The 57,671-nt window shown below is 38.8% G+C and carries 46 protein-coding genes and 3 other annotated features (2 of these 49 cut by a window edge); of the genes, 7 read left to right on the top strand and 39 right to left on the bottom strand.

The annotated features are described in order from the left end of the window. The 7 genes in view from G413_RS0100500 to G413_RS0100470 are tightly spaced (at most 13 nt apart) and all read right to left on the bottom strand, a layout consistent with a single transcriptional unit that may run on beyond the window. Positions 1 to 241, bottom strand: the 5' portion of a protein-coding gene (locus G413_RS0100500) for a (Fe-S)-binding protein (RefSeq protein WP_022788997.1). Its footprint begins 77 nt before the window's first position; the window shows 241 of its 318 coding nt (coding positions 1-241); the start codon lies at positions 239 to 241; its stop codon lies beyond the left edge, outside the window. Between the two features lie 3 nt (positions 242 to 244). Then, the gene (locus G413_RS0100495) at positions 245 to 433 is read right to left on the bottom strand and encodes a hypothetical protein (RefSeq protein ID WP_022788996.1); all 189 of its coding nucleotides are present in this window, start codon (positions 431 to 433) and stop codon (positions 245 to 247) included. After that, on the bottom strand, positions 433 to 1,008 hold the full coding sequence (locus G413_RS0100490) for an electron transport complex protein RnfA (protein WP_022788995.1): 576 nt from the start codon (positions 1,006 to 1,008) through the stop codon (positions 433 to 435). The genes G413_RS0100495 and G413_RS0100490 overlap by 1 nt, the downstream gene beginning before the upstream one ends. A gap of 3 nt (positions 1,009 to 1,011) precedes the next feature. Then, on the bottom strand, positions 1,012 to 1,662 hold the full coding sequence (gene rsxE / locus G413_RS0100485; protein WP_022788994.1) for an electron transport complex subunit RsxE: 651 nt from the start codon (positions 1,660 to 1,662) through the stop codon (positions 1,012 to 1,014). A gap of 10 nt (positions 1,663 to 1,672) precedes the next feature. Further along, on the bottom strand, positions 1,673 to 2,185 hold the full coding sequence (locus G413_RS0100480) for an RnfABCDGE type electron transport complex subunit G (protein ID WP_022788993.1): 513 nt from the start codon (positions 2,183 to 2,185) through the stop codon (positions 1,673 to 1,675). Then, positions 2,182 to 3,336 (bottom strand): RnfABCDGE type electron transport complex subunit D, encoded by a 1,155-nt coding sequence (locus G413_RS0100475; protein ID WP_022788992.1) that lies wholly within the window; start codon positions 3,334 to 3,336, stop codon positions 2,182 to 2,184. Before G413_RS0100475 ends, G413_RS0100480 begins: the two co-directional genes overlap by 4 nt. Before the next feature lie 13 nt (positions 3,337 to 3,349). Beyond that, the gene (locus tag G413_RS0100470) at positions 3,350 to 4,645 is read right to left on the bottom strand and encodes an RnfABCDGE type electron transport complex subunit C (protein ID WP_022788991.1); all 1,296 of its coding nucleotides are present in this window, start codon (positions 4,643 to 4,645) and stop codon (positions 3,350 to 3,352) included. 438 nt (positions 4,646 to 5,083) lie between these two features. Here G413_RS0100470 and G413_RS0100465 point away from each other — a divergent pair, with 438 nt between their 5' ends. Further along, entirely contained in the window at positions 5,084 to 6,196 is a 1,113-nt protein-coding gene (locus G413_RS0100465) for an FAD:protein FMN transferase (protein WP_022788990.1), read from the top strand. A gap of 1,037 nt (positions 6,197 to 7,233) precedes the next feature. Here G413_RS0100465 and ileS read toward each other — a convergent pair. The 14 genes from ileS to aroD all read right to left on the bottom strand — a co-directional run bounded on the left by ileS (position 7,234) and on the right by aroD (position 27,815). Further along, positions 7,234 to 9,960 carry an isoleucine--tRNA ligase gene (gene ileS / locus G413_RS0100455; protein WP_022788988.1) on the bottom strand — a complete coding sequence of 909 codons (2,727 nt, stop codon included), beginning with the start codon at positions 9,958 to 9,960 and terminating at the stop codon, positions 7,234 to 7,236. A gap of 38 nt (positions 9,961 to 9,998) precedes the next feature. Continuing rightward, positions 9,999 to 10,212: a binding site (T-box leader), on the bottom strand. Next, positions 10,207 to 10,980 (bottom strand): YlmH/Sll1252 family protein, encoded by a 774-nt coding sequence (locus tag G413_RS0100450; protein WP_027968950.1) that lies wholly within the window; start codon positions 10,978 to 10,980, stop codon positions 10,207 to 10,209. (Overlaps the previous feature by 6 nt.) Continuing rightward, a complete protein-coding gene (locus G413_RS0100445; RefSeq protein ID WP_022788987.1) occupies positions 10,964 to 11,398 on the bottom strand; it encodes a cell division protein SepF in 435 nt (144 codons plus the stop codon). Before G413_RS0100445 ends, G413_RS0100450 begins: the two co-directional genes overlap by 17 nt. Before the next feature lie 124 nt (positions 11,399 to 11,522). Next, the gene (locus G413_RS0100440; RefSeq protein WP_022788986.1) at positions 11,523 to 12,239 is read right to left on the bottom strand and encodes a transglycosylase domain-containing protein; all 717 of its coding nucleotides are present in this window, start codon (positions 12,237 to 12,239) and stop codon (positions 11,523 to 11,525) included. Further along, complete coding sequence (locus tag G413_RS0100435; RefSeq protein WP_022788985.1) at positions 12,236 to 14,233, bottom strand: ABC transporter permease; 1,998 nt, start codon at positions 14,231 to 14,233, stop codon at positions 12,236 to 12,238. Before G413_RS0100435 ends, G413_RS0100440 begins: the two co-directional genes overlap by 4 nt. Further along, positions 14,226 to 14,993 carry an ABC transporter ATP-binding protein gene (locus tag G413_RS0100430; protein WP_022788984.1) on the bottom strand — a complete coding sequence of 256 codons (768 nt, stop codon included), beginning with the start codon at positions 14,991 to 14,993 and terminating at the stop codon, positions 14,226 to 14,228. The genes G413_RS0100435 and G413_RS0100430 overlap by 8 nt, the downstream gene beginning before the upstream one ends. Before the next feature lie 105 nt (positions 14,994 to 15,098). After that, positions 15,099 to 16,085, bottom strand: coding sequence for a sensor histidine kinase (locus G413_RS0100425; RefSeq protein ID WP_022788983.1), 987 nt, complete (start codon positions 16,083 to 16,085; stop codon positions 15,099 to 15,101). Then, entirely contained in the window at positions 16,082 to 16,750 is a 669-nt protein-coding gene (locus tag G413_RS0100420; RefSeq protein ID WP_027968948.1) for a response regulator transcription factor, read from the bottom strand. Before G413_RS0100420 ends, G413_RS0100425 begins: the two co-directional genes overlap by 4 nt. Before the next feature lie 102 nt (positions 16,751 to 16,852). Then, positions 16,853 to 17,380 (bottom strand): ribosome hibernation-promoting factor, HPF/YfiA family, encoded by a 528-nt coding sequence (hpf, locus tag G413_RS0100415; RefSeq protein WP_022788981.1) that lies wholly within the window; start codon positions 17,378 to 17,380, stop codon positions 16,853 to 16,855. A gap of 87 nt (positions 17,381 to 17,467) precedes the next feature. After that, entirely contained in the window at positions 17,468 to 17,758 is a 291-nt protein-coding gene (locus G413_RS0100410; protein ID WP_022788980.1) for a hypothetical protein, read from the bottom strand. Positions 17,759 to 17,794: 36 nt separating this feature from the next. After that, positions 17,795 to 18,556: a C39 family peptidase gene (locus G413_RS0100405; protein WP_022788979.1), complete on the bottom strand. Its 762-nt coding sequence runs from the start codon at positions 18,554 to 18,556 to the stop codon at positions 17,795 to 17,797. A gap of 443 nt (positions 18,557 to 18,999) precedes the next feature. Beyond that, the gene (locus G413_RS10555) at positions 19,000 to 19,446 is read right to left on the bottom strand and encodes a DUF6568 family protein (protein ID WP_022788978.1); all 447 of its coding nucleotides are present in this window, start codon (positions 19,444 to 19,446) and stop codon (positions 19,000 to 19,002) included. After that, complete coding sequence (locus G413_RS10550; protein ID WP_022788977.1) at positions 19,446 to 26,831, bottom strand: discoidin domain-containing protein; 7,386 nt, start codon at positions 26,829 to 26,831, stop codon at positions 19,446 to 19,448. The genes G413_RS10555 and G413_RS10550 overlap by 1 nt, the downstream gene beginning before the upstream one ends. Before the next feature lie 240 nt (positions 26,832 to 27,071). Further along, on the bottom strand, positions 27,072 to 27,815 hold the full coding sequence (aroD, locus tag G413_RS0100390) for a type I 3-dehydroquinate dehydratase (RefSeq protein WP_022788976.1): 744 nt from the start codon (positions 27,813 to 27,815) through the stop codon (positions 27,072 to 27,074). Between the two features lie 252 nt (positions 27,816 to 28,067). Here aroD and G413_RS0100385 point away from each other — a divergent pair, with 252 nt between their 5' ends. Both G413_RS0100385 and aroF read left to right on the top strand, forming a co-directional pair. Then, positions 28,068 to 29,351 carry a shikimate kinase gene (locus G413_RS0100385; RefSeq protein WP_022788975.1) on the top strand — a complete coding sequence of 428 codons (1,284 nt, stop codon included), beginning with the start codon at positions 28,068 to 28,070 and terminating at the stop codon, positions 29,349 to 29,351. Beyond that, positions 29,348 to 30,361 carry a 3-deoxy-7-phosphoheptulonate synthase gene (gene aroF, locus G413_RS0100380; RefSeq protein WP_022788974.1) on the top strand — a complete coding sequence of 338 codons (1,014 nt, stop codon included), beginning with the start codon at positions 29,348 to 29,350 and terminating at the stop codon, positions 30,359 to 30,361. The genes G413_RS0100385 and aroF overlap by 4 nt, the downstream gene beginning before the upstream one ends. A gap of 12 nt (positions 30,362 to 30,373) precedes the next feature. Here aroF and G413_RS10545 read toward each other — a convergent pair whose 3' ends face one another. Continuing rightward, the gene (locus tag G413_RS10545) at positions 30,374 to 31,042 is read right to left on the bottom strand and encodes a M48 family metallopeptidase (protein WP_022788973.1); all 669 of its coding nucleotides are present in this window, start codon (positions 31,040 to 31,042) and stop codon (positions 30,374 to 30,376) included. A gap of 217 nt (positions 31,043 to 31,259) precedes the next feature. Here G413_RS10545 and mnmL point away from each other — a divergent pair, with 217 nt between their 5' ends. After that, complete coding sequence (mnmL, locus tag G413_RS0100370) at positions 31,260 to 32,207, top strand: tRNA modification radical SAM protein MnmL/YtqA (RefSeq protein WP_027968947.1); 948 nt, start codon at positions 31,260 to 31,262, stop codon at positions 32,205 to 32,207. Here the strand turns inward: mnmL and tyrS are convergent. From tyrS to G413_RS10535, 11 genes are all read right to left on the bottom strand, one after another. Further along, entirely contained in the window at positions 32,204 to 33,448 is a 1,245-nt protein-coding gene (tyrS, locus tag G413_RS0100365) for a tyrosine--tRNA ligase (RefSeq protein ID WP_022788971.1), read from the bottom strand. The genes mnmL and tyrS overlap by 4 nt on opposite strands. Positions 33,449 to 33,478: 30 nt before the next feature. Further along, positions 33,479 to 33,665, bottom strand: a binding site (T-box leader). Between the two features lie 142 nt (positions 33,666 to 33,807). Beyond that, the gene (locus G413_RS0100360; protein ID WP_022788970.1) at positions 33,808 to 36,393 is read right to left on the bottom strand and encodes a cation-translocating P-type ATPase; all 2,586 of its coding nucleotides are present in this window, start codon (positions 36,391 to 36,393) and stop codon (positions 33,808 to 33,810) included. A gap of 179 nt (positions 36,394 to 36,572) precedes the next feature. Continuing rightward, positions 36,573 to 37,514, bottom strand: a complete 942-nt coding sequence (locus G413_RS0100355) for a glycyl-radical enzyme activating protein (RefSeq protein ID WP_027968946.1) — start codon at positions 37,512 to 37,514, stop codon at positions 36,573 to 36,575. Next, the gene (locus G413_RS0100350) at positions 37,477 to 39,810 is read right to left on the bottom strand and encodes a glycyl radical protein (RefSeq protein WP_022788968.1); all 2,334 of its coding nucleotides are present in this window, start codon (positions 39,808 to 39,810) and stop codon (positions 37,477 to 37,479) included. Before G413_RS0100350 ends, G413_RS0100355 begins: the two co-directional genes overlap by 38 nt. A gap of 11 nt (positions 39,811 to 39,821) precedes the next feature. Next, positions 39,822 to 40,583, bottom strand: coding sequence for a DeoR/GlpR family DNA-binding transcription regulator (locus G413_RS0100345; RefSeq protein ID WP_022788967.1), 762 nt, complete (start codon positions 40,581 to 40,583; stop codon positions 39,822 to 39,824). Positions 40,584 to 40,681: 98 nt separating this feature from the next. Beyond that, positions 40,682 to 41,209, bottom strand: coding sequence for a PepSY domain-containing protein (locus G413_RS11625; protein ID WP_022788966.1), 528 nt, complete (start codon positions 41,207 to 41,209; stop codon positions 40,682 to 40,684). Positions 41,210 to 41,568: 359 nt separating this feature from the next. After that, positions 41,569 to 41,832, bottom strand: a complete 264-nt coding sequence (locus tag G413_RS0100330; protein ID WP_022788964.1) for a hypothetical protein — start codon at positions 41,830 to 41,832, stop codon at positions 41,569 to 41,571. A 376-nt stretch (positions 41,833 to 42,208) separates the two neighbouring features. Then, on the bottom strand, positions 42,209 to 42,472 hold the full coding sequence (locus G413_RS0100325) for a hypothetical protein (protein ID WP_022788963.1): 264 nt from the start codon (positions 42,470 to 42,472) through the stop codon (positions 42,209 to 42,211). Further along, on the bottom strand, positions 42,465 to 44,285 hold the full coding sequence (locus G413_RS0100320; RefSeq protein WP_022788962.1) for an ABC transporter ATP-binding protein: 1,821 nt from the start codon (positions 44,283 to 44,285) through the stop codon (positions 42,465 to 42,467). The genes G413_RS0100325 and G413_RS0100320 overlap by 8 nt, the downstream gene beginning before the upstream one ends. Beyond that, positions 44,278 to 46,473 carry an ABC transporter ATP-binding protein gene (locus G413_RS0100315; RefSeq protein WP_022788961.1) on the bottom strand — a complete coding sequence of 732 codons (2,196 nt, stop codon included), beginning with the start codon at positions 46,471 to 46,473 and terminating at the stop codon, positions 44,278 to 44,280. The genes G413_RS0100320 and G413_RS0100315 overlap by 8 nt, the downstream gene beginning before the upstream one ends. Positions 46,474 to 46,491: 18 nt before the next feature. After that, entirely contained in the window at positions 46,492 to 46,950 is a 459-nt protein-coding gene (locus tag G413_RS10535; protein WP_022788960.1) for a MarR family winged helix-turn-helix transcriptional regulator, read from the bottom strand. Positions 46,951 to 47,385: 435 nt separating this feature from the next. On the opposite strand from G413_RS10535, the gene G413_RS0100305 reads away from it, so the two are divergent. Further along, positions 47,386 to 48,033: a hypothetical protein gene (locus G413_RS0100305; protein ID WP_022788959.1), complete on the top strand. Its 648-nt coding sequence runs from the start codon at positions 47,386 to 47,388 to the stop codon at positions 48,031 to 48,033. 244 nt (positions 48,034 to 48,277) lie between these two features. Here the strand turns inward: G413_RS0100305 and G413_RS0100300 are convergent, their stop codons facing one another. Both G413_RS0100300 and G413_RS0100295 read right to left on the bottom strand, forming a co-directional pair. Continuing rightward, entirely contained in the window at positions 48,278 to 50,896 is a 2,619-nt protein-coding gene (locus tag G413_RS0100300) for a valine--tRNA ligase (RefSeq protein ID WP_022788958.1), read from the bottom strand. Positions 50,897 to 50,927: 31 nt separating this feature from the next. Beyond that, positions 50,928 to 51,131: a binding site (T-box leader), on the bottom strand. Positions 51,132 to 51,175: 44 nt separating this feature from the next. Beyond that, positions 51,176 to 51,403 (bottom strand): hypothetical protein, encoded by a 228-nt coding sequence (locus G413_RS0100295; protein ID WP_022788957.1) that lies wholly within the window; start codon positions 51,401 to 51,403, stop codon positions 51,176 to 51,178. Positions 51,404 to 51,541: 138 nt separating this feature from the next. Between G413_RS0100295 and G413_RS0100290 the strand changes: the two genes are divergently transcribed. Beyond that, the gene (locus G413_RS0100290) at positions 51,542 to 51,865 is read left to right on the top strand and encodes a hypothetical protein (RefSeq protein ID WP_022788956.1); all 324 of its coding nucleotides are present in this window, start codon (positions 51,542 to 51,544) and stop codon (positions 51,863 to 51,865) included. 245 nt (positions 51,866 to 52,110) lie between these two features. Here the strand turns inward: G413_RS0100290 and ptsP are convergent, their stop codons facing one another. Both ptsP and G413_RS0100280 read right to left on the bottom strand, forming a co-directional pair. Beyond that, entirely contained in the window at positions 52,111 to 53,814 is a 1,704-nt protein-coding gene (gene ptsP / locus G413_RS0100285; RefSeq protein ID WP_022788955.1) for a phosphoenolpyruvate--protein phosphotransferase, read from the bottom strand. A 148-nt stretch (positions 53,815 to 53,962) separates the two neighbouring features. Beyond that, on the bottom strand, positions 53,963 to 55,138 hold the full coding sequence (locus G413_RS0100280; protein WP_022788954.1) for a hypothetical protein: 1,176 nt from the start codon (positions 55,136 to 55,138) through the stop codon (positions 53,963 to 53,965). Positions 55,139 to 55,209: 71 nt separating this feature from the next. Between G413_RS0100280 and G413_RS0100275 the strand changes: the two genes are divergently transcribed. After that, on the top strand, positions 55,210 to 56,085 hold the full coding sequence (locus G413_RS0100275; protein ID WP_022788953.1) for a class I SAM-dependent methyltransferase: 876 nt from the start codon (positions 55,210 to 55,212) through the stop codon (positions 56,083 to 56,085). On the opposite strand, the gene G413_RS11620 is transcribed toward G413_RS0100275, so the two are convergent. Continuing rightward, positions 56,075 to 57,034 carry a uridine kinase family protein gene (locus G413_RS11620; RefSeq protein WP_022788952.1) on the bottom strand — a complete coding sequence of 320 codons (960 nt, stop codon included), beginning with the start codon at positions 57,032 to 57,034 and terminating at the stop codon, positions 56,075 to 56,077. The two genes, G413_RS0100275 and G413_RS11620, sit on opposite strands and share 11 nt — an antisense overlap. A 67-nt stretch (positions 57,035 to 57,101) precedes the next feature. Next, on the bottom strand, positions 57,102 to 57,671 hold the 3' portion of the coding sequence (locus G413_RS0100265) for a MetQ/NlpA family ABC transporter substrate-binding protein (protein WP_022788951.1). It continues 252 nt past the right edge of the window; 570 of the gene's 822 nt are visible here — the last part of the coding sequence; its start codon lies off the right edge, out of view; its stop codon occupies positions 57,102 to 57,104.

Here is a 57,671-nt window from a genome sequence, read left to right as displayed (position 1 = left end):
CCGGTTTACAAGGCTTACACAAGAATGTATTCACCTCTTTTGTGACCATGGCTTCAGCCATACCGGAACAACCCGGATAACCACATCCCCCACAGTTATAACCAGGAAGCATGCTTGTCACTTTTTCTACTCGTTCATCCGCTTCCACTTTTAGAAACCGATCGGCAAAGCCTAAACCAAGGCCCAAAAGAGCTCCCAGCACAAGCATCATGACCACCGCAATCAAAATCGTATCCAACATATCCTATTCTCCTTCTGCTTTCTTTATATGATGAGCAGGATTGTGTGAGCAGGAAAAATCATGACAGCCTTCACAATCGGCTTTCAGATCTTCACATCCTTCCGGTAACGGTGTTTTTTTGTTTAATAGATACAAAACGATATACACCAGTACCAGCGCTCCAAAAAACAATGCTGCTAAAAGGTATTTCATTATACGATACCTGCAAGTCCGGAAAATGCCATAGACATGATGGCTGCACAAATCAGGGCAATTCCATTTCCTTTAAAGGCAGCCGGTACATTGCTCAGTTCCAAGCGTTCACGAATGGTTGAAAAGATATACAACACAAGCGCAAAACCAAGCGGCGTACCAACAGAATATACCAGCATATGTGAAAAATCATAAGCATTGGTAATATTGACTAAACATACGTTTAATACAACACAGTTGGTCGTAATCAATGGCAGATAGACACCTAACGACTTATATAAGCTGGGACTGTACTTTTTGATGAACATCTCCGTTAACTGTACCAACGATGCGATGACCAGGATAAAGGTAATCAGTTCCATAAATTCCAAACCGATCGGAACCAAAACCAAATAATATAAAGCGTAAGTAACCAGAGCCGCTACCACAATAACAAAGACAACGGCAACACCCATTCCTAGTGCACTGGACTTTTTCTTCGATACGCCCATAAAAGGACACATACCTAAGAACTGGTTTAAAATGACGTTATTGATCAATACACTGGTTACCAATAAAGTTACTAATTCACTCATATTCTATTTCTCCTTTGCCTTTTCTTTGGCTTCCAAATGCATTTTATAAGCACCTAAAGCTGAAGCCAGACAAGCAAATGTAATAAAGGCACCTACCGGAGAACCAAATAATGAAATGGTAAAATCTTCCGGAAACAGCGTGACATTCAATAACACCTGCGCCGTATTAAACGGATTGGTAATCAAAATTCCACCAGTAGAGAGCACCTCACGAATAAGGGACATAGAAAGTACAGCTAATGTATATCCTAATCCCATACCAATTCCATCGATTGCACTGGCCACAATGCCATTCTTGCTGGCAAAGCTTTCCGCACGACCTAAGATGATACAGTTGACAACGATCAAAGGAATAAATACGCCCAAGCTTTCATTTAAAGCCGGTGCAAATGCCTGAATCAACATTTGTATGATCGTTACTAACGTCGCAATGATCACGATGTAAACCGGAATACGAATCTCATCCGGTGTGATCTTTCGAATCATGGAAATGATCACATTCGACATTGTTAATACGATGATAACTGAAACCCCCATACCGATCGCATTGTTGATGCTGGTCGTAATGGCCAGTGTTGAACAGATACCCAGAAATAAAGAGAAAACCGGATTGTCTTTGATCAAACCATTTTTGAAATTCTTTAACTGATCCATATTCTTCCTCCTATTCTAAGCTTTCTACTACACTGGCAGCCTCATGGATTCCTTCTACGACCGGACCGGAACTTACGGTAGCACCGGAAATCGTATCCAGTTGTCCATCGGCTGGATTTCCTTCTAATGATTTTCTAAATGGTTCATCCAGAACCTGTGTTCCCAAGCCACTGGTATCCCCATTGGAAATGGCGATAAATTTATCGATGTTTAAATTATTTTTATCGATAGAAACTAAGAATGTTGTTCCCTGACTATACCCGGAAACGCTCATATTGAAGATGTAGAAATCTTGATAAGAATAAATCTTATTGATCGTTTTTGATTCAATGGACGAAAGATCGACATCTTTAAAATCTTCAACATTGGCATCCGGATACATTTCCAATAAGGTTTCTCTTTCCTGTTTTGCCTCATTTTCGGCAATAACAGGTTCTGTCAGCTCATTAAAATAAGCTAAGGCACCACCGGCAATGACAGACACGATGGCTAAAAACAAAGTTAAATGAAGAATCTTTTTCATAACGTTTCCTCCATTCTAACCGTTTCCATCATTGCTGTTTTTTCCGTGGCAGCTGTTGTGACCGGTTCTACCGAAGTAGCCGCATAGAAAGATACGGCAAGTCCTAAGATGGCTAGACAGCCTGCCATGATATAAGCTTTTTTCTTAACAACTAACTGAACACCATCTAAGCTGCTTTCAATCATTGGCGTAAACATATTCATCAAAAGAATCGAATATAAACAACCTTCCGGAAGATTGGCCTTTAATCGCAACAAAACTGTGATTACTGCTGCTCCCAGGGCAAAGATCACACGTCCCTGGGCGCTGGTTGGACTTGTGACCGGATCCGTCAACATGAAAACAGCACCAAAGACAATACCACCTGTTACCATATGTAAAAATGGATACCAGATAAAAGCTGGGATGCCATGATAGGAATCAATGCCGCTTAACAGGGCAACAACTGCCGTTAAAATAAAGATTGTTCCTAAATAGACAACCGGAACACGCCAATCGATGATCTTACGCACACAAAACCAGATGCCTATCAATACAATCGCAAGTGTAAATGTTTCTCCCAGTGCGCCATCGTAAAAACCGAGTGCTAAATTGGCGAAGCCGCCATATTGTGATAAAAAGGAATCCAACGCTTCCGCCGAAGCCGGCAACCAGTTAAACGTATTAGCTAAATACGCTGTTGGCGTAGCTCCTGTGGTAATTCCTGTAGCTGCCGCACTTGTAAAAGCGGCAAAAATTACGGCTCTTCCCACACCAGCGGGATTAAAGATATTTTGCCCAAATCCGCCAAACAATAATTTGCCAAATACGATCGCAAAAATTGTGGCAATGATCAAAGCATAAACGGTCATGGTAATCGGCACCATCAATGTCAGGATGATACTTGTCACCCAACCAAATGACTTTTTCATATAAGCGATCGGATTCTCTTTATAAATCTTGGCAAAGATCGATTCACAAATAAACATTGTGACTAAAGAGCTTACCAACAACAAAACTTCATGTAATACATAGCTTGCGCCATACGTTGTACCATTATAGAAACAAGATAAAAGGAAAAGAATCATCAAACCCACTGTCAGCTCCAACATGATCTTTTGTGTGGTCAGGCTTCCTTTTAAACTTGGTGATACGTGAAAATTAAATTTCATAGCTTGACCCCTCTTACTTCTTCTTTTTCAACATAACGGTTCGTTTTGCCTTACGAACATTTTCTGTTACATCGATATGACTCGGGCAAACATAGGTGCAAAGTCCGCACTCAATACATTGTAAAGCCCCTCTTTTTTCCATTTCTTTGGCATCACCGGCATTCACGGCCATGGCAATACGTACCGGTTGTAAGCCGGCCGGACAATGATCGCTGCATCGACCACAGCGTAAGCAGGCAATCGCATCATCCGCTACATTTGGTAAAACCGTAATCGCATTGGTTGCACGATCAATGACAAACTGATCGTTGACGATTGTTCTTCCCATCATGGGACCACCGGCAATCAAACGAACGCTGTCTGTCGTATAACCACCACAGGCTTTGATCACTTCCTGCACCGGTGTACCAACCGGACATTCCACGTTAGTAGGATTTTTAACTCCTTCACCGGAAACTGTTACGATCTTTTTAGTAATCGGCTCCCCTTTTTCAAACGCATAGGCTGCCGCAATGGCAGTTGTCGCATTACTGATGATCGTATGAGCTTCGGAAGGAAGACGATCATATTCTGTATGCAGGATCTCACGTACTAAAACACGTTCCCATCCCATAGGATACACATCCGGCACCGGATAGACTTCCATTCCCTGTTTATCATGCAACGCATCCTGTACGACCTGTATCAAATCGGGGTGTGTTTTCTTGATCGCAATGTATACTTTCGATACATCTGCCATCTTCTTAAAGATTTCACAACCCATCAAAAAATGAGAAACATCTTTCATGATGATCTTATAATCGGCAGTAATATAAGGCTCACATTCCACCGCATTGATAATAATACAATCAATTCCATCCGGTTTTTGATACTTCACATAGGTAGGAAAACCGGCTCCACCCAAGCCGACAATTCCGGCCTGTTTGATTTGCTCAACGCATTCTTCTCGTGTTGCCGTATGATAATCCAAAGGCATAAGTGCCTGTGTCTTTGTTTGCGCTTCATCCAATGCGATAACCATATGATCCATTGGCTTCAACATAGCACTCATACGCTTTTTAATTCCCATATAAGTTCCAGATACACTGGAATACAAAGGCACAAAAAAACCAGACTTTGTTTGCGCCAGTTTTGTACCAATCTGTACCTTGTCGCCTCCACTGACAAAGATTTCAAAGTCTGTATTGGCACCAGCGGCCAAAGGGATATAGACTTCTTTTTCAGGCATCAAAGAAATGATGTCTTTTTTCTCTGTCAAACCTTTACGTCCAGGAATATGATGATGCATTTCTCCCAGAAACAGTGACATATAAAAATCCCTCCTAATTATTCATTCTTTCTTATCATATTCTTTTTATTAAGTAACTTCAAGGTCTTTCCCAAATGCTTATGTCATCTTAATGTAACTAAAGAATTAAAAATACAGTGACACCCCATTTCCTCATTGTATTCATTTCACGTAAGATGTAAAAGAGTTTTTAAATGCATCGTATAATACAAAGCAAATATATCCAATCACCAAAGGTAGAAACACAAAGTTTTGAAAAAATATGAATTGTACTGTATGTTTCCATGATGATCGCTTTTATTCTACATATCCTTATTTTCAACTTTATTATACAAATATAAGAATCATTCGATCGGTCTTACATATATAGTTTCTTGCGTACACAGATAAAGCAGATCCTGGAAGTGTTCTTTTCCTTCGTATTAGACTTTTATTTAGAGATTGACTATAATACAGATTATGAATAAAAAGAGCAATACATTGAAAACCTGGATCCTTATTTCGTGCTGTTTTTTTATTTTAATTTGCAGCATCGTTTACTTTATTCAACATAAAACTGGCAATCGTCCAGATACACATTCCATTGTATTGACCGATGTCGGCTTTGATACCTCGATCACTTTTGAAGCCAACTGTACAAAAGAAGATTTTGATTCTTATGTGGCGATCGTAAAAGAAAGTTTTATACATTACAATCAGCTTTTTGATCAATATAACGCCTATGAGGGGATCAACAATGTCTATGCCTTAAATCATGAAGCTTATGAAAATCCGATAGAAGTCGATCCGGAATTGGTTGATCTGATTTCGTACTCTTTAGCATTCAATGAAAAAGATACGGCCTTCGATATAACACAGGGAAAATTATTAGATGTTTGGCACACATACCGAGAAGAAGGCTTAAAAAAAAATGCACAGCAGAAAAGCGGACGTCTTCCCAGTGAAGAAGAAATTCAAGAAGCAAGAACTCATTCAGGAAATGATAAAATACAAATACAAGACAATACGATTCGTTTTACAGAACCTGAGTTTATGATTGATTTAGGCGGTATTGCCAAAGGCTACGCAACACAAAAAACCGCTGAGAAGTTAGAGGATAAAGGATTACATACCGGTTTTATCAATGCCGGAGGAAATGTTGTTTTAATTGGTCATAAATCGAATGGAACATGGAATATCGGCATTCAAGATCCAAATAAACAATCCTCTTTGCTTCAATTAAAAACCACTGACCCTTTAGCGATTGTGACAAGTGGCGACTACCAAAGAAATTACGAAGTGGATGGTGTACAATATGCACATATCATTGATCCAAAGACTGGCTATCCACCTAGATTTCATCGCAGTGTAACCATTCTTTGTAAGGATTCAACATTAGCCGATGCCTTAAGTACAGCCCTATTTTGTATGTCCTTAGAGGATGGCCAACAATTCATTCAAGAAAACTATCCGGATGTGGGCGTTGTCTGGATTGATTCAAAAAATACAACGCCAATCAAACCAGATCTTTCTACCAGTCAATATGATATTTATATTACTGCAAATTATAAAGATAAAGTCCGTTTAAATTAAAACAAGGGGTCAATCGTGATGCCCCTTTTTATAATGGCTATGTGTTTGGCTTTCATCGCTTTTTTGAGCGTTTTGTTGTTTTGTATGTTGAGTCATATGATATTGAATTGGTTCGTTTTCCCTTGTACACTCCTTCGTATTTTCATAGATTTTTTGACATCAATATCTTCACTATCGACAGTCATGCTCCGTTCTTCCATTTCCAACAGAGATTGTAAGATATCCTCGTAACACTGATGCCATGAATTTTACTCTTCACACCATTATTTTCCCTGTTCATCATACGTCGTCACAGCAACCACTTGATCAAATCAGGTAATCTGTAATTGGATCGATGTGTCGCCCTCCAAGGAAATAGCCGCAACCGGTAGGAAATATAACCAGTAACTAAATCCATTTCTGTTTCTCTATACCCTTGATAATAATACAAGTAAATCACAGTACGATAGTTTCGAGGAAGGGATAAACAGTTTCCAAAATCTCGGGATATGACAAAGGTTCTGTCATAAAAGCGATATTGATGCCGATACGAATGAACCAGTCTTTTTTTCATGTTCTTCGCGTTCAAATGACTTATTGTATTTTAAACACTTCAAAAAGACACTCTGAAAGACATTTTGTGTGTCCGCCTCATTTTTCAAATATAAAAACAAATTCATGTGATCAGATTCGCATATTTATCAATGAACTGGTTCACTTCTCGCTCGCTACGCATTTTATCGTTTCTTATCGATAATTTGAATGTGCTCTATGCTCTGTATGTTTGTGTGTACAAGACTTGTTTTTCAAATGTTCATGGCTTTGACAATGATCAAAAATTCATTTTGATCCCCACCTTTTCACTCTGAATACGATTGAAAGAAGAAAATCCTTTTGAAAACTTCTTTAAATTGGTTAATCCATACTAATTGTGGATTCAGATCCTATCATAAAAAAGTTTATGGAAAACACACTTTATAAAAGTAATAAAAGTATAAGAGTAAAAAAAGAAGCTGTTTGGAAATAATATCTTTTCCAAGACAACTTCTTTTTTGTTGTTACTTATGTAAGATATGCGCACAGCGATCACAAAGGCCGTCTTCGTTTTCGCTGGTCGTATAATTCCAACAACGAGGACAGGCATGACCATCGGCATGTTCAACTTTTACGCCACAGAACTCATACATTGGAAGTTGGTCCGCAGTAAAGGCAAACTGGGAAACAATCAGCCATTGTTGTGGCTTTTTCACGATTTCTTCCATGATAGCTTTCGTTTGATCATCGACATGTACACAGACTTTGGCCTCTAAAGATTTACCAATCACACCTTGTGCACGAGATTCCTCCATAGCCTTTAATACATCTTTACGAACCTTGAACAAAGTATCCATCTTTTCACGCAGTGCTTCGGTATCAAAGTTTAATTCCAGCGATTGAAATGATGTTAAGTGAATCGATTCTTCATCAAAGTGCATAAAATCATTGATTTCTTCACAAGTATGACACAAGATCGGTGCCCAAAGTTTTGTCAAGACTTCAACGGCTATATAAAGTACCGTCTGTACCTGACGTCTTTGGTTATCCTCAATATTTTCGATGTATAAAATATCCTTTGTGTAATCCAGATAATAGGCACTCAATTCATTTGTCATCAGATTGCTTAACGTCTGTACAATATCCGCAAAACGATATTCTACATACGCCTTTTCACAAGACTGAACAACATCATTTAAACGAACTAAAATGTACTGATTTAAGGCATCCAATTCATCAAAAGGCAGACAATTCTCTTTGGTAAACATTTGATCGTCTAAGTTAGCCATCAGGAATCGGAATGTATTACGAACCTTACGATAGTTTTCACTGATCTGTTTTAAGATATTTTGGCCCATAGAACAATCCGCCTGGTAATCTACGCTGCAAGCCCATAAGCGCAGGATATCCGCACCGTATTTCTTTGTGATTTCACTTGGCGCAACTGCATTCCATTGCGATTTAGACATCTTCACACCTTTTTCATCCATGACAAAACCATGAGATAATACTTGACGATACGGTGCTTTGCCATACACAGCGGTTCCAATGATCAATGAAGAGTTAAACCAGCCACGATACTGGTCTGATCCTTCAAAATATAAATCAACCGGATAATCATAGCCGCGTTCCACCATACAGCCGGTATGACTAGAGCCGGAGTCAAACCAAACATCCATGGTATCGGTTTCTTTTTTAAAGATACCATTAGGGGAATGTTCGTTTTTATAGCCTTCCGGCAGCAAGTCTTTTGCTTCTCGTTCGAACCATACATTCGATCCATATTCACCGACAAGTTTAGCTACGTGTTCAAAGATAACCGGGTCCATTAAAGGTGTTCCGTCTTCTCCGTAAAGAATTGGAATCGGCACACCCCAGGCACGTTGACGTGAAATACACCAATCCCCACGATCGGCAATCATATTATGCATTCTGCCTTCACCCCAGGCAGGTACCCAACTGATGGAATGAATCTGTTCCAACAGCTCATCACGAATTTTATCGATAGAGGCAAACCATTGTGTCGTAGCACGGAAGATGATTGGTTTTTTAGTGCGCCAGTCATGCGGATACGAGTGCGTGATAAAGGTCAGATTTAATAAGTCGCCTAATTCATCCAATTTCATGGTAACTGTCTTATTGGCATCTTCTACATATTGTCCGGCAAGCCATTCACCACAGGACTCCATCATGCGTCCTTGTTCATCTACGTTACAATAAACCGGCAGCTTATAACGCATACCTGTATTAAAGTCATCTTCTCCAAAGGCCGGCGCTGTATGAACACAACCCGTACCGGCATCAGCTGTTACATAATCGGCAAGCATCAATAAGCTCTCACGTTCCGGATACAAAGGATGAGTGCAGGTAATATATTCAAATTCACTTCCCTTAAAGGTTTGTACGATCTTGAACGACTTACATTCAAATTTTGGACATAACTGTTCCACCAATTCTTCCAACATGATCAATTTTCCCTTATCGGTTTCCACCAGTGCATAAATCATGTCTGGGTGTACACAGATTCCCAGATTTCCCGGGATGGTCCATGGTGTTGTGGTCCAAATTACAAAATAAGTATCCGTATCCAAAAGACCTTTTCCATCTTTGACCTGGAATTTCACATAAATCGTTGGTGACTTGATATCTTTATATTCCACTTCCGCTTCGGCAAGAGCGGATTCACTGCTTGGTGACCAGTAAACCGGTTTTAACCCCTTATAGATCAAGCCCTTTAAAGCCATATCCGCAAAGATTTCGATCTGGTGTTTCTCGAATTCCTTCTGCAGCGTAATATACGGATGATCATAATCACCGATGGAACCTAAGGATAAGAATCCTTTTTTCTGATTTTCCACCTGTTTCATCGCAAAGTCATAACAAATCTTTCTAAATTCGGCAATACCGATCTTCTTACGATCATAGCCAAGTTTTGTGACAGCGGTCTCGATTGGTAAACCATGTGTATCCCATCCCGGAATGTAAGGTACTTTTTCTCCCAGCATGAAATGCGATTTATTAATGACATCTTTTAAAATTTTATTTAAAGCATGTCCTAAATGAATATCTCCATTGGCATAAGGAGGGCCATCGTGCAACACAAATGATTTGGCATCCTTTCTTCGTTCCAACATTTTTTCATACAATTTTTGATCTTGCCATCGCTTTTGAAAGCCAGGCTCCTTTGTCGGAAGCTTGCCTCGCATCTCAAAAGCAGTTTTAGGCATATGCAGCGTTTCTTTATAATCCATCTTTCTTCCTCCTGCTTTTCATAAAAAAAACGCCCTTTTCCAAGGACGTAATTAACGCGGTACCACCTTAGTTCACAGTTAAAAACTGCGCACCTCAATAAGATAACGGAATTATCCGGAATTTCTTACTCTGTTTTCAGAAATTCAGCTCCAAAGGGATACCGGTGTCCTGTCTCATACAATCTTTTCACCAACCGATTGCTCTCTGATTGAAACATGTAGAAACCGACTTGTCTTTGTCTTCGCCTATACATATTTCTCAAAACGTAAAATCAGTCTGTCTTTTCGTGTGCGGCTTTCCACACCTAAAAATTGAAACCGACCTGTTTTACGTATAGAAACGTAATCATTATTACATAATCTATCGTTTTCTTCAAGAACAACATCGTTCAACTTCACCCATCCGCTTTTCAACAAGTCCATAGCTTTGGAGCGTGAACAATGCGCCAGAGCCGCTACAATCGCATCCATGCGAAGCGAAGCAACATGAACGGTAACGATTTCAGCGGCCGCCGCCGGAAACTCAACAGAATAATCTTCTTTAAAATCAACAAAGGCATTGGCAATTTTATGACATTCCCGACAGATAAATTCTGCCAAGCCTTCCTTGCAGACCAAAAGGATCTGCGTATCATCGACAAAAATATCGCCCAACTGGTTTCTTTGCAGGCCTAAATGCATCAATGCACCCAACACGTCTTTATGGGTACAACTTCGTTTCTGCGGTGTATATATACTCTTTAAGATCACATAATCATAATTGGGTTCCAAATCCATTGTCTGGATACAAGCCATCTTGCGAATCGCATGTTTGTAACCGCCATAAAAAGAGATAAAAAGATTCTTGGGCGCCTGCCGCATCATGATTCTTTGTTCGACAGGCGTTAAAAAAGAGGTCAGGACCGGCATCTGCCTTTGTTCTACAAAATCAAATTGATCTTGTAAACGGGCAATAAACATTTCATGACCTCTATAATATGTACTTCTTATCTCTGATTCAGCCTTAGTCTTCAAAGTCATCTGGATTTCCTAAAGAAATCGATCCCTGTACACCAATTTCAGCAGGTGAACACAAAATGACGTTCTGACCAATTTTCTGGATTTTTCCATCCAGTGCAAAGACAACACCTGTTAAAAAATCGATGGTGCGTTGTGCATAGTCACGATCCAACTTATGCAGATTGACTACAACAGCACGTCCCTCTTTTAAACGCTGTCCTACTTCTTCGGCTTCTCCAAAACTTCTTGGCTCAAATAAAACCATCTTTGTCTTAGCATTTAAAGTCGCTGAATTTGTTCTTGCTTTTGGTCTTTCATATCGATTTTGAGGTTCAGCCTCTGTTTCATTTCTTACAGTTTCAACTGGCTGCGCTTCGTATCCTTCATCTTCATCTTCGATTGGTGCTACGAAATCTTTTACCTTGTCCATAAATCCCATGGGTAGTACCTCCTGTCTTCAAGTATTATATCATAGAAAAACAATTTGAAAAGTGAAATTCTTGAGAAATCACAACCAGTCGTTTTTCCCTTATTTGCGATCGCTTACATTCTTGTCTTCTTGTTTAACCGGCGATCATTTGATCAAGCTGGTATGCGATATTCTGCGCCTCAGCTTCCGATAAAAAAGAATATTTGACCATTTGTCGCAAAACTTGTTTGGCTCTTTGTTTTGCCAGAACCGGATTCACATGCAGCGAATACACACTGGGGGCATTGGGAATTCCGGCCAATAAAATGCATTGCGCCTCATTTAAATACATCGGCTCCACATCAAAATACCCAACACTTGCCGCATGAATCCCATAATAACCTTCCCCAAAATAAATGGAATTGACATAAAGCTCTAAGATTTGATCTTTAGAGTATTTGCTTTCGATATCAAAGGCCATAAAAATCTCGGCAAATTTTCGTACAAAATTTTTATCCTGGGTAAAGAATTCATTTTTGGCCAGCTGCTGCGTAATTGTTGAACCACCTTCCACAAACGACATGGCCTTTAAGTTATTTAAGATTGCTCGTCCGATGGCTTCAATATCAATACCCTGATGTTCATAAAAATCATGGTCTTCTACCGCTACCACTGCTTTACGATATAATTCCGGAAGTTGTTCCAAAGTAACGTAATCTTCATGGCTTTGAATGCTTTCCATCTTGTCTTCAATACTTGTCTGATCTATTGCCTCTTTATAATCCATATAGCCAAGTCCCGCAAGACAGCCTACGCTCATGGCTGCCAGCAGGAAAATAAGAGCTATAAGCTTACCAATCTTTTTTATCATCTTGCCTTCACGATACGATAATACACTTTAGAGGTCAAGACATATACAACGCAATAGATCAAGGCAAAGAGACTAAAACAGATGATGGTTGTGATAATGAACAAATTCATATTATCAAAGTATAATAAGTTCATCAGTTTGGAAATCAAAGGCAAGGCAAACGCAATATGAATACCGGCCACAATAAGTGGCAAAAAGAAGACAGTCAACACTTGTGAATTGATTGATCGACGAATATCTTTTTTCTCTAAGCCGACTTTTTCCATAATCTCAAAGCGTTCCTGATCCTGGTATCCTTCTGTAATCTGCTTATAGTACATAATCAAAACAGTTGCGATTACAAAAAGGATGCTTAAGAAAATACCTAAAAATAAGAATCCCGCATAGAGTCCCATCATCTCTATCTTTCCTGTACCTTTACATTCGGTATAGACCCATGTGTAATCTTTTTCGTCCTCGAGTTCCACTGTATGCTCTAGCCCACTAAAAAGAGAAGCAATTTCATCCTGTGACCGAGAATCTTTGTCATCAAAAGCTAATATCGTGGTTGGCCGATTATAAACGGAATAATTTTTCTCCAGAACATCCTGCATCTGTAAGATTGTATCTACATCATCCAAGACTATGAAAAGACTGGCACTTACCGTACTGCTAGCTTCCTGGTTTTCCATAAATTCCTGCAGTCGCTTTTTGACATGAAAGTTCTGATTGCCAATACGGATATCTGGTTGATTGTAATTCATACGCATGCTATAGACCATGACTTCTCCAGGTGCTAATGTATCTTGTGTATGCATGATTTGATTGTAGTCTTCTAATGGGATCAAATACATGGTGATGGCGTCATTTACATCACTTAAGCCACCCTGATCAAAACCAAGATCAACCTGATCACCATGTAACAGGCCACTCATGGAAACATACCGATATACCATTTCATTCTCTGCTTTAATTCCCTGCTGGTCTATAACCTGCAACAAGCGATCTTTGGATGTATAAAGATCATAATCCCGTAAAGAAACAATGATGTCTCGAGGAAATCTCTGATCCAAAATTTCCTGCATACTATTCCATAAGGAAACTGTTGTCGACAACATGACCAAAACCATAGTGGACAAAATGCAGATGTTGGCAAGACCAACCGCATTTTGTTTCATACGATAAATCATATTCGATATACTGATAAAATGATTCGTTTTATAGTAATATCGTTTATTTTTCTTTAACAATTTTAATAAGGTTACACTGCCGGCTGTAAACAATAAATACGTTCCGATGACCACTAAAATGACTGCAACAAAGAACATGGCAAAGGCCATTAATGGATTTGTAATCGTAACCGCCATACAATAGCCGGTAATCAAACACACCAGTCCAATCAATGCCAGAATCCATTTGGCTCTGGGCTCTTTCTCGCCGACCTTGTCACTATTTAATAATTCGATCGGATTGGCTATATGCACCTGCACCAAAGAAAAAACATAGATCAAAATATAAATCGCAAAGAATAAAATAAAGCTGCATAAAATGCCGGATGTCGAAATATAAAAACCAAAATGCACATCCGCCTGAATCATCCTCAACAACAACATATACATCAGCTTATCAAATAAAATACCGACAAGAATACCCAGCACCAGCGAAAGAGAAAAACTGATAAATGTTTCATGAAAAAGCATGCGCGCAATATGCTTCTTTTCCATCCCTAAAATATTAAATAAACCAAATTCCCGCTTTCTTCGTTTGAGCAAAAACGAATATGTATAAAATAAGAAGATGATAGAGAATACGATAATAACGCCGATTCCAAAGCCTAAAAGCTGTTGAACATAGTTTCCACCCATTAAGCCACCGATGCCTTCATTGGTCGATAAGGAAAAGACCAGATAGAAGATCATGACGGTCAATGCGCTGGATAAAAGAAAAGGAATCTGCATTCGGGCATTTTTCTTAAAATTATCCAGAGCCAGACGAGAATAGAAAAAATTACGCATGATGAACACCACCTGTAGCCAGCAGTGTCAGTGTATCAGAAATACACTGATACATTTCATCCATGGTTTTTTCACCCCTATAAATCTGATGGAATACCTGTCCATCCTTGATGAAAAGAACACGCTTGGCGTGTGCAGCCGCTTTAGTGGAATGAGTGACCATGAGAATGGTTTGATGGTTTTCATTTAAAGACGTAAAGACATTCAATAGTTCTTCGGTGGATTTTGAATCCAAAGCTCCTGTGGGCTCATCAGCCAATATCAATTCCGGATTGGTGATGATGGCTCTGGCGATTGCGACTCTTTGTTTTTGTCCTCCGGAAATCTCATAAGGATATTTATCCAACAGCTCCTCGATTCCCAACTCACGGGCAACCGGTATCAATAGATGGATCATATCGTTATATTTCATTTTGGCCAACACCAAAGGCAAAAGAATATTATCTTTATTGGAAAAGTTATTCAATAAGTTAAAATCCTGAAACACAAAACCTAAATGTTCACGGCGAAATGACGAAATCTGTTTATCTTTGATCTTGGTGATATCTTTTCCATTCAAACGCACGATTCCATTGGTCGGCCGATCCAGGGCCGCTAATATATTCAACAAAGTGGTCTTTCCGGAACCGGATTCACCCATAATGGCAACATATTCACCCTTCTCCACATTAAAATTGACATCGCTTAAAGCTTGCACTTTGTTGGAAGAAAAGCGTGTCGTGTATATTTTCTTTACATTTCTTACTTCTAATAATGACATAGATCATTCCTCCTTTGTGATTTCATTATAGAAAATCCCCAGGATTCCTGACATGGATTTAGCTTACACTTTACCTTTTAATCTTACAGTTTTGTAAGAAAGGTGTCACTCATGACGAAATCGCCTTCGATCCAATCCCAATAATACGCGGGTATAGGCATTTGGCTTGGATTCAATGGAAATTGTATGCTCTAGCTTACGACAAATTTCCTTACAGAGATACAGTCCCAAACCGGTAGCCTTTTTATCCTTACGTCCATTAAAGCCGGTATATCCCTTTTCAAACACACGTGCCAAATCACTGGCGCTGATGCCCATCCCATTATCTTCGATCACCAGTTGTTTCACATCATTTATATAAATCCGAATTGATCCGCCAACAGGCGTATATTTTAGCGCGTTGGAAAGAATCTGTTCCAACACAAAAACCAGCCATTTTTCATCGGTCAACACCGATTGATTCGTCGGTTGAAAAACAAGATGAATCTTTCGGGCAATGAAGTCTGTCGAAAAATACCGAATGGATTGTCGGATCAAATCATCCAGATCAACATCCCGAAACAGAAAATCTGACTGCTTGGAATACATCCGTAAATACGCCAAAACCATATCTGTATATTGATTGATGCGGGTAAGCTGGCTTTGTATGGATTTTCTATCTAGCTGTTCTTCTTCCAATAAAAGCTGCATACCGGCAATCGGTAATTTCACCTGATGAATCCACATTGTAAAGTAATCCATCGTTTCATTGATCTGGTTTTCATTTTCCATAATAGCTTCTACGCGGGTATGATCCATCTTCTCCAAGAGTTCATGATAATCCTGACCGGCAAGCGTTATATCCTCGATGGATAAAGCCGATACGATGTTTTCTTCACGTATTGATGAACGCTGTTGATGGCCCAATACATATTTATAAAAATCAGAACCAATAAAGACAAAAAAGAAAAACAAGATCAAAAGATAGCCATACAATAAAGGCTCTACATTCATTTGATATACATAAAACAGACACAACAACATCAAAAACAAAACAAGCAACAAATAGAACCAATATTTATGATCTTTACAATAATAAATCAATAACTTCATATTTTATAGCCCAATCCCTTTTTGGTTTCAATGTAATGCGTACAACCAACAGATTCTAATTTTTTTCGTAAGCGATTGACGTTCACACTCAATGTATTTTCATCCACATAAAAATCTGTCTTCCACAAATAGTTCATCATCTCTTCTCGGGAAACAATCGTATTTTTCTTCTCTAATAAAATGTGTAAGATCTTGGCTTCGTTTTTAGAGAGTTCAATTTTCTTGTCTTGATACAAAACCATATTTTCTTCAATGATAAAGCGTAAACCTTTATGTTCTAAAATCTCTAATTTCCCGCTGAAGTCATAGGTTCTTCGCAATAAGGCCTGAATCTTAGCTTGTAAGACCTGCAGTTCAAATGGTTTGGTGATATAATCATCAGCTCCTTGACTGAGTGCCATCACAATATTCATATTATCGCTTGCACTGGAGACAAACAGAATAGGAACCTGAGATACTTTACGAATCTGCTCCGTCCAATGATAACCATTTAAAACCGGTAAGGTTACATCCATTAAAACTAAATCCGGCTTGCATTGAAAAAACGTATCCATCACCGCATGAAAGTCGTTGATCAATACCACTTCATAATTCCAACTTTTCAGAAACTGCGCTGTTTTTGTCGCAATCACATTGTCATCTTCTACTAATAATATCGTGTACATAGTCATATTCTATCATGTTTTCTTCATTTGATTCTTAAAGTTTTCTAAAGACAAAAAAAGATCGAATGGCCATAGCCCATTCGATCTTAATTACTAATCGTATTATTCCGTTTCAATCAAACCGTATCCGCCATCATAACGCTTGTAGACAACGGCAATTTTTTGCGTTTCATCATCTGTATAGATAAAGAAATCATGTCCTAGAAGCTCCATTTTCATAATGGCATCATCCAGACTCATTTCTACCGGTTCAATGGATTTTGTCTTAACTAAAACATCATCATCCGATCCATAAATTTCATCATCTTCCAAAAAAGCCTCGGCTAATGAATCTTTATTCTTGCGTGTCAGACGAGTCTTCTGACGACGAATCTGATCTTCCAGCTTATCGATGACTTTATCCACGGCATTATATAAATCGTCATCCATGACTTCAGCACGAAGAATGGCAAACTTTGTGGGAATCGTCACCTCAATCTTTTGTTTATGAGGATAGGTACGAATCAGCACATTGGCTGTATCCTCATCGCTGATGATAAAGTATTTGTTCAATACATCCAGCTTTTTGTGAATCTTATCAGAGATCCCTTGCGTAACAGTTACGTTTTTTCCTACTACATTGACTTTCATAATAGGTACCTCCTTGTTTATAAGAATTATACCACAGGACTAGGAAAATTAAAATTAAAGCCCTTTCTTTTTAGTCCATTTATGACATCAAGAAAATTCTTCCAAACAAAGTTCAACATTCTGTAACTTTTGAAGCTCATGTTTATACGCTTCATATTCTGTTTCTGTCATTTTCTCTTTTCCCGGATATGGAAAGTACAGAATACAGCGCTTATGTATCTTTGCCAGAGCCATTTGTAGTACCAAAACCTGTTCAATGGTTTCCAAATGATCGACAAGAGATTGTAAATCAATACAGATACAGTCTTGATTTGATCGATCTTCTTGTTGGATCTGCTCTAAAAAGCTTTCATATTCTTCAAATACTATTTTTTTCATACCAAGCTCCTAAACACTATGATATTTATCTTTAATTTAAACTGGTTTTACCGCAATAAACAAATGATCTCTTTCATCAATCTGATAATTTTTCTCAAAGAAATCATACATTGTCCAGTTATAATAGAAACGTTCGGCCGGAATGATACCGTAACCATCCTGATTGTGATCGGTTGTATCGTAAGAATCAGCTACAATGATCACATCATCCTGTGTTGTTTCGGTTCCCATATCATCATAACCGATGATGGTCTGCCAATGACCACCCCAGTCATTCCATGCGATCATGACAGGAACACCATCTTTTAAGTATTTACGAATCATATCCAGATTGATCTTCTCGGCAGCTTCTTCCTGGGTGTAATCATATGTGGAATGAATCTCCATGCCTCCTACACCTTCAAAGATCTTGATCATAGACTCCAGACTGGTTGCTTCCTGTGCCAGCTGGTTAGTACGATACATGGCCAAAGATTCTTCTGTATGATCGCCCAGCTTATCATAGTAATTCAACACCATTAAAGCACTATCGACTCCACAGCTCCATTCCGAAGATTGTTGGAGAGTTTTAAAATGACTAAGAATAGTTAATGTATCGGTAGATTCCATATTATAAAAATCCGGATGTGCATAATAGATGGAATCTTCATGATCTCCATCTCTTTCGACACTATCCGCTCCATCTTCCTTGGATAAATCAACGGGATTGTCAATTTTCATTTCATCACTCATATTGACTTTTGTGGCACTGCAGCCTGCCAAAACCATGGTACATAAAACTAAAAATAACTTTTTCATTAAAATACTCCTTCTTTACCTAGAGCACTTGTAACTACTGATGATTTTGAAACAATTCAATTTTTATCAGATCTATTGAGCTTTATATAGCATATTGCTTTTAATACTCTTATTGATTCTACAAGTGTGTGCTCATAAAACTGGGCTTTTAACCCACAATAAGACTTCATCAGTCATAAAATCGGCGATGACCTGCTGACCGTCAGCGTATTTCAAAGGGTCGATTTTATCTTCAATATACTATATGTTTTCTAACTCAATACATCCCTCCCGTCTTGTCAACGCAAGAGATTATATCATAATCACATCTTTTCACAATATTTTTATGATTTTTCGTATCTGATCTAAACAAAAACGAGAATTGCTGAGATCCTCGTTTCTTTCCTATATAGAAAAGGACGAATTGAAAATCTATCCGCCCTTTTGTTCATTCTACAAAAATATTATAGATTTTCCAGATGATTGTTCTTCACCCATGCTTCCAACATATCTTTGGTAATTTGAACACTTTCCGGATTCAGGTCTGATTTAAAAATTCCTTTTTCAACATAATATACGCTTGGTGTAACATGAAACGTCGGGAAATAATTACGCACACGGGCTAGATTATCGGCCGGTGTGGCATTTTCTTCCTGATCCAATAGCACTTTAAAGATTTTTACCGGGTGTTCAGGAATATATTCACTGAGAATTTCATCAAAATCATGGCAATAGCCACAATCCGATTGTGCATAGTACACGATAAAACTATCCTGATTCGCAATTTTTTCATCGACCTGATCTAAATTGATCGTTTGGATCTCACCTGGAGATGCAGGCGAACTGTTCGCACTGCATCCCACAAGTAAAATCAAAGAGAGAATCAGTATGATGTCTTTAAAAGACTTCATTATTTCTTTCCTTTACGGCGTATGCGAATCTTCTTATTTTTCAGAAGAGTCACTGTACCAGCAGTGGCAGCCGCCGATGTGGCCAAAGCCGCAAACAAGCCGACAAAGGAATGTACACCGGTTTTTGTGTTTCCTTTTGATTTCGAAGAATCAGTAGGATTGACTATGACACTATTGGATCCATTGGCACTTGTATCCGTCGAATTGTTTTGTCCATGATCTGGTGTATTGGTATTTGGATTTTCATTATCCGATGGATTTGGCTGTTCTGTTTCTTTTGGTGTAACTAAAAGCGCCTGTGCGATTTTTTCAATCATATCAGTGGCTTCCGCATATGTCAGCTCTTTGTTTTCCAGTGCTTTTTGAGTCGCCTCGATAGCCTCTTTGATCAAATCAGCATCTTTAGCCTCATACTGGTTCAAATCCAGACCTTTTAGAATATCCAATGCTTTCTCAATCACTTCTTTTTGTGTGGAAGTAGCCTTTTCATCTTTTGGTGTATCTTCTTTTGGTTGTATAGATAATGCATTGGCCAAGTGTTCTAGTACACCTGCCGCTTCTTCCTTGGTCAACTGATCGTTGTCAGCAGCCTTTTGTGCTTCTTCGATCGCTTCTTGGATTACACTTTGAGCCTTTGTATCATACAAGTTTAAATCCAGACCTTTTAAGATATCCAAAGCTTTGGTAATCACTTCTTTTTGCGTAGAACTTGCAGGCTCCTCTTCTGGTATCACTTCCTTAGGTTCTAAAGAAAGTGCTTTTGCCAAATCCTCAATCACCTTAGAAGCCTCTTCTTTAGTCAGATCTTTATTAGCCAGGGCATCTTTACCATCCGAAATGGCAGCTTTGATCGCTTTTCCATCTTGTTTTGAATACAGATCTAAATCCAAATTCTTTAACACATCCAAAGCATGTTGAATGGATTCTTTTTGATCGTCAGTGGCCAAATTTTCATCTTTAAAATGTAGGCCTGCCTGTGCTTCCAATAAAGTGTTTACCAGGGTATCAATTTCTTCATTGGATTGCGGATTAGCCGCTTTTGCGTTCTCTAAAGCGGTTTTAAATGCGGATAAGGCATCATCCTCTACACAATCCTGCAGATTTACTTTTTCTGCTTCCTGAATGGCATTTGATAATTTCTCTCGATCTAATTCTTCCAATTGTGCGAAAGCTTTCTTTAATGCATCCACATGTGTTTTGATCAGTTCTTTATTCTGCACCGGATCGGATAATAAATTCTGTGCTAATTGCAGCTGCTCTTTAAACATTTGATATTGTTCGTTAGGGACATAACGAGAATCGTCTATGTTGCTAAAGCTATTGAGCTGTTCGATATCTTTTTGAATCTCTTCAATTTCCGAAAGAGCACCCGCTAAGGCATAATACGCATTTTGCAGAGTGTCCTGATCTTGATCTAAAGCTTGTGTGGCCTTTTCAATTTCAGATGTCAGATAATCCTGCAAAGCTGCATTTTCGTATTTCACACCTTTTGCTTGTTCGATCAATTCTGCTAATTGTTCTTGTTTTGGATTTTCGACAGTCACTGTTAAGGTTTTGCTGACGGTATCATTAGCCTTGGCCGTAATGGTAACCGTACCAGCTTTTAAGGCGGTTACAGTCACCGTGCTTGTATTTGTCGATGCATTGGCATCTCTTCGTACTCGACGACGTCCTAAAGCTTCCACACTGGCAATGCTTGGATCCGAAGATTCCCAAGTGATAGTATCTGTTGTATCTTCCGGCAGAATGGTGGCCGTTACAGTCTCCGTATTTCCGGCATCCAATTTTAATTCCGTTTTGTCCAATTCGATTGAAGTGGCTGGAATCGCATCGGAATGCAAAGCACCAAAAATAATGAACTCAGCCGCCGAGGCATATAAGTTATTTTGATTCCCTAAAGACTCCAGAGCAGTAATGCGTACATAACGTGCTTTTGTTTTATCAAATTTGATCTTATGTGGTTGTGTTCTTTCCACACTGGAAGATCCATCATTTTCAATCGTGCCCACTACAACAGGCTTGAAGGTTTCTCCGTCTTCACTTGTTTCGATCTGATATTTGATGATGTCTCCATTTCGGCTTCCTTGACGAGGCAAGTAGTTGACTTGTTCCACATCGTATTCATCCGCTAAATCAATGGTTACACTCTGTGGCAGTTTCTCCGTTCCCTGCTCCCATCCGGAATGCCAATAAGTAGCTTTATCACCATCAAATGCGTTTTCCACCGGTCCTTCAGAAGCCGATGTTGTCGCCGTCACGTTTTCCGGATCGACCGCAATTGGATTTTCACTGTCTGGCTGTCCTTCATTAGAGCCGCGATATTCTAACTGTTGAATAGCTTTAAAGAGCTGTACGACCTGTGCATTGACTTCTGTTTGTGTGGCATCTTCTTTCTGATCGATATCATTGGCCAGTTTTAAAGCGTTCTTTAATACATCTAACGATGTGTTGGTATAAAGATTTTCGTTTTCTAAGATCGTATTTGCTTCTTCAATATTCGCTTCTAATTCTTCTTTAGAAGTAACCGCCTCATTAACCGTGATTTCCACTTGTTTTGTCACCGGCTGTCCCTGCGCCGTATTTCCATTCGATGTAATCGTTAATGCAGCTGTACCTTGTTTCAAGGCATGCAGTATATAAGTATAATGATCACCTGCATTGGTACGAATAACTTCTAAGACTTCCGGATCAGAGCTTTCTATCTTGATGAGCTTGTTGGTCGCATCTTCCGGTGCAATGGTTGCGCCAAAACCTTTGAGATCTCCAACATTCAGTGTTGTTGGATTGGCTTCATCCAAAACGATATCCTCTACCGGAATTTGTGCATTTTGTCTAAATTCCACTTCATCAATGTTCAATTTAAAGATTTGACCTGCCTGGCTTGTCAATGCGTTTAATTTAAATCCATCCGCCTGTACCGGTTCTGTAAAATGAACGATGTACGCATGATCATCATCCGTTTTATCGATCGTATAGTTTCCGACCTTTTGTTCGACGTCATTATTGATACGATACAATTCAAAATCCTTTAAGGCGCCACCGTTGATTCTCGTTCCATCGACACGAACATGAATGATCACATCCGATACTTTCTTCTTTTCACCAAAATTGAAACGAATCCAATATGGCAATCTGGCCGGTACACTGGCTTCATCATTGCCCCATTTAAATTCAAAGCGATTAGGATCACCGCCCCAGGCACCATCAATCAACTTATCAACACCCATACCGGCCTGTAATACTGATTCATCCTGTCCCTGTACGGACTGTACCTGAATCTTTGATTCGGTTTCCGGTTCCGGAAGATCCTGCGATGGCTGTAAAGGATCGATAAAGTTCATATTGTTGCTGACAAACATGAAATTAGAGATATTAAAATCACTGGCTTTGATATCCAAATCTTTTTTAGCTGTAAAGGTTACCGTTGCCAAACGGTTGGTTCCTGACAGCATCGCCTGATCGCCTAAATTGCTGTAGGCAAAGTTCACATTGCGATTTTTATCTGGATGCTGTTGATTTTGATACGCAATACGATCAAAGACAAACTCACGTTGATTACCGGTTGCAACATCCGAGGTAACACTGACAAACTGCAATTCAGCACTGTTATAAGGAAGCTTACCACCTAAGGCATATACATTTTCCATGTTGATGCCTTTAATGGATAAGATAACTTTATCGCCGGCATTGTAATGTGCTTTATCCGGTTCAATGACTAAAGACCCCTTAGGATCTTCACCCTTTTTAGAAATGCCTTTATTTAAACGTGAGGTCGTTTGAGCAATATCTGCCGCATCAAAATAGCCATTGGCATTCCAGTCAGAACGCTTCACCTGATCCCAAGTCGGATCACCGTTTTCCAAACCGACATAGTTATTAATTTGTACTAAATCATTATCATCCACAACACCATCGTTATTGGTATCCCCTACCAGATAACCTTCGGTACCATCCACTTTATAAGGTTGTAATTCAGCTGCCGAGAAAAAACCACCTTTTGATTTTTTAACCACATATTTGATATATCGTGCTTTTTGTCCGGTCATGTCCATTGTTTTGATATCCGGCTCACTCATATCATTACTGTATGTCCATTCTTTGTTTTTACTGGAATCATAGGCTAAGTTCCAATTGGTTCCATCTAAAGAGGTATATACGTCCATCTTCTGAACGGTACCATTACCTTTATTATCCTGACGTGGTGTATATTCAATACGATCTAAATCATAAATTTTTTGTAGATCATAAATCAAAGCCTGTCCTTCTTGTACCGCATTTGTAGAGTGGAACATTGTTCCGGTATCAAAGTCAAGGATATTGGCAATTTTACCCCAATTATCTCCATAATCCCAGGTCACTTTGATATCTTTTGGCACGTTACGATATGGATCCAATGCAGATTGTGCTTCTAATGGTTTGCTCCATTGTGAATACCCGTCTTTATTTCTTGCGCGTACACGATACGTATGTTTGGAATGATAGGCTAAATCTGTATGAGTAAACGTTGGTTCTGTAATGCCCGATTGAATGATACCATCGGCTTCGACTTCATAGCTTGTCGCATCAGTCACTTCATCCCATTTTAACTGAATTGTATCCGGTGTAATTTCTTCTTCAGGAGCTCTTACATTTTCCGGTGCTTTCAGATTAGCGTTTAACTGATTTTTATCCAAATTTCCATCATTTTTAAAACCATCCAAAGTTAATGTGATCGCATTGGCACTCACATCACTCTTTGCAAATTTGACATACAGTTTTGGTGTTGTTGTAATTTTAACAGAAGCAAAATCGGAATCCGGTGTCGCAAATTGATTTAAATTCGGACTTTCATTGTAGTAATAAACATTGCCCTGGGCTTTCTCAAATTCTTCTTGTGAATGTACTTCTGTTAATCCGGCATCAGTATTTCCAACTGTTGCCGCAATTGCTTTTGGTTTTTCACTGACATTGACGACAAATTGCGTTTCTTTATTGGCATCATAACCCACGTAGCTTCCCTGACTGGCTTCAGCCTTTAAGATAGCTTTATCACCTGTGACATCACTGGTAAAATGTGTTGTAACCACTGGTCCATAATTGACTTCTTCTGGATTGGAGTTATCTATCGTATTTCCGGCATCTTCGTAGAGTGTATAATCCGTTTGTCCGGCCGGATAAAATTCCACAATCCGTTTAGACTTATCAACACCTTTCGTGTTTGTCTCTGATTTGGCAAAACCATTGTTGTGAGCTTCCGTCATTGGAAGAATCGCCCCATTTTTGACAAATAGAGGAAGTTTCCAGATCGGCGCCTCAAAGTTATTTAGCGTCGTACCACCCTGGTATTGTTTGCCGGTAAAGTAATCGATCCATACTTGATTGGCATCGGGTAAATAAATTCCATTACGAATATCATTTCCCTGGTCATCCGCTGCCGTATCTTGGTAAACCGGTGCAACTAGCAAGTTCTTTCCTAACATAAACTGATACTGTACGTTTTTCCCATACGTATTGGCATCATCAGGATATTCTAAGAACATGGCACGAACCTGCGGTTTTCCTTTTTCACCATCTTCTCCTAAGTTAGCGGAAGTATAGGCTGTCGAGTAAATGTACGGCATCAGCTGTGAGCGCAGCTTTAAATACATACGGTTGATAGATGTAGTATCTTCTCCAAAGACATAAGGCTTTTTAGGATACGATCCCCATCCATCCATATTCAACAACATTGTCGTAAATGATTTCCATTGTACATCACGAGTATAAACTAAAGAACCACCGCCAAAGATTCCATCCACATCACTGGATACGTTCGGGTTTCCACTCAAACTTTGTCCGATATAAGTCGGAATATGGAAGCGAATGTATTCCCAGTTTCCACCGGTCTGATCCCCAGTCCAGATTCCCGCATAACGCTGGGTTCCAGCCCAGCCATCTAAGGTAACGATGGTTGGACGATTTTTACTGTCCGCTTTTGTGATGATATCATAAGCTTTACTGATTCCGTTTAATCCAAAAGAATAACCGGAACCTACCCAGGCTACGTCGGTTTTTAAAGTACGAATACCACCCTGATTGACTTCTTTTTCAAAATCGCGCTGTAGATGGATCGGCTGACTTGGATTTGGTGTTAGATCCGACTGTGTCCAAAGACCGGTACCAACTCCTTTTGAATTGGCATAATCTGTAAAACTTCTTAAGTTGGCAATGTTGTTGTCAAGGTTGGTATCATCTTTTCCGTATCCACAACCATAGCCATCATTAGGTAAAAACCAGCCTAAAGGCATATCGTATTTTTCATATTGATCAATGACACCACGAGCCGAGAATTTATAATCGGTATCATTGGTTCCATTTAAAGTTTCCAAGACACCGCCTTTTTTAACTTTTCCACCATTATTGATTTCCTGATATTTGGTACTGTCGTTTACCGTTTCTAATGGAGTATTACCACCTTCTACCCATTCATCCCGGTTGTAACAATTCGGATGTCCCAGATAGAAAGCTTCTTCCGGGTATAAGGCCGGATTGCCTGTTACCTTAAAATAATTTTGAAGAAGGCTGACCGGTGTATCAGCTACAAAATAGTAAGCATCTAATCTTTTTTCACTATGTGATGTACTGACGACATCACCTTCTGTTTTTCCAAAATCATACACACCCTTTTTAAATGTATTTCGCAAAACCCCATAACCACTAGTGGACCAATAGAAAGGATTCGGGCTCGAAACACCACCACTGACCCAGTTATTTAAATTTTCAATCTTAATTGATTCTCCGGTGTGGACAAAATGTCCGTTTTGTGTACCTCCTCCATAGAAGTTTTCACCATCGTTTTTCACAAACGATTGAATCGTACTTCCATTTTGATACTGGATAGGTTTGGCTTCCTGCCAGACAATCGTGCCATCGCTTCTTTTTAACGTCATGCGTGAATCCGCTTTGGCAATTTCCAGGATGATCGCATCGTTTTGAATAATATAAGCCTCTTCGGTTTCACTTAATGTAGGAGTTGGTTTACTATACTCATCGGATGAATCCGGTTGTTGAACAATTCTTCCGGTATGCAATGCATCGGTTGGATCTACATACTCTTTAAAGCTTTCCTCTTTTCCATCGACTTCCATGTCAAAACGAAACAAATTGTTTTCTAAAAATGTGATTTTAGCCTTTTCTCCATTGGCATACGATACTGTTACCACATTATTGGATACTTCAGGCATACCTTTGGGTGCTCCAATAAAGGTGTACCCACTTTTAGGTTGTACCGCTTTATTTTCGGTATTATAGTTTGATCTTGTAAGATCTGGTTCTTGTGCCATCACAGAAATCGGAATGTTCAAAACCGTAGCAGCCTGACTTGCCGTTACAACGGAAGCCAAAATAACTTTTTGATGTTTTTTCACTTCTTCACTACCTCTCTTTTTAGTAAAGCAACAAAAATGAATTATTTGACTAAATAACATTTTAAGTCACATATTTAGCATACAAAATTAAGCCATCCTTTTGCAACCGTTTACATTTGTCACTTTTGACAGATTTTTACACTTTTTAGCATTCCTATATTTTTTGTATGTGATTTTATACAAATGCAAATAAAAAGCTATAAGGCTATTGCGAAAATCCACATAGCTTATAGCTGGTTTTTATAATAAATGCAGTGTATCGATCAAGAAGCGCATCGTATCCACATCAATTTGTCCCGGTGCACTTTGTTTGCCGGCTGATGCAAAAGTTATCGCACTGCCAAAGAATTCACCTAAAATTCTTGATGGCATTCCCTCTTTTGCCATTGCCATCGTTACGAGAACCACATCCGGAAATCTTTCTTTAAAAGCAGCAGTGGCTGCCATCAAGACAAAAACATCCTGTTTGTTTTGCGGCATGCAAGCCATTTTTAAAATATCAGCTTTCGACTCTTTCATAACCATTAGTTTATGCAGTATTTTTTCTTTAGAAGGTGTTTTAACAAAATTATGATGCGAAGCTATGACTTGAATTTGATGTTGGCCTGCGATAGGAAGCAACATTTCAAAGACATCATTACCCCAATCAAATTCCAGGTCGATCAAGTCCGCTGCTTGTTTGGTACAGATGGTATGATATAACTCTTTGTAAAAGGTCTTGTTTCCTTCAAAGAAGCCTCCTTCTTTTTGGGTACGGCATGTAATCAACAAATCAATTTGTCCCAGTTGTTCTTTTACAGCCAGGGCAAGCTCGATACATTTTGAGAGATCTTCTATATGATCAAAGGCATCTATGCGCCATTCAACTAAATCAATATTCATGCTAGACACTTTCTGAGCTTGTTCTAGGACTTCCTGTGCTGTCTTTTCCATGATGGGTACACAAATCTTCGGTTTTTTAGGATTCCATGGTATTCTATTCATCGTTATCACCTTTATTAGTGTATCAAAAAAAATGAAATCCGGGCATATTTTCCTTGATTTTTAAAACATTGTATTGTAAATTATTTTCATAAGGTGAAAACTTATGAAAAATTTAATATCTGTTTCTTATTTTATGTTTACCTTTAAATAGCCCTGAAAAAGCCGTTTTTATAACTGGTTCTTTTTCGGGGCTTTTAAGCATCATGGCATTTCCAACATGGTGCTTTTTTATTTCCCTAAAGGAGGTTTTGTATGAGCGAGTATGGACTAATCGGAAAACCATTATCTCATAGTTTTTCTAAGATCATTCATGAAAAACTGGCAGACTATACGTATGAGTTAATGCCCTTAGATGAAGAGGATCTTGATTATTTTTTACGACAAAAAGACTTTAAAGGCATCAATGTAACAATTCCGTATAAAAAGACAGTCATTCCCTATTTGGATTTTATAGATGAAAATGCCAAAGCTATCGGTGCTGTCAATACGATCGTCAATCGTGATGGAAAGCTTTATGGATACAATACAGATTATGATGGATTTGATTATATGATTCAACATCATCATGTCCCCATCCAAAATCAAAAAGTATTGGTTTTAGGAAACGGAGGCGCTGCGGCAGCTATTAAAGCAGTCTGCAGAAACCATAACGCCAAACAGATTCTTTGTGTATCCCGTCATCCAAAAGATGATGCGATTTCCTACAAGGAAGTCTATACCAGCCATTGCGATGCGAATATCATCATCAACACATCGCCTGTCGGTATGTATCCTCATATTGATGAACAGGCTGTTGATTTAAATGACTTTCCTAAGTGTAAAGCGGTATTGGATGTTGTCTATAATCCAATCTGTACCAAGCTTTGCCTGCAGGCCCGAGAAAAAGGATTGTTGTATGCAACAGGAATGGAAATGTTGATCGTACAGGCCATTCGTGCCAAAGAACATTTTCTACAAGATACGACACCGCAAAAAGTGATCGATCAAATCTTATTTGATTTATTGATGGAAAAAACAAATCTGGTTTTTATCGGGATGCCTAGCTGTGGTAAAAGTACCATAGGAAAAAAAGTAGCACAGCTTTCCCAAAAGAAATTTATCGATTTGGATGATGAAATCGAAAAAGAAGCGAAGAAAACCATACCAGAAATCTTTGCCGAATCCGGAGAAGTTGTATTTCGAGAACTGGAGACTAAGGTTACAAAACGTATCAGTGCCAACCAAAATCTGGTGATTGCCTGTGGCGGTGGCATCATCAAAAACAAAATCAACATCGATATGTTGCGATTAAACGGTATTTTGATCTTTCTGGATCGTGATTTGAATCTGTTGGAATCCAATGATCCTAACCGTCCTCTTTCCAGCAGTCAAAAAGCGGTGGAAGACATGTATCATCAACGGATGCCTTATTATCTTCAATATAGTGACATTCAAATTGTAAACAATACCAATTTAAATAAAATTTCTCAAACAAGTATTCAAAAAGTAAAAGACCATATACAAGATTTAATTTGTACAGGAGGAAAAACCATATGATCATTACCTTAAAAAAAGAAGCCCAACAAGAAAAAATCGATCAGCTGATCCATCGTTTTGAGAACATGGGATTGCAGGTCACTGTGATTTACGGAGAAAACTACAATGTTTTTGGTTTAGTTGGAGATACCTCAAAAGTCGATGAGAAAAATGTCATGGCCAACCCCATCGTTGCTAATGTACAGCGAGTGGATGAACCCTATAAATTAGTCAATCGAAAATTTCATCCGGAGGATACCATTATTGATGTAAATGGCATCCAGATCGGTGGCAAAAAGATCGTAATGATTGCCGGCCCCTGCAGTGTTGAAGGAGAAGAACAAATCACCCGCATTGCCAACGAAGTTAAAAATTGTGGAGCTGACATGCTTCGCGGAGGGGCCTATAAGCCAAGAACCAGCCCTTATGCTTTCCAGGGTTTAGGAACTGAGGGAATCAACGATCTGTGTATCGCCAGAGAACAGACCGGTCTTCCAATTGTCAGTGAATTGATGGCTGTAGAACACTTGGATGAATTTGTTCAAAACGTGGATATCATTCAGATCGGAGCACGAAATATGCAGAATTTTGATCTATTGAAAGCCGTCGGACGAACCAAAAAACCGGTTTTACTAAAACGCGGATTAGCCAATACGATCAACGAATGGATCATGGCTGCCGAATATATCATGTCCGAAGGAAATCCGAATGTGATTTTCTGTGAAAGAGGAATTCGAACCTTCGAGACTATGACAAGAAACACCTTGGATCTTGCGGTCATTCCTATTATTAAAGAAAGAACACATCTGCCAATCATTATCGATCCAAGTCATGCGGCCGGTGACTGGAAACTGATTGAATCATTGTCTTTAGCTGCGATTGCCGCAGGTGCTGATGGCCTGATCATAGAAGTACATGACAATCCGGAATGTGCATGGAGCGATGGTGATCAAAGTCTAAAACCGGAAAAATATGCCAGTCTGGTTCAAAAAGGAAGAAAAATTGCCGAAGTTATTGGACGCGAATTATAAAAAGGAGCAGTATCACATCAGATACTGCTTTTCATTATTGGTTTCAATCAGATCGATCCGTCGTTTATAATCCGGCATCACTTTTTTTAAGATGTCATAAAATACCGGTGAATGATTCGGCTGTAAAAGATGAATAAACTCATGACAGACAACATATTCGATAAATTCGACCGGGTAATGTATCAACTCCGCATTTAAAGTAATCGAATTTGTTTCCGGATGGCAGATGCCCCAGCTGCTTGTCATCTTTCGAATCAAGACTTTAGGCATGGTAATGGAATACTCTTGAAAACGATAAAAGATCATTTCCGAGATATCACACAATACATCTTTGGCATTTGCTCGTAAAAACTGTTGGAAAACCTTTTCCATGCTTGCTTCATCTTTTGCCTGTATAATCAGTTCATCCTCACAAGTTGTGACATGACTGGTTGTTCCTTTGATTTTTTTGACCTGAAAACTTCTCCCAAAAAGCCGGACCGTTGGCACTTTGGCTTTAAAATAAACTTCATCCAAATGACGTTCTACATATTTATCGATCATTTCTTTTGTACAAAACGGATTGGCATGCACAACCAACTCTCCTCTGGCTGTAACCCGCATTCGTATTCCCTTTTGTTTTGTCATCTTTAAGGCGTATTTAGGAATGTTATTATGGTCCTTAGAAAAAAAATTTGACATAACTGAGCCTCCTAAAACCACTCTCTATGTCCCCTTAATGCTTAGACATGATATCATATCCTAATCAAAATGTGTAGCATAAATTCTGCGTGATTCGATGTTTTGGGCAAGAAAGCCTTTATCTATCGAATAAATCAAAAATTATATTTTTTAATGTCTTTTGTCTTTTTCGACAAGCTGTCATTTCTGATAGAAATATGTTAGGATGTGCAAGGTGATGACAATGAACAATCCTTATACACACTCTCATGACAATAAACGATATTTTACGATCAATCATTATTTTAAGACCAAGTATCATCAAAAAGTAGCCAAGGTTCCCTTGAATGCCGGCTTTACCTGCCCCAATCGAGATGGTACCAAAGGATTTGGCGGCTGTACCTTTTGTTCCGGAAAAGGAAGCGGTGACAGTATCCTTTCCTTTTTTGACAGTTTGGCAACACAATACGAGCTTGGCTTAGAGCGAATGCAGAGAAAATGGCCTGATTGTTTAGGCTTTGCGTACTTTCAATCATATTCTAACACTTATGCCGATTTAAAGACGATAAAAAAGATCTACGATCCCTTCTATGCCCGTAACGATGTTTTAGGAGTTTGTATTGCGACAAGACCCGATTGTCTAACCCCGGAAATCATCGATTATTTTTCTGTAAAAGCCAAAGAAAAAGAAACCTGGATCGAGCTTGGCTTACAAAGCGCACATGATAAGACCATGGAACGTTTAAATCGACTTCATACAACACAAGAGCTTTGGGATGCATTGGAACAGCTAAAGGACACTCCCATTTTGACCTGTGTACATATCATTAATGGATTACCCGGTGAAACCAAAGAAGATATGATCGATACAGTACGGCAGCTAGGCAAGCATCCTTTTGATGCGATCAAAATTCATATGCTGCATATCATCGAAGGCACCGTTTTGGCAAAACAATACCAGGAGCATCTGTTTCCGTTACTTTCCTTAGAAGACTATGTAGATGTGGCAGTAAGACAATTGGAGGTTTTACCTTATGACTGCATCGTAGAACGATTGACAGGAGATGGAATGGCCAAAGATCTGATTGCTCCTTTATGGACCATCAAAAAAACGATTGTGACCAATGAAATCGATAAAAAGATGGTAGCATTAAACACATGGCAAGGAAAAAAGAGCGGGAATTAATTTTCCTGCTCTTTCATTTTGACACAATAGTAATTTTTCTTACCACGACGTAAAATCATATAATCTTGTACACAACAATTTCCCTGTGCAATCAACATCTGTGGATCATTCACCTTGTTTCCATTGATGGAAATCGAGTTTCCCTTGATCCATTCACGCGCCTCACGTTTACTGGAAGCGATGTGTGTTTGAATCAATACATCCTCCAACATCAGACCGCAGGGACATTCAATCTGATCCATCTGTGCTACAGCTTCTAATTTCTGCGCATCATTCAACTCCGCAAAAGAACCTCTAAATAACGCATTCGTAATTTTTAAAGCACTGTCTAATCCTTCTTCTCCATGAAGATCTTTGACAACCTGACTTGCCAAGGCTTTCTGTGCTTCTCGCTTATGCGGTTCTTCGTTTAATGAAACTTCTAAAGCATCAATTTCTTCTTTTGTCAGGAATGTCAGTTTCTTCAAGTATTCAATGACCTTGGTATCTTCCGTATTAAACAAGAACTGATAAAGTTCATATGGACTTGTCTTCTTAGGGTCTAACCATACCGTTCCACTTTCACTCTTACCAAACTTTGTACCATCCGCTTTTGTGATCAATGGCATGGTTAAACCATAACATTTGACATCGGCTCCACATTTTTTACGAATCAATTCCAATCCCGATGTAATATTTCCCCATTGATCCTGGCCACCAATCTGCATCGTACAATTTCTGGTCTTATATAAGGTATAGAAATCTAAACTCTGTAAGATCATATAAGAGAATTCGGTGTAGCTGATCCCACTATCCAGACGTTTCTTTACCGTTTCCTTGTTGATCATATAGTTGACATTAAACAGCTTCCCATAGTCACGCAAAAAGTCAATGATCGTAATATCTTTTGTCCAGTCCAAATTGTTGACCATATCAAAGCCCCAAAGCTTTGAAATCTGCGCATGCAGGGCATCATAGTTTTTCTGTAATACTTCCGGTGTTAACATATTACGCTCGCCGGTTGCCTTTGGATCACCGATAAAGCCGGTAGCACCACCAACCAGCATGATAGGATGATGTCCATGCATCTGTAAACGTTTCGCCATTAACAAAGAACTGTAATGTCCGATATGTAAAGAATCCGCTGTTGGATCGGTTCCAATATAAAAGGTCAGCTGTTCATTGTTGATGGCATCTTCTACATCCGGGCTTGTCACATTATCGACAAGACCACGCCACTTTAATTCATCAAATAACTTCATTTTGTTTCCTCCATAAAAAAAACGTCCTTCTATAAGGACGTTATCAACGCGGTACCACCTTACTTCATACAAAAAGTATGCACTCTAGTCTTTAACGCAGACATACGTCATGATGAAGCTCCAAGGTGTATTCCATAGACTTTCCTGCGACCTTGCACCAAACAGTCGCTCTCTGTAAAGAAAGACACTATGTACTCTTTCTCTTCTTAGCCGTAGTTAAATTATACAAAAAAAGATTGAAAAAGCAACCCCCTATTAGATGCCTGTGTCAATAATCTAAAGACAGGATAACTGCATAAAAGCGATTCCGTCTTTCTTTGAAATTATTTAAAAAAGAGGTGACAAAGCACCTCAAAGTGTTATTTCTTAATTGTTGTTTTAATAACACGTAATAGCTGAATACAGATAAAAGAAGCAAAAGCACAGAGAACGATCAAACCGATATGTTGTAAAGTCAGGTCTTGTGCAACGGTAAAGAGTCCATGTAAACCTGGAACTAATAAAATCAACATTAATAAACCGGCTCCGACAGCAAAGGCTAAACAGCTATAGACATTGATGGAAAGCTTATATAAAGGCAATGCGGAGCGACTGGAGAAACCATGGAACAAACGAGATAAACACAAAGTCGCAAATGCCATGGTACTAGCTAATGCCGGACTGACTTCATTTCCTAAATAGTAAGCAGTTATCACAAAGACAAAAATGATCAAACCTTCGGTACCAATCTGGATCAAAGTTTTTGAATTCAGAATGGAATCATCGCTCTTTCTAGGTTTTTGTTTCAAAATATCATCTGAGCCTTTTTCCATACCGATCGCAATGGCCGGTAAGGAGTCTGTAATTAAGTTAATAAACAACAAATGCACAGCCGTAAATGGTGTTGGCAAGAACAATACAGATGTATAAACAACTGCCAGGATGGCAGAGAAGTTGCCTGACAATAAATACGTAATGGCATTTTTAATATTTGTATAGACGTTTCGTCCGGTAATGACCGCTTTTACGATCGTAGAGAAGTTATCATCCATTAAGATCATACTGGCGGCATCCTTGGAAACCTCTGTTCCGGTAATTCCCATGGCAACACCAATATCACTTTGTTTCAGTGCCGGGGCATCATTGACACCATCTCCGGTCATGGCTACGATTTCATTTCGTTTCTGCCATGCCTTGACGATACGAATCTTGTGTTCCGGTGCCACACGAGCATAAACAGAAACTTTTGGTAAGATCGCATCCAGCTCATCTTCACTCATCTTTTCTAATTGCGAACCTTCCAAGACCACATCACCCTCGTTAAATATACCGATCTCTGTGGCAATACTTTGGGCAGTAATCGCATGATCGCCTGTGATCATGATAGGTTTGATACCGGCAATACGACATTTTTCAACCGCATCTTTGCTTTCTTGACGAGGCGGATCCATCTGGGCCACCATACCTACAAAGCACAAATCGCTTTCATCGGCAAAATCAAGCGGTTTTGGTTCCATATTTTTATAGGCAAAACCTAAGACACGTAACCCTTTTTTGGCATAATATTCATTCTTTGACAGGATGACTTCCTTATCTTCGTTTGTAATCGGACGTTTTTGATCATGGATCAAGATTTGTGTACAACGTTTTAACAGCTCATCTACAGCCCCTTTGGTATAAAGGTGTGATTTTGAGTTGATGGACATCATCTTACGAGTCGAATCAAATGGAATCTCATCCATACGTTCGGTTTCAACTACATAATCGCCATCTTTTTTACCATAATTGTCAAACAGCTCCAACAAAGCAATCTCCGTTGGATCCCCAATCTGTGCATCTTCTCGATAAATCGCATTGTTACATAATAGACATTCTTTCAATAAAACATCATGACAATGATCACCAGCATCTAAAGCTTCCGGTGGAAAAGCTTCCTGATTGGCAAAGACGTCCATGACCTTCATTTTATTCTGTGTTAAGGTTCCCGTCTTATCGGAGCAGATAATAGAAACACATCCTAAGCTTTCCACAGCATTTAACTGCTTGATAATCGCATTTTCCTTGACCATCTTTTGGGTTGAAATAGAAAGTACGATCGTAACGATCGATCCTAAAGCCTCCGGAATAGCTGCAACGGCTAAGGCCACCGCAATCAACAAAGCATCTAATACATTTTCATGCGCTAAAAAGACGTTAATGGCTAAAATAATGGCACAGATCACACAAATGCTGATGGTGAGTTTAACAGAAAATTCGTCTAAGCTTTTCTGCAATGGTGTCTTACGTTCCTGGGCATTTTCGATCATGCTGGCGATATGACCGATCTGCGTATCCATTCCAATGGAAGATACGACATATTTTCCGGTACCATTGGTAACCAATCCGCTGGAAAAAGCCATGTTGGTCTGATCAGCTAAAGGCTGTTCTCCACTTAAAGCCTCAGTCGTTTTTTCCTGTGGTAAAGATTCACCGGTCAAAGCACTTTCATTGATCTGTAAATTCGCTGCCTCTAAAATACGTCCATCGCCTTCGATCACATCTCCGGCCTCGACACAGACAATATCACCAATGGTCAACTGATCACTGGATATTTCTTCCATTTGTCCGTTTCGTAATACTTTTACATGAGGTGTGGAAAGCTTCTGTAAGCTTTCTAATGACTTTCTGGCCTTCAAGGTTTGTATCGTTCCCAGGATCGCATTGATCGTGATGACCACTAAAATAACAGCCGTGCTGACATATTCGCCGGAAAAGGCAGAAATCAAAGCCGCACAGATCAATACGATAACTAATAGATCTTTATATTGTTCTAAAAAAATCAAGACCGGACTTTTTGGCTTGCTCTGATTCATCTGGTTTAATCCGTATTGTTCCTGTCGTTTTTTTACTTTTTCATTGGAAAGTCCTTCCATCGAAGTGGATAATTGTTCAAGAACTTCCTTTTGTGTCTGATTGTAGATTGGCATAACTTTCTCCTTTACAATAAAAATAGACAAGATCCATTAAGGACCTTGCGTCCTTAATGAGTCTTGTCTTTAAGATTGTCCAGAATTTACATTCGGGTATGTTGAACAATCAAGCAATGCTAGACTACTCCCTCATTGCAGATATTGTACATAATCTGTTTGTAAATTTCAAACATTTTTTATTCAATCACAAGATTACGAATGCCATTTTCTTTTGCCACACTATAAAACGATTCCATCACTTCTTTGGTATAGAGCTTGGGATTCTCTTTGAAACAAAAGTCCATATCTAAATAGGCATACTTCGATTGAGCCAAAGGATTATAGTTTAAAATCTCATAGTGCACATCCGGATACACAGAAACCAAAAACTTGGAAATCGCGGCAATATTTTCTTTTGTAGCAGTCATAGTTGGAATCAACGGTGTGCGAATGATCACATGTTCTTTTTTATCGGATTGTAAAAGCAATTGAATATTTTTCAGGATCAAAGTATTATCGACCCCGGTATATTTTTTATGCTCTTTTGCATCAAACAACTTACAATCCGCATAAATCTGATCCAGATAAGGTAAAGCCTTTTCCAGCCATTGGGAATCGGTAAATAGACTGGTTTCGATGGCCGTATGAATCTTTTCCTCATGACAAGCCTTTAAAAGTGCCAGTAAGCCTTCCGGTTGTAGAAACGGTTCTCCACCGGATACGGTCACACCACCTTCTCGTTTAAAGAAAGCTTCATCTTTTTTGATCTCTGTCACAAGCTGCTCGATCGTATATTCCTTTGAATCAAACTGCAGAGCACGTGTCGGACAGGCATCTACAATAGCATTCCAATCTTCTTTTTTTTCACGATGCAGACAAATTTTTCCGTCTTTGACTTCAATCCCCTGCTTCTTACTGGCATTTAGACAACTCAAGCAGTGAATACACTTATTTTCCATATATAAAACCTGAGCAGTCGGTAAAAGTCCTTCCGGATTCTGGCACCATTTACAACGCAAGGGACAACCTTTTAAAAATACTGTTGTTCGTATGCCAATGCCATCATGTGTGGAAAAGCGTTTTATATCAAAGACACGAAGCTTAGATGTTGTCATAGGATGTCCTTGCGATGATCTCATTTTGAAGATCCCCAGCCAGTTCGGTAAAGTAAGCTGTGTAACCAGCCACACGCACCGTCAGTGAACTATATTGTTCCGGATGTTTTTGCGCTGCCAGCAAATCTTCTCTTCGAACCACATTAAACTGAATATGCGGAATTTCCAAATCGACAAAGGTACGAAGGAAATTACAGAATTTCTGAATACCACTTTCCGTCGCAAAGAATTCCGGTAAAAATTTCATATTTAACAAGCCACCATTGGTCGTACAGTCATCTTTTAGACGAGATACGGATTTTAAAACAGCAGTCGGCCCTTTTAAATCACGACCATAAACGGCGGATAAGCCACCATCGGCCAGCGGTGTTTGTGATAATCGTCCATCCGCGCTGGCTCCTACATTTTGTCCCATCGGTACATGCGCGCTGACTGTGTACATACCGGAATGATAGATGCCCCCACGATAATTCGTATAATTTCTAAGTGTATCTCTAAAGAACTGTGCCCATTTGGCCCCTAATTCATCAACCCATTCTACATCGTTACCATATTTTGGAACACGGTTCAACAACATCTGTCGCATCACTTCATCGTGTTCAAAATTTGTCTGCAAGGCGTGTTCCAAAGCTTGTGGTTCAATCCGTTTTTCATCATAAACCATCTGTTTAATGGCAGCCAAAGAATCCGCTAAGTTGGCAACCTGAATCATCTGGATACCAGACAAGTTATAATGCGCACCGCCTTTTGTGACATCCAAACCTTTTTCCATACAGTCATCGATCACACTGCTTAAAAAGCCGGTCGGTAAAATATCAATATGGGCTTTTTCCACCTCTTCGCAACAAGGAATCATCTTATCAATAAAGTACAACATCATCTGCTTAAAGGCTTCCTGCAGCGCATCAAAGCTCTGATACGTACTTAAAGAACCCAGATCCGGTCCCAGCTGCTGTCCTGTCAGAAGACATTTTCCATGATTTAATGTAAGCTCTAACACTTTATTCATATTAAACATGGCCGCATCAGACCAGCCCAGATTATTTCCCTGTGTCGTTAATTCCACACAACCAACAATGGCATAATCCAAGGCATCTTTATGGGAAATTCCTAACTTTTCCAGTTCATGGACAATAGCCTTATCATTAAAGAACTGTGGCATACCACTGCCCTTAGATACAACCTTGACCGCATGACGAAGCAATTCTTCATTGGTATGCTCGTGCAGACGAACACTTAAATTTGGTTGTGGAAGACCAAGCTCTTCCTGTGCCGTTAAGAATAGATGACTTAATTCATTGCTGAAATCCTGTCCGTTTTCATCCACACCACCAACGGCAATGTTAAAACCGATGGGAAAACCGGCAAAGTATTTTGCGGAATTCTTATTGCGTAAATACACGATCTGGTTAAATTTCAACCATAAGCATTCAATAATCTCCAATGCTTCTTGATCATTGATCAAAAGCTCTTCTTTATCTTTTTTATAATATGGATATAAAGTTTTATCCAAACGTCCCGGTGAAAAACTGGAGGCATTGCTTTCCATGTGTAAGATCACAAACAAAAACCACATCGATTGTATGGCTTCATGAAAAGTCTGGGCCGGACGTCTGGACAAGTTAGCACAAATTTCTGCCACTTTTTTCATGGTTGATGCATGTTGTGATGTCTTTGCCGCTTCTTTTAATAAAAGATCATGATAGCGCATCATAAAATTTTGTACACCTTCCATAATCAATACAATAGAGCGATAAAAATCTTGTTTGTCTGAAGCACAAGTTTCTAAATGATGTAACGCTTCTTCCTTAAGTCCCTGCGGACCTTTTTCTAACCACTCGGCCACATTCGGACAAATATGTCCCTGTGCATGATCTTTTTGGTTGATCTTTACCACCTTACTGATCGCATCGATTTTCTCACCGGCACGCTGACGAAGAACATCCTCCAAACTTTTTCCTTTCCAGTACGGAAGAATTTCTTTCCGAAAGGTTTCTATATCCTCTGGTCGAACCAAGAATCGATCTTGTGGACGCGAATCGATAGTTTCTAATTCTTTATCGACCCAACTGATCCCACTTTCAGGAAATACGACACCATAGCGAACACCTTTTGTACGATTTCCTACGATCAGTTCTTCCGGTTCAATCCCGATTTCCAATTCATTTAAAGCATTATATAGTGCATACGCCCTCTTCATCTGAGCAGATTCACCTTCATGCTCCTTATATGTTCTTGTGATGATCAACGCCTGTTCGATACTAACATAACGAGGTTGCGAAAGCATTTTGTCCTTTAAAATTTGAATGCGATTTTCCATAGTGTCTCCTCCTAATCCACGACTTCAATTCCATATTTCTGACAAAGCTTGCGATAGGCTTTCCCTAACGCATGATCGGTGATCAAACCGGTAAACTCCTCCACACGAGCATATTTATAATTTCCAATCTGACTGAGCTTTTCATGATCCACGAGCATATAGGAAAGCTTTGACTGTTTCAATACGACATGTTTAGTGACTCCGTCATTGGCCATGTAGGTATAGACTGCATCTTCTTCCAGATCCAGACCGACCACTCCCATAAACGCAATATCAAAATGAAAGTTTTCTAACATCTGATCAGCCAAACTGCCTACAAACCCATCTTTACCAAAGTCAAATTCTCCGCCAATGAAAATGACATTACTATTCGCATTGACTAACAGATTCACAACTTCCAAAGAATTTGTCACAACCGTAATGGGAAGATTTCTCTCGGCGATGATTCGTGCCAATTCAACCACCGTCGTACTGATATCTAAAAAGACCACACTGCCATCTTCGATTTTTTGTATGGCTTTTTGTGCAATTATCTCTTTTTGTTCGGTATTCAGCTTTTTTCGCTGTGCTGCTGTTTTTCGCTGTACATTTTCTTTGACAGGAATGGCGCCGCCATAAATTTTTTTACATTTTCCTTCTTTTTCCAGTACACTTAGATCTTTACGGATCAAGTCCTCTGTCACGGAAAAGCGTTCGCTCAACTCTTTGACACGTACACTTCCTTTACTGATCAGTTCTTCTACAATCAATTCTTGTCGTTCTTCTACAAACATCTGTATCACCGTAATCACTATAACACATCAATAATGAATAATAAAGAAAAATAATAAATAATAAATAATAAATAAAAATAAGAACCTTTTTCAGGTCCTTAATCATGTACGCTGTCTTGTGTTGTTCTTATAATTGCTCCGTCGCTTCCATTGATCGTATAATCATATTCAATCGATCCTTCTGTAACTTCGATCTCATAAAAGATTCCATTTGGTTCTATATCGCGATCCGCATCGGTAATTGTACCATTGGCATGATTTGATAATGCGATTTCCTGTGCTTTCTGCATTCCGATATCGGTTGTATTATTTTGTGTATTGTTTTGTTCAGTGGATTGCGTCGATTGTTTTGGAAGTTCCTCTTTTTCAAATCCATTGATATCTCCAAAGCTTCCTACGGTAATTTCATAGCGAGCATCATCTGTAAGAATCGTAAACTCATACTCCGACAATAAGAAGTCTTTCTCACTTTTTTCTTCGATGATTTCTGCATTCTCATCCGATACCCGATTTAATGCGATCGTCCTAGCCTTTTCCAGATCGACTTGCAATCCAAAAAACAAGGAAATACCAACAATCAAAGCGACAACAAACAAAACGATAATTAGGATTACTGATTTTTTCATAAAGCCCTCCCTGTTATTAGTATTATATCAAAACCATATACATCTCTCTATTCTTTTGCCTGAAAGCTATTGTAAGCAAAACAGAAATATCCATAGAACAAGTCCAAAAAAATGAACCTATTTTTTTCTATGGCATATGCAAAAGGATGTACCACAAACCAAAAGAATAAAAATACATTCACGATATCAGCTGGAATCCAATACGTTTTTACATAGATACAAACAATCACCAAAAAAACGTCAAGAGTGCTTCTATAGTTTGAACATCAAAAAGTATAATTCTCTTTTTCATAATAAAGTTTTATTCTTTCCTGGCTTCATTAAAAAAAACAGGATCTCTAATCCTGTCTCTATCTAATTTATGCGACGCAAAGCTTTACGTCTAAGTTTTTATTTTGTACCGATGATTTCTGAAAACAACGAACGATCTGCATCAATTGTTCAGAAACTGGCTTTTTTTGTATAATACGAATCTTTGTACGATCCTGAATTTTTACCAACGTGTTATAAAGTGTTTCCAAACTTTCTTCGGGTTTATAATCCACTTGTAATAAAAGGAATATTTCTTCAAGAGGATGTTCCATCTCCTGAAAACGATCTAATAAAATATTAATTTTTCTCAAATGTATCACTCCTGTATCACTCCTTACTACTTTTATACTACGTAGAATGAAAAAAGTTGTCAAATCAATGTTAAATATTTTCAAAATATTTGTAAGCGATTACTTTAAAAAGAAACACCTTTATAACACAATTCTTTAAATCAAATTTCAGTATTTTTTATTGCATCATGGTTTTATGCAAAATTTCAAAACAACTTAGTAGACTAATGGTAATAATCTTTATATCCTACTGATCATGACAGTCCATTGTTTTTCTATACTCTTTTTCAATTTAATTCTAAGTGTTGATTCTGTTTTAATACATATGCATACCTCATATCTCTGTGTTACCCAAATCATAGGATTTACACATCTGCCCGTAAAAAAAGGAATCGACTTAGCCGATTCCTCTGATCAAATATACGTGATCGTTATTTTGTTGAAGATCTTCAAATACTCTTTGAAGACGTAAAAGCTCATCGGGTATTGTATTGATCTGTCTTAACTCAATCACAATATCTTCTGAAATCTTCATCAGTTGTTCCTGTAAAGATGGAATATCATTAATTCCATCGTTTTCTAAGTCTAACTTGAGGGCAATATTACTACAAGCTTCTTCTAAATTTCTATAATCATCTAAAGTGATTCGAACTTTATTCAATTCCTTCATCTCCTTCAAATTGAGCGTTATATAAATTGTAATAGAATCCTTGTTTTTTCATAAGTTGATCATGGTTTCCGACTTCTACGATGTCTCCATGATCCATGACAAGAATCGCATCCGCGTTTTTGATCGTGGATAATCGGTGGGCAATGACAAAACTTGTTCTGCCTTTCATTAATTCATCCATTCCCTTTTCAATCAAGATCTCTGTTCGCGTGTCCACACTGGAAGTCGCTTCATCTAAAATCAGAATAGATGGATCGGCCAAGAAAGCACGAGCAATCGTCAAAAGCTGTTTTTGTCCCTGGGAGATATTACTTGTATCATTTCCTAACATCGTCTGATACCCGTGTTCCAAGGTATGGATAAAATGATCCACATGGGCTAACTTACAAGCTTCGATTACTTGTTGATCAGAAGCTTTTTGTTTGCCAAAACGCAGGTTTTCCATAATTGTTCCTTCAAACAACCAAGCATCTTGTAAGACCATACCCACCTTGGATCGAAGATCGCTTCGTTTCATATCCTTGATATTTACACCATCAATATAAATGGCGCCACTATTGAGTTCATAAAAACGCATCAACAACTTAACGATCGTTGTCTTACCGGCACCGGTAGGTCCTACAATCGCAACGGTTTGTCCCGGTTTTACATACATGGAGAAATTATGGATAATCGTCTTTTCCGGTTCATATCCAAAAACGACATTTTCAAAAGAGACTTGTCCTTTAGTCGCATTCGCACAAACCGGTGTTGTTGAATCTGGAATTTGTTCTTCCTGATCCAAAAATTCAAAGACTCGTTCAGCAGCGGCTGCCGTTGACTGCAGTGTATTGATTGACTGTGAAATCTGGTTGATTGGCTGTGTAAAGTTACGCGTATAAGTGATAAAGGATTGTATATCCCCTAAAGCGATTTCCTGACGCATGGCCAAATAACCACCCAAAATACATACACCGACATAACCTAAATTCCCGATAAACTGTGTTAAAGGCATCATTAACCCCGATAAGAATTGGGATTTCCAGGCACTTTGATACAAAGCGTGGTTATATTGTTCAAAAGCCTGCATACTTTGTTTTTCACCGTTAAAAGCTTTTACAATGATATGTGCCGAATACATTTCTTCAATATGGCCGTTGACAACACCTAATGATTTTTGTTGTTGTTTAAAATATGATTGTGATCGTTTTACCACAAACATGACCACGACAATGCTCATTGGTACAATCACCAGTGCCAATAAAGTCATCTTCCAGGATATCGACAACATCATCACCAAAAATCCGATAACACGAACGAAATTGCTTAAAAGCGAAGATAAAGTTTGGTTTAAAGACTGTACCAGCGTATCGACATCATTTGTAAAACGAGACAGAATATCTCCATGGGCATGTGTATCAAAATAAGAAAGTGGAAGTCGATCAATCTTCTGATTCATTTCTTTACGTAACGAATAACCAATCTTGTTCGATACGCCTGACATCAAGAATCCCTGCACATATTCAAAAGCAGCACTTAAGGCATACACAGCGCAAAGTAAAGAGACAATCTCAAAGATCTTGTCAAAGTCAATACCACCGGTTCCCTGTACTTTCGCCATAAATCCATTTGCGATTTCAGTGATGATATTTCCCATGATTTTTGGACCGACAACACTAATCACAACGGAAATAACCGCCGTAATCAAACCAAGAATAAAACTAAATTTATAAGGAGCTAAAATGCGCACGATCTTTTTTAAAGAGCCTTTAAAATCTTTAGGCTTCTGTACGCTTGATCCTCTTCCATGCATCGGGCTAGGCATTTTCAAGCTCCTTTCCATTCATTTGAGAAAGAACGATTTCCTGATAGACTGAACAAGTCTTCATCAGCTCTTCATGCGTTCCTTTTCCAACCATCTTTCCTTCATCTAATACGATGATCTGATTGGCATGAAGGATCGTAGACACACGCTGAGCCACAAGCAAAACCGTACTTTTGGTATCCTGAATCGATGTATGCAGCTGCTGACGAAGCTTGGCATCCGTCTTATAGTCCAATGCACTAAAAGAGTCATCGAAAATATAAATTTCAGGCTTACGAATCAGCGCTCTGGCAATGGAAAGACGCTGTTTTTGACCACCGGATACGTTAGTCCCCTGCTGGGCGATCGGTTCTTTAATACCTTTCGGTTTTGTATCCACAAATTCTTTTGCCTGTGCAATGGCTAAAGCTTCATCGATTTCCAAAGAATCCGCATCCGGCTTCGCATATTTTAAATTGGATTCAATCGTACCCGCCAAGAGTACACCTTTTTGCGGTACATATCCAATACGATCCCGAAGCTTAGATGCATTCACCTTGCGAATATCCACGCCATCCACACGAATCGATCCCGAACTGACATCATAAAAGCGAGGCACCAGATTCACCAGTGTACTTTTTCCAGATCCTGTACTTCCGATAAAGGCCGTCACTTCACCTGGATGCGCTGTAAAACTGATATCTGTAAGTACATCTTCATCCGCCCCGGGATATCGAAACGAAACATGATCAAACTCCACTTCTCCACGCTTGGCTATATCAAAGTTCATTGGCTGTTCCGGCTCTAATATCGTATTTTTGGTTTGCAGAACTTCATAAACACGCAACGCACTGACATTGGCTCTGGGAATCATGATCGCAATCATCGTAATCATCAAGAAAGCCATGATCACCTGCATCGCATACTGCATAAAGGCCATGATGCTTCCTACCTGGATCATACCGTTATCCACTTGTCCGGCACCAACCCATAAAATCAGCAGTGTCGTACCATTCATTAAAAACATCATCAACGGCATCAACAAAGCCATGGCACGGGTTGTAAATAAGCTGACTTTGGTAATATCAAGGTTGGCTTTTTCAAATTTTTCCTGTTCCACAGTTTCATTATTGAAAGCACGAATTACCAAAATTCCATCCAAAAGCTCTTGTACGACACTGTTGAGCTTATCAGTAAATTTCTGCATCTTTTTAAATTTAGGCATCACCACAGCAAACACACTGGTAACAATGCTTAAAATCACAACAACACAAAGTGCAATGATCCATGTCATACCGGCCTCACTTTGTAAGACATGAAGTAAGGCACCAATACCGATGATCGGCGCATAGATCACAATACGAAGAATCATGATAATCGCCATTTGAATTTGTTGAATGTCATTGGTAGTTCGTGTAATCAATGTCCCTGTATTAAACGTACCAAAGTTTTCATTTGAGAAATAAGTCACTTTTTGGAACACATCGTTACGCAAATGATAGGAAACTCCGGCAGCCACACGACTGGCAAAGTAACCAACGAAAATGGCACAGATTCCACTAGACAACGCATACGCCAGCATAAACAGTCCACTCTGAAGGATATAGTTTTGTTGCAGGTGTGCCATATCCATGCCTAGATTTTCATATTCAGCCGAAACAAACTGAGCACTCATCGTGGCAATTGTGGATTCTCCTAAACTTTCGATTTGTGCATGGGCCTGTTCTTTGAATGTTTCCATTCCATTCTGCCTTAAAAAAGGCACCAATTGCTCTTGCGACAGTCCTTCCTTCTGCATAGCCTGCATCACCATCGCAAAAGTCATTTGTAGCTGGGTTAAATCTTGGTCAAGATGATCTAACTTTTCTTTTGATAAATCAGTATCAAGAAAATAAACCGGTTCATTTTCTAAAGCCGGAACTTCCTTGATCTGTTTAGAACTTGCATCATCCGGACTGACCAAAGTATAAGCATCTAAAATATCTTCTTTTACATCGTCATCCGCCAAAAATAAATACCCCTGCATGCTCTTCTCTGAGATTCTTTGATAGACACCATTGGTAATTCCCTGGTTTTGAATTCCCACATTTACGATATTTTGCATCGTATCCGGTAAATTCAATTCACAATACGCCTGTCCAAACAACAAGACGACAATACAGAGAATGCTTCCGATATATGGCTTAAAATATCTGAATAACTTACTCATTCGGTTCCTTTCTTTCCATTACATCACATACAAATCTTCCTGCATTTTTTCTTGTACAAAATCAATCATCTTCTCAAGAATGCGATGAAAATTTTCACAGTCTTCCGGACCTAACATATCCAGAAATTCATTCAATCGAGCCTGATGACAATTCCATTTCTCTAACATTTTCTCTTTGATCTCATCCGTGATCTGAATATAGACTGTTCGGCGATCCACGGTAGAACGAACACGCTTTACCCATCCATTTTTTTCATAACCTGTAATGATTTGACTGGCGGCTGCCGGTGTCACTTTTAAGTTTTGTGCTAATTGTGACATAGTCACCTGATGATGTTCGTTATCCGTATGAATATAGATCAAAATACTGAGATCTCTTGCCCGAAAACCCTTAATTGGCCCTCTGGACTTTCTTGTGAACTCCATCAAAGACAACATAGAAGAATTGATCAAATCGATCGTTTCTTGTTTTGACATACTAATCTCCTTTCATTAAGATTCTTAATCTTTTAGTATCTAAATATTATCATCTCATGAACTAATGTCAATATAAATTTTGACATACTGTTACTTCCCCTCACTCATCATTCAATGACATCATCGAAGCGATTCATTGTAGAATCACTGTTATTTATGATTTTATACATATTAATGTACTATTTTGACATTCCCTATGATTAGGTCTTAGACCAGAAATGAATTTTAATCAAAGGCAATGATAGAAAACAATTCAATGCCAATAAATAAAACGACTCTATAAGATTGTTTTAATAATCATTTGAAAAAAATGCAATATATATACTATAATATACATAAATATTATCAAATCGATTTGATTAGAGATTTCCATTATAAAAAAAGAAATCAATACACCTGGGATTTGCACTACGAACAAGAAAGTAGGAGGTTATTATGAAACGCAAATCTTTAACAATTATACTTATGGTGCCATTTCTTTTATGCTCATTTCTACTATCACAAACTTCTAGTACTTATGCATTAGAAAATGAGACGATTTCTGATCCTGAATATTCTGAACTACAATATGAAATAATAAAAGATGATGAAACAGAAAGAGTTGTTCATTATTTAGATAGCTCCTCTAAAGGTACAGTTACATTTGATAAAAAAACCAAAAAAATAGAAATTAAAGAAATTTTTAACGGAGTAGAAAATACAATTACATTCTACAATAAAAAACCACGTTTCGTTTATTCCCCATGGGGTTACTCAAAAAAAGGAAATTCATATACCTTAACTGCAGTTATTAATGGTAAAGTAGTATCCAAAACGAGAACTCGAACTTCGAAGAACGCAGCAAATATCGATCGTTTTACCGATGCCATAGATGATATGGTCAGTACAGAGTGGAGCATAACATGGGCTTTAGGCTTCAATGTGGTAGGATCATTACTCGCAGCCTTTGCCACAGGAGGACTTAGTATAGGTGGACTCATTGGTTCTTTAACTTCTATGGGAGCCCCAGGAGGGGTTATAGATAGTGCCAAACATCTAAATACACTAACAGCTAGAGCGCGTAACGCGTACCATGCATTATGACAATATCAGAGGAAACATTTAACTTGATACTTCATATTCTATCCAAATCCATACAGTGTATTTTATGGATTTGGATATTCTTTGGTATCCTTAAGCAAAGCAAAAAAAAATCAAAAAAAAATTACAATATGGTTCTTTTGGGGACTTGCCATGCTCTGTCTTTTCCTTTCAATTTACTACCTATTTAAAGTTGATTTTTTCTAGCATATATACAAAAAAGCTCCAGTTCGGAGCTTTTTTAACACTATCCAATTTTCTTTAAAATATCTTCCAGGTTCGTCTGAGTCATATGCAGTTGATCTTCATAGGAAGCTAATTTTGCCTTTTCCTGATCCACCTTCGCCTGTGGAGCCTTGGAGACAAAATTTGGATTGTTTAACATACCACTGGCTCGTTTGATTTCTTTTTGAAGTCTATCAATTTCCTTTTCCAGCTTTTCTTTTTCTTCGTTGTAGTCAACCAGATCCCCCATACGAACACGAAGTATCGCTTTTTCCAGAGTACGGCTTAAAATATCTTCATCTTCGATCGTTTCAAAGTTGACATGACACATACGGTCGATAATGCGTTTATAATCGTTCGAAAGATCGATTACACTTCCTTGTTCATCGACAATGGATATCGTAAGAGGATTGCTTGGTTTCATATTGTATTCCTGTTTGATCTCTCGAACTTTCACGATGATCGATAAAGCCAGATCGACAAATTCTTTTTCGTTTTCCTTAGAGTCAAATTCAATCTTATCTGGCCATGTTTCTACATTGATGCTTTCTTTATCATGTGGCAACGACTGATAAATTTCTTCCGTTACAAACGGCATAAAAGGATGTAAAAGCTTACAAATGTTGATTAATACAGTGTATAGTACAGCTTTGGTCGAAGAAACAACATTTACATTTTCACTATACAAATTAGCTTTACTTAATTCGATATACCAGCTGCAGAAATCATCCCATACAAAACTATATAATTCATTGCCTACCATCGCAAATTCATAACGATCCATATTCAGAGTAACATGATCCATCACGGTATTCATTCTTGACAAAATCCATTTATCTACAGCACTTAAGTTTTCCGGTTTCAATACCGGTTTTTCATCCTGCAGCTGCATCTGAACAAAACGCGCTGCGTTCCAGATCTTATTGATAAAGTTCCAGGATGCATCCATTTTTTTATCATCAAATCGAAGATCTAATCCCGGTGTCGAATTGGTCGTCAAGAAGAAACGCAGGGCATCGGCACCTTTTTCCTGAATGACATCCATCGGATCAATACCATTTCCCAAAGATTTAGACATTTTACGTCCCTGTGCATCACGTACCAAGCCATGGATCAATACATCTTTAAACGGGCGATTCTTCATACAGTAACGAGTTTGGAACGCCATACGAGCTACCCAGAAGAAGATAATATCGTATCCGGTAACCAGACAATCATTAGGGAAATAGCGTTTTAAATCTTCGGTGGTTTCCGGCCATCCTAATGTGGAGAACGGCCACAGTGCGCTGGAGAACCAAGTATCCAGTACATCCTCATCCTGTGTCCAGTTTTCTGTATCTTTTGGATCCTCCATACCTACATAGATTTCACCCGTCGTTTTATTCGTCCATGCCGGAATACGATGTCCCCACCATAACTGACGGGAAATACACCAGTCTTCGATATTCTCCAGCCATTGTTCAAATGTCTTTTCAAATCGGGAAGGAACAAAGTTGATCTTTTGATCTTCAATCTTTTGATTTTTTAAAACTTCATCGGCCAATGGTTTCATCTTTACAAACCACTGCTTGCTTAAATATGGTTCTACGATAACACCGGTACGTTGGGAGTGACCAACCTGATGCATATGTTCTTCAATATGGTCGACAACACCGGCTTTTTCAAAATCTTCCACCAATGCCTTACGACATTCAAAGCGATCCATACCGGCATATTTATGTGCCATACCATTCATCGTGCCATCCGGATTCATACAGATTGGCATCGGCAAATCGTATTTTTTAGCCAACATAAAGTCGTTAGGATCGTGTGCCGGTGTACATTTCATCACAGCGGTACCAAAGTCCATATCGATATAATCATCGGCCATGATTGGTAATTCTTCGCCATTGGCCGGATTGATCGCATGCATTCCGACAATATCTTTATAGCGTTCATCCTCAGGATGTACAAAAATTGCCTGGTCGGCAAACATCGTTTCCGGACGAGTTGTTGCGATAATGAGTTCTTTTCCCGTTTCTACCACTTTATATTTAAAGTAGTACATATGGCCTTTAATTTCTTTATGTTCGACTTCAATGTTGGATAATGCTGTCTTGGCTTCCGGATCCCAATTGATAATACGTTCTCCCTGATAAATCAGACCATCGTTATAGAGATCTACAAAGACCTTGCGTACCGCATGACTCAATCCTTCATCCAAAGTAAAACGCTCTCTTGTATAATCTAAAGATAAACCTAATTTTGCCCACTGTTTACGAATCGTGGCCGCATATTCATCTTTCCATTCCCAGGCACGATTCAAGAATTTTTCTCGACCGATATCGTAACGAGAGATCCCCTCTTCTTTTAAACGGGCATCCACTTTAGCCTGTGTTGCAATTCCGGCATGATCCATACCAGCCACCCACAATACATCATATCCCTGCAAACGTTTATAACGGCAGATAATATCCTGTAATGTCGTATCCCAGGCATGCCCCAAATGCAGTTTTCCTGTTACATTGGGCGGCGGAATCACAATACAATACGGTCTTTTTGATACATCCCCAGCCGTAAAATATCCCTGGTCGATCCAATTTTGATATTTACCGGATTCTACTTGTAAATGATCATATTTGGGTGCCATTTCTTTTTCCATATTCATCCTCCTTCATAAAAAAAGCACATCCGATTAGGACGTGCTTGACGTGGTACCACCTAAATTTGTATGTAAAACATACCTCATTACACATAACGCTGTGTCTGCGATGTCTTCTACTCTATTCAAAGACCTGCTCCTAGACTACCTTCATCTTCCCTTTGTATTTCTTTTCACCAACCAGAAACTCTCTGCAACTTCCGGAAAAACTACTCCTTCTATTCCTCGCATTTATGTGTATAGTGTATGTTAAATGAAAACAAAATTCAAGGCTTAATTTTAAATCAGAAACTGAAAGACAAGGGCCACCAAACAAATAAACGAACTGGAAGCCAAAACCGCACTCAACGATATACCAAATGTACCCACTAAAAATAGTAAGCCCACCAATAATAAAGTGCATGCGATAATCTCCAAACGCTCTTTGACCTGACTGGATGAAAACTTAGAACGAACATAACTTAAAACACTTAGCGAAATACTACAGAATCCCATGACATACAACATTTTCCCTACCTCAACTTTGGTTATATCATACGTCTTGCAGGTTAGAGCTTTGATACTGTTACGTTAAAAGGATGTAAAAATTAACTATACTTTTTATAACATGCATGATATAAAGGGATTAGAAAGGCGGTCTTTCCTATGATTACATTAGAAAACAATACCATAAAGTCTGATAATCTTTCCTTGAATATTTCATCCATTCGAAAAGTTGAATTAAAAATCGTCCCTGTAAAAAAAGAAGTTTCCAAAACCATTTTTAATTCCCTGGCGAATACCTTAAGTCATTCAATGGCTAACGATGATGAGCATGTTCAAATTATCATACGTTTTACATGGAATGATGATTCTGTCAAAGATCTCACTTGGAATGAAGAACCCCTTGTTCGAAACAATTTGGATTACCATAAAGCCATTAAGGAAGCAAGAACTTTTATTGAACAAATTCAAAGATTAATTTCTTAAGAGAATGAAAGTAATGTTCATAAAAAGGAGATTAACAGAATACAATCTGCTCAGTCTCCTTTTATTTTTATCTACAGTTCAATATCTCTATATAAATACTGGAATTGTATGCTTGATCTCCATTTCTTTAAATTGCTTTCTGGATCAGAGATTTACTTTTTTGATTCATTTAGATATTGAGCTATACGTTCAACTCTTTACTACAAAAAAAGGTATAGAGCCAAGCTCTATACCTCAAAGGATTTTTACTGTTCTACTTTTGATTGTACGTATTCTAAGACTTCTTCTGCCGTTTGCTTGTTTAAGCATTCCTGTGCTAAATCTTTCATCTCTTCATAACTCAAAGATTTTACAACTTTACGAGCTTTCAGAATCTGCGTAGCACTCATGGAGAATTCATCCAATCCCAATCCTAACAGAATCGGTACAGCATTCGGTTCACCGGCCATAGCACCACACATACCGGCCCATTTACCTTGTGAATGAGCGCCCTTGATTGTGTTGGCAATCAGACGAAGTACACTCGGGTTGTATGGCTGATACAAATACGATACATGTTCAGACATACGATCGGCAGCCATAGAATACTGAATCAAATCATTTGTACCAATAGAGAAGAAGTCTGCATATTTGGCAAACTGATCAGCCAATACGGCAGCAGCAGGAATTTCAACCATCATACCTACTTCAATATTATCAGCTACCTGAACACCTTCAGAAATCAATTCTTTTTTCACATCTTCAAAGATCGCTTTGGCATCACAGAATTCTTTTACGGTTGCGATCATTGGGAACATGATGCACAGTCTTCCATAAACGGATGCACGACATAATGCACGAAGCTGTGTACGGAAGATATCTTGTTCTTTTAAGCACAGACGAATGGCACGATAACCTAAGAATGGGTTCATTTCATTTGGGAATTCATAGTAAGACAAATGCTTGTCACCACCGATATCCAAAGTACGAACGACAACACGTTTTCCCTGCATTCCTTCCAGTACCTGTTTATAAGCTTCAAACTGTTCATCTTCTGTTGGGAAATGATCAGAATTCATATATAAGAATTCCGTACGGAATAGACCTACACCTTCTCCGCCGTTCTTAAGTACGCCTTCTACATCTTTAAATCCGCCGATATTTCCAGCTAATTCCACTTCATGACCATCTTTTGTCACAGATTTTTCAGAGACCAAAACCTTTAATTCTTCTTTTTCTTTGGCATAGGCTTTTGCTTTTTCTTGATAAGCTTGAATCGTAGCTTCATCCGGGTTTACTTCTACAACACCATCCAAAGCATCCAACGCCAATACATCTCCGGTCTTAACGGCATCCATAACACCTGGGCATCCTACAACAGCCGGAATCTCCAAAGAATTTGCCATAATGGCAGAGTGAGAAGTCTTTCCACCGATTTCTGTGGCAAATCCTTTTACATATTCATTTAACTGCGCCGTATCACTTGGTGTTAAATCATGAGCAACAATGATCGAATCTTCATCAATGCTTGTCAGATCTGGAATCAAAAGCCCTAACAAATTACATTTCAATCGGAAAGTAACGTCTTTAACATCGGCAGCCCTTTCCTTGAAATATTCGTTATCCATACTTTCAAACATTTCTACCATTTGTGTAGCTACAACATCCGTTGCATATTCCGCATTCACGGATTCACTCTGAATCATATTTTTGATCTGAGAAGCCAGTTCCGGGTCACCTGCCATCATCAGATGTGCATCAAATACAGCCAGTTCTTCTTCACTTAAGCGTTTTGCAGCTCTTTCTTTGACACCTTCAATGTCTTTTTTTGTTTTTTCCAAAGCTTCATCAAATTTTTTGATTTCCGCTTCAGCATCTCCTTGTTTCTTTTCAATCACTACGTTTGGTGTTTCCAACTTATAGACTTTCGCTACGGATACACCAGCACTTGCCGCAATACCTTTTAACATGTAAAATCCTCCTATTTGTAAGCATTCTGCTCTATACTCGTACAAATTTTATCACTTTTGATCTCTTTTTACAATTTTTAAAAGCGGTTTCAATTCATTTCTAGAATGAAAACGAAGATCATTTTTGAATTGTGTATCATTCTATTTTTTAATCGAGAATCGCAAATTCACTCTCCTTGATGCACTGTTTTAGATACGGAATGTGTTTTTCATTTTTCACTGTACAATGAAAGAAAAGTTCTTCTTCCATAGAGGCGATCTTTGCCTCTAAAAAATAAATACCATCCTCTTTATACGCATGCATCCAGACTGCCTTGTTGCGATAAGAAACCGGATTGTTTTCTTCCAGTTTATCTATTTGTACACAGATCAAAGGCTGCTTAGAAGCCTGCAGCAGATAATCCCATTCATGCTCTTCTTTTCGCGGTGACATCAGACAAAGTGATTGAGTCACCGGATCATAACTTCTTTCACAGGCTCCCAGCGCCACTACTTTAACATTTTCAAACAGATGATAGACTTCCATCAACCGATACTGGTATACTTCTTGTTCCATGACAACGGGATCTTTTAATTGATCTTCTCTTTGAAGAAGCTGTGTATAGAAACGATATTCCTTAACAGGTAACGATATAGAGGAATCTTGTTGGTAAGCCAGCTCAATATAATCACAAATCATGTTTGCCATTTTATGCGTATGATCATTCATCAATGCATAGGGCCCATAGCCTTCTTTGGCCAATAACGTCAAAGCAGCATTTTTATAGTAAGATGCATCCAGATCCCATTCATTCCAGATATAAAATAAATCCATCAAATCATGCGGATCCATGTGTAAAAACTCTTTGGTATCGATATAACCGATCGGTGTAGCAATCGCATCTTCTTTTTCCATCGGTAAAAAGAAAGTTTCATCGTATAAATAATTTTTATAAAAGACCGGTTCTCGCTTTACAAGATTGCCTCGTAAATACTCCAATTCATCTTCATAGAGGTGATGAAGCCGATGAAAATTGCCATCCTGATCAAATTCCAAATCATCCACCAGTTCAAATTCTCCAGTTAACTCTTGTTGAATATCCATAAAGATATCAACGCAAAACGCATGAAAACCCGCACCGGCATGACGTGTATTAGCACTTAAAATAACCTCTCTGTCCTCTTCATGAACAATGATCTTCCCTTGTGGACAGACCTCCATTTCAACAACATCGCCACGCTCTTCAATCTGTACATTTTCACGATGAGCAATGGCACCAAGCACCCGATACAATTCATCTTTTTCTTTTTGATTTCTATCCTTACAAAACAGTTGTACAAACATTCTGTATCTACTCCTTTTTCACACTATTAATTATATCAACACCGTCAAGAATCTATGTTATAATAAGAAACATGAATCAATGTGCAAAGAATTGGAAGGACTATGAGGTCCTGGATACAGGAAACAAAGAAAAACTGGAACGTTGGAATTCCATTATATTAAGAAGACCCGATCCGGTCTGTGTATGGCCAATCGATCCTAAGAATCCGGATTGGAACAAAGCGGATGCGATCTACCATCGCTCTAAAAGCGGAGGCGGTCACTGGGAAACAATCAAAGAAATCAAAGAATTTTGGACGATCGGTTATCGCGGATTACGCTTTAAAATCTCTCCTACCGGCTTTAAGCATACCGGACTTTTCCCGGAACAGGCAGCCAACTGGGATTTTATGATGGATGCCATTGAAAAATCAAAACGAAGCGATCTTCGCATCTTAAACCTTTTTGCTTATACCGGAGGTGCGACAATGGCTTGTGCCAAAGCCGGTGCCAATGAAGTTGTTCATGTAGATGCCAGCAAAGGCATGGTACAGTGGGCTAAAGAAAACATGCAGCTTTCCCATCTGGAAGATCATAAGATTCGTTTTATCGTAGATGATGTCGTCAAATTTGTAAAACGGGAACAACGGCGCGGCAGAACGTATCACGGCATTATCTTAGATCCCCCAAGTTATGGACGCGGCCCTAAGCAGGAATTGTGGAAACTGGAAGATCAAATTTATGATCTGTTGGCAGAATGCCAAAAGCTATTGGACAAAGAAGCATTCTTTTTGATCGTAAATTGTTATACAACCGGCTTTACACTTTCCGCATTACAGGAAATTTTAAAACGAACGATTCAAACAGAAAAAGGCGGACACATTGAATGTGGTGAAAACCTGTTACCGGTCAGTCACAATCAAGGTATCCTGCCTTGTGGGATTTTTGGACGATGGACTAGCGACTAAACACATAGTCGCTTTTTTCTTTGATCGAAAACGCATGAAAATATTTCTCTTCCATCGGAATCCATTTTTCAATAAAATCTGGAAACTTGTCTGGTGAGCGCTTTTGTAGTCTTTCTTTTTGTATAGATGGCTCGATATCCATAAAGATCTTGAATGCCTGCATATCATCTAAATAAGGATGATGTGCATAACTTCCTTCTATGATCAATATCGGACTTTCTTCTAAAATAACTTCCTTTCTGAGCTTTTGTGACGAACAGTCATACGATCGCATATGAATTGGTTGTTTGTGATTCCAGGCTTCATTGATTTCCTGATGAAACCGTTCATAGTCGATATTTCCGCCTGGCTCTTCCAGTCGCTGCGCTGTTCTTTGATTCGCCTGTAAAAAATAGTCATCCATATGAATGCAGGGACATTCCAAAAACGAAGATAAAAGCTTTCCGATCGTTGTCTTCCCGGAGGCACACGGTCCATCAATGGATAGCACACGATGTTCTTGTAAAGCATGCAGCGCAACTTTAAACACTTCAAAATAGTCAACATACTCTTTTCTGAAGACACGATAATGTGGATCATAGTGTTCTTTATACTCTTGACTGTGAGAGACAATACCTTGATCAACAAAACCATACTTTTGCAAGGCCTGATCAAAAAGTCTTTGGGTACTTCTTTTTTTTGCACTTTCAATAAACAACTCGTTCCATAATAGAAGATCCTCTTCTTTCATGTACGATAAAGGAACACGGATAAAACCATTGCCAATCTCTTGTAAAGAATCTTTTTTTGCGATTCTTTTTTCTTCCTGTAAAGCCAGAAAGGAATCTTCCGGTGAAGTAATGGAATGCCCATTCCCTAAACAAGATTGTACGATGAGTTTATAAAGATCCTGACGTGTACTGAAAGGATGAAGTTGTTTTTCTAGTTGAATAGCTTCCTCTAAATTCATAGATTAACTATAAAGCATTTCAGCCATAAATTCAAAAAAATGCCAGAATTTCTTCTGGACATTTTCTTTAGTATTCAAACACAGGAACTACAACGCCTTGATACGTTTCTTCAATGAATTTGGCAGTCTTTTCTGTTTCCAATACTTTTAATAAATCTTTGATCTTCTGAGAATCTTCATCTCCCTTACGAACCGCAATGACATTGGCATAGGTATCCGCTGCTTCTGAGTCTGTAGATTCTGTCACTAACAGATTCTCTGTGATTTTTGCGTTTAAGGCATTGTTTCCATTGGCAATCGCAAAATCAACTTCATTTAATTTTGTCGGTACAACTTCGGCAGCCAATTCTACGATTTCCACATTGTGCGGATTTTCAACGATGTCCGCTTTCGTAGCTTCCAACCCTTTTCCTTCTGCCAGTTTAATGATGCCCTGTGCTTCCAACAACTGTAAGGCACGGGCTTCATTTGTCGTATCATTTGGTACGGCAATCTGCGCTCCATCCGGTACATCACTGACATCCGTATGTTTAGAAGAATATATTCCTAATGGTTCAAAATGAATCTTTGCGGCCGCAACGAGTTCATCATCGCTGTCACAGTTTTTCGATACCCAGTCTTCCAGATAAGGCGTATG

The sequence above is a fragment of the Faecalicoccus pleomorphus DSM 20574 genome (genome assembly GCF_000420345.1).
GTDB classification, from domain to species: Bacteria; Bacillota_I; Bacilli_A; order Erysipelotrichales; family Erysipelotrichaceae; genus Faecalicoccus; species Faecalicoccus pleomorphus.
This window is presented reverse-complemented; position numbering and strand designations above follow the sequence as displayed.

Excerpts from the sequence above, each read along its gene's own strand:
- G413_RS0100495 (WP_022788996.1), bottom strand. The coding sequence starts at position 433 with ATGAAATACCTTTTAGCAGCATTGTTTTTTGGAGCGCTGGTACTGGTG.
- G413_RS0100490 (WP_022788995.1), bottom strand. The coding sequence starts at position 1,008 with ATGAGTGAATTAGTAACTTTATTGGTAACCAGTGTATTGATCAATAAC.
- rsxE (WP_022788994.1), bottom strand. The coding sequence starts at position 1,662 with ATGGATCAGTTAAAGAATTTCAAAAATGGTTTGATCAAAGACAATCCG.
- G413_RS0100480 (WP_022788993.1), bottom strand. The coding sequence starts at position 2,185 with ATGAAAAAGATTCTTCATTTAACTTTGTTTTTAGCCATCGTGTCTGTC.
- G413_RS0100475 (WP_022788992.1), bottom strand. The coding sequence starts at position 3,336 with ATGAAATTTAATTTTCACGTATCACCAAGTTTAAAAGGAAGCCTGACC.
- G413_RS0100470 (WP_022788991.1), bottom strand. The coding sequence starts at position 4,645 with ATGTCACTGTTTCTGGGAGAAATGCATCATCATATTCCTGGACGTAAA.
- G413_RS0100465 (WP_022788990.1), top strand. The coding sequence starts at position 5,084 with ATGAATAAAAAGAGCAATACATTGAAAACCTGGATCCTTATTTCGTGC.
- ileS (WP_022788988.1), bottom strand. The coding sequence starts at position 9,960 with ATGGATTATAAAGAAACGCTGCATATGCCTAAAACTGCTTTTGAGATG.
- G413_RS0100450 (WP_027968950.1), bottom strand. The coding sequence starts at position 10,980 with ATGACTTTGAAGACTAAGGCTGAATCAGAGATAAGAAGTACATATTAT.
- G413_RS0100445 (WP_022788987.1), bottom strand. The coding sequence starts at position 11,398 with ATGGGATTTATGGACAAGGTAAAAGATTTCGTAGCACCAATCGAAGAT.
- G413_RS0100440 (WP_022788986.1), bottom strand. The coding sequence starts at position 12,239 with ATGATAAAAAAGATTGGTAAGCTTATAGCTCTTATTTTCCTGCTGGCA.
- G413_RS0100435 (WP_022788985.1), bottom strand. The coding sequence starts at position 14,233 with ATGCGTAATTTTTTCTATTCTCGTCTGGCTCTGGATAATTTTAAGAAA.
- G413_RS0100430 (WP_022788984.1), bottom strand. The coding sequence starts at position 14,993 with ATGTCATTATTAGAAGTAAGAAATGTAAAGAAAATATACACGACACGC.
- G413_RS0100425 (WP_022788983.1), bottom strand. The coding sequence starts at position 16,085 with ATGAAGTTATTGATTTATTATTGTAAAGATCATAAATATTGGTTCTAT.
- G413_RS0100420 (WP_027968948.1), bottom strand. The coding sequence starts at position 16,750 with ATGTACACGATATTATTAGTAGAAGATGACAATGTGATTGCGACAAAA.
- hpf (WP_022788981.1), bottom strand. The coding sequence starts at position 17,380 with ATGAAAGTCAATGTAGTAGGAAAAAACGTAACTGTTACGCAAGGGATC.
- G413_RS0100410 (WP_022788980.1), bottom strand. The coding sequence starts at position 17,758 with ATGAAAAAAATAGTATTTGAAGAATATGAAAGCTTTTTAGAGCAGATC.
- G413_RS0100405 (WP_022788979.1), bottom strand. The coding sequence starts at position 18,556 with ATGAAAAAGTTATTTTTAGTTTTATGTACCATGGTTTTGGCAGGCTGC.
- G413_RS10555 (WP_022788978.1), bottom strand. The coding sequence starts at position 19,446 with ATGAAGTCTTTTAAAGACATCATACTGATTCTCTCTTTGATTTTACTT.
- aroD (WP_022788976.1), bottom strand. The coding sequence starts at position 27,815 with ATGAATAGAATACCATGGAATCCTAAAAAACCGAAGATTTGTGTACCC.
- G413_RS0100385 (WP_022788975.1), top strand. The coding sequence starts at position 28,068 with ATGAGCGAGTATGGACTAATCGGAAAACCATTATCTCATAGTTTTTCT.
- aroF (WP_022788974.1), top strand. The coding sequence starts at position 29,348 with ATGATCATTACCTTAAAAAAAGAAGCCCAACAAGAAAAAATCGATCAG.
- G413_RS10545 (WP_022788973.1), bottom strand. The coding sequence starts at position 31,042 with ATGTCAAATTTTTTTTCTAAGGACCATAATAACATTCCTAAATACGCC.
- mnmL (WP_027968947.1), top strand. The coding sequence starts at position 31,260 with ATGACAATGAACAATCCTTATACACACTCTCATGACAATAAACGATAT.
- tyrS (WP_022788971.1), bottom strand. The coding sequence starts at position 33,448 with ATGAAGTTATTTGATGAATTAAAGTGGCGTGGTCTTGTCGATAATGTG.
- G413_RS0100360 (WP_022788970.1), bottom strand. The coding sequence starts at position 36,393 with ATGCCAATCTACAATCAGACACAAAAGGAAGTTCTTGAACAATTATCC.
- G413_RS0100355 (WP_027968946.1), bottom strand. The coding sequence starts at position 37,514 with ATGAGATCATCGCAAGGACATCCTATGACAACATCTAAGCTTCGTGTC.
- G413_RS0100350 (WP_022788968.1), bottom strand. The coding sequence starts at position 39,810 with ATGGAAAATCGCATTCAAATTTTAAAGGACAAAATGCTTTCGCAACCT.
- G413_RS0100345 (WP_022788967.1), bottom strand. The coding sequence starts at position 40,583 with ATGTTTGTAGAAGAACGACAAGAATTGATTGTAGAAGAACTGATCAGT.
- G413_RS11625 (WP_022788966.1), bottom strand. The coding sequence starts at position 41,209 with ATGAAAAAATCAGTAATCCTAATTATCGTTTTGTTTGTTGTCGCTTTG.
- G413_RS0100320 (WP_022788962.1), bottom strand. The coding sequence starts at position 44,285 with ATGCCTAGCCCGATGCATGGAAGAGGATCAAGCGTACAGAAGCCTAAA.
- G413_RS0100315 (WP_022788961.1), bottom strand. The coding sequence starts at position 46,473 with ATGAGTAAGTTATTCAGATATTTTAAGCCATATATCGGAAGCATTCTC.
- G413_RS10535 (WP_022788960.1), bottom strand. The coding sequence starts at position 46,950 with ATGTCAAAACAAGAAACGATCGATTTGATCAATTCTTCTATGTTGTCT.
- G413_RS0100305 (WP_022788959.1), top strand. The coding sequence starts at position 47,386 with ATGAAACGCAAATCTTTAACAATTATACTTATGGTGCCATTTCTTTTA.
- G413_RS0100300 (WP_022788958.1), bottom strand. The coding sequence starts at position 50,896 with ATGGAAAAAGAAATGGCACCCAAATATGATCATTTACAAGTAGAATCC.
- G413_RS0100295 (WP_022788957.1), bottom strand. The coding sequence starts at position 51,403 with ATGTTGTATGTCATGGGATTCTGTAGTATTTCGCTAAGTGTTTTAAGT.
- G413_RS0100290 (WP_022788956.1), top strand. The coding sequence starts at position 51,542 with ATGATTACATTAGAAAACAATACCATAAAGTCTGATAATCTTTCCTTG.
- ptsP (WP_022788955.1), bottom strand. The coding sequence starts at position 53,814 with ATGTTAAAAGGTATTGCGGCAAGTGCTGGTGTATCCGTAGCGAAAGTC.
- G413_RS0100280 (WP_022788954.1), bottom strand. The coding sequence starts at position 55,138 with ATGTTTGTACAACTGTTTTGTAAGGATAGAAATCAAAAAGAAAAAGAT.
- G413_RS0100275 (WP_022788953.1), top strand. The coding sequence starts at position 55,210 with ATGAATCAATGTGCAAAGAATTGGAAGGACTATGAGGTCCTGGATACA.
- G413_RS11620 (WP_022788952.1), bottom strand. The coding sequence starts at position 57,034 with ATGAATTTAGAGGAAGCTATTCAACTAGAAAAACAACTTCATCCTTTC.